The organism is Williamsia sp. z71 (assembly GCF_059553375.1).
On sequence record NZ_JCANWX010000003.1, the window covers coordinates 56,303 to 113,360 of the forward strand.

At 64.8% G+C, this 57,058-nt stretch carries 56 protein-coding genes (2 of these 56 cut by a window edge); 28 read left to right on the forward strand and 28 right to left on the reverse strand.

All coding sequences use genetic code 11. From position 1 onward, the window contains the following. The 4 genes from AC51GR_RS08390 to AC51GR_RS08405 all read right to left on the reverse strand — a co-directional run. Positions 1–1,223 carry the 5' portion of a mannitol dehydrogenase family protein gene (locus AC51GR_RS08390; protein ID WP_496324176.1) on the reverse strand. It extends 295 nt beyond the left edge of the window, so only the first 1,223 of its 1,518 coding nucleotides appear in the window; the start codon lies at positions 1,221–1,223; its stop codon lies off the left edge, out of view. A gap of 293 nt (positions 1,224–1,516) precedes the next feature. Next, a complete protein-coding gene (locus AC51GR_RS08395; RefSeq protein ID WP_496324177.1) occupies positions 1,517–2,242 on the reverse strand; it encodes a GAF and ANTAR domain-containing protein in 726 nt (241 codons plus the stop codon). Positions 2,243–2,657: 415 nt separating this feature from the next. Further along, positions 2,658–3,542 carry a diacylglycerol kinase catalytic domain-containing protein gene (locus AC51GR_RS08400; protein WP_496324178.1) on the reverse strand — a complete coding sequence of 295 codons (885 nt, stop codon included), beginning with the start codon at positions 3,540–3,542 and terminating at the stop codon, positions 2,658–2,660. Positions 3,543–3,569: 27 nt separating this feature from the next. After that, positions 3,570–4,571: an SPFH domain-containing protein gene (locus tag AC51GR_RS08405; RefSeq protein WP_496324179.1), complete on the reverse strand. Its 1,002-nt coding sequence runs from the start codon at positions 4,569–4,571 to the stop codon at positions 3,570–3,572. A 105-nt stretch (positions 4,572–4,676) separates the two neighbouring features. On the opposite strand from AC51GR_RS08405, the gene AC51GR_RS08410 reads away from it, so the two are divergent. From AC51GR_RS08410 to AC51GR_RS08420, 3 genes are all read left to right on the forward strand, one after another. Beyond that, positions 4,677–5,381: an NUDIX hydrolase gene (locus tag AC51GR_RS08410; RefSeq protein ID WP_496324180.1), complete on the forward strand. Its 705-nt coding sequence runs from the start codon at positions 4,677–4,679 to the stop codon at positions 5,379–5,381. Positions 5,382–5,451: 70 nt separating this feature from the next. After that, positions 5,452–5,994, forward strand: coding sequence for a HutD family protein (locus AC51GR_RS08415; RefSeq protein ID WP_496324181.1), 543 nt, complete (start codon positions 5,452–5,454; stop codon positions 5,992–5,994). Positions 5,995–6,053: 59 nt separating this feature from the next. Next, positions 6,054–6,203: a hypothetical protein gene (locus AC51GR_RS08420; protein WP_482136344.1), complete on the forward strand. Its 150-nt coding sequence runs from the start codon at positions 6,054–6,056 to the stop codon at positions 6,201–6,203. Here AC51GR_RS08420 and AC51GR_RS08425 read toward each other — a convergent pair whose 3' ends face one another. Beyond that, on the reverse strand, positions 6,204–7,223 hold the full coding sequence (locus AC51GR_RS08425) for a nitronate monooxygenase (protein WP_496324182.1): 1,020 nt from the start codon (positions 7,221–7,223) through the stop codon (positions 6,204–6,206). A 70-nt stretch (positions 7,224–7,293) separates the two neighbouring features. On the opposite strand from AC51GR_RS08425, the gene rnhA reads away from it, so the two are divergent. The 3 genes from rnhA to AC51GR_RS08440 all read left to right on the forward strand — a co-directional run bounded on the left by rnhA (position 7,294) and on the right by AC51GR_RS08440 (position 9,851). Beyond that, positions 7,294–7,740, forward strand: coding sequence for a ribonuclease HI (rnhA, locus tag AC51GR_RS08430; protein WP_496324183.1), 447 nt, complete (start codon positions 7,294–7,296; stop codon positions 7,738–7,740). Beyond that, entirely contained in the window at positions 7,737–8,660 is a 924-nt protein-coding gene (locus AC51GR_RS08435; RefSeq protein ID WP_496324184.1) for a D-isomer specific 2-hydroxyacid dehydrogenase family protein, read from the forward strand. The genes rnhA and AC51GR_RS08435 overlap by 4 nt, the downstream gene beginning before the upstream one ends. A gap of 84 nt (positions 8,661–8,744) precedes the next feature. Further along, positions 8,745–9,851, forward strand: a complete 1,107-nt coding sequence (locus tag AC51GR_RS08440) for a PQQ-dependent sugar dehydrogenase (protein ID WP_496324185.1) — start codon at positions 8,745–8,747, stop codon at positions 9,849–9,851. Positions 9,852–9,858: 7 nt separating this feature from the next. On the opposite strand, the gene AC51GR_RS08445 is transcribed toward AC51GR_RS08440, so the two are convergent. Together AC51GR_RS08445 and AC51GR_RS08450 are read right to left on the reverse strand one after the other, a co-directional pair. Beyond that, positions 9,859–11,577 carry a cation:proton antiporter gene (locus AC51GR_RS08445; RefSeq protein ID WP_496324186.1) on the reverse strand — a complete coding sequence of 573 codons (1,719 nt, stop codon included), beginning with the start codon at positions 11,575–11,577 and terminating at the stop codon, positions 9,859–9,861. Between the two features lie 114 nt (positions 11,578–11,691). Continuing rightward, a complete protein-coding gene (locus tag AC51GR_RS08450) occupies positions 11,692–12,444 on the reverse strand; it encodes an isocitrate lyase/PEP mutase family protein (RefSeq protein WP_496324187.1) in 753 nt (250 codons plus the stop codon). Between the two features lie 109 nt (positions 12,445–12,553). On the opposite strand from AC51GR_RS08450, the gene AC51GR_RS08455 reads away from it, so the two are divergent. Beyond that, positions 12,554–15,454 (forward strand): DEAD/DEAH box helicase, encoded by a 2,901-nt coding sequence (locus tag AC51GR_RS08455; protein ID WP_496324188.1) that lies wholly within the window; start codon positions 12,554–12,556, stop codon positions 15,452–15,454. Next, positions 15,451–16,194, forward strand: a complete 744-nt coding sequence (locus AC51GR_RS08460) for an SWIM zinc finger family protein (protein WP_496324189.1) — start codon at positions 15,451–15,453, stop codon at positions 16,192–16,194. The genes AC51GR_RS08455 and AC51GR_RS08460 overlap by 4 nt, the downstream gene beginning before the upstream one ends. A gap of 21 nt (positions 16,195–16,215) precedes the next feature. Here AC51GR_RS08460 and AC51GR_RS08465 read toward each other — a convergent pair whose 3' ends face one another. After that, entirely contained in the window at positions 16,216–16,863 is a 648-nt protein-coding gene (locus tag AC51GR_RS08465) for a dihydrofolate reductase family protein (protein ID WP_496324190.1), read from the reverse strand. Between the two features lie 83 nt (positions 16,864–16,946). Further along, a complete protein-coding gene (locus AC51GR_RS08470) occupies positions 16,947–17,807 on the reverse strand; it encodes an SDR family oxidoreductase (RefSeq protein WP_496324191.1) in 861 nt (286 codons plus the stop codon). A gap of 111 nt (positions 17,808–17,918) precedes the next feature. On the opposite strand from AC51GR_RS08470, the gene AC51GR_RS08475 reads away from it, so the two are divergent. The 3 genes from AC51GR_RS08475 (at position 17,919) to AC51GR_RS08485 (ending at position 19,961) form a co-directional block, all read left to right on the forward strand. After that, positions 17,919–18,296 (forward strand): winged helix-turn-helix transcriptional regulator, encoded by a 378-nt coding sequence (locus AC51GR_RS08475; RefSeq protein ID WP_496324192.1) that lies wholly within the window; start codon positions 17,919–17,921, stop codon positions 18,294–18,296. Positions 18,297–18,409: 113 nt separating this feature from the next. Then, complete coding sequence (locus AC51GR_RS08480) at positions 18,410–19,369, forward strand: esterase/lipase family protein (protein WP_496324193.1); 960 nt, start codon at positions 18,410–18,412, stop codon at positions 19,367–19,369. Between the two features lie 160 nt (positions 19,370–19,529). Beyond that, positions 19,530–19,961, forward strand: a complete 432-nt coding sequence (locus AC51GR_RS08485) for a DoxX family protein (RefSeq protein WP_496324194.1) — start codon at positions 19,530–19,532, stop codon at positions 19,959–19,961. Between the two features lie 90 nt (positions 19,962–20,051). Here AC51GR_RS08485 and AC51GR_RS08490 read toward each other — a convergent pair whose 3' ends face one another. After that, positions 20,052–21,176: a citrate/2-methylcitrate synthase gene (locus AC51GR_RS08490; protein WP_496324195.1), complete on the reverse strand. Its 1,125-nt coding sequence runs from the start codon at positions 21,174–21,176 to the stop codon at positions 20,052–20,054. Between the two features lie 100 nt (positions 21,177–21,276). Here AC51GR_RS08490 and AC51GR_RS08495 point away from each other — a divergent pair, with 100 nt between their 5' ends. From AC51GR_RS08495 to AC51GR_RS08505, 3 genes are all read left to right on the forward strand, one after another. Next, the gene (locus AC51GR_RS08495; protein ID WP_496324196.1) at positions 21,277–22,521 is read left to right on the forward strand and encodes a citrate synthase; all 1,245 of its coding nucleotides are present in this window, start codon (positions 21,277–21,279) and stop codon (positions 22,519–22,521) included. Between the two features lie 72 nt (positions 22,522–22,593). Further along, positions 22,594–22,983 (forward strand): carboxymuconolactone decarboxylase family protein, encoded by a 390-nt coding sequence (locus tag AC51GR_RS08500; protein WP_496324197.1) that lies wholly within the window; start codon positions 22,594–22,596, stop codon positions 22,981–22,983. Between the two features lie 5 nt (positions 22,984–22,988). Further along, positions 22,989–23,744 (forward strand): DUF429 domain-containing protein, encoded by a 756-nt coding sequence (locus tag AC51GR_RS08505; protein ID WP_496324198.1) that lies wholly within the window; start codon positions 22,989–22,991, stop codon positions 23,742–23,744. Here the strand turns inward: AC51GR_RS08505 and AC51GR_RS08510 are convergent. The 4 genes from AC51GR_RS08510 to AC51GR_RS08525 form a co-directional block, all read right to left on the reverse strand. Then, positions 23,732–24,217 carry a PPOX class F420-dependent oxidoreductase gene (locus AC51GR_RS08510; protein WP_496324199.1) on the reverse strand — a complete coding sequence of 162 codons (486 nt, stop codon included), beginning with the start codon at positions 24,215–24,217 and terminating at the stop codon, positions 23,732–23,734. The genes AC51GR_RS08505 and AC51GR_RS08510 overlap by 13 nt on opposite strands. A gap of 188 nt (positions 24,218–24,405) precedes the next feature. After that, on the reverse strand, positions 24,406–25,044 hold the full coding sequence (locus AC51GR_RS08515; protein WP_496324614.1) for an HNH endonuclease signature motif containing protein: 639 nt from the start codon (positions 25,042–25,044) through the stop codon (positions 24,406–24,408). 55 nt (positions 25,045–25,099) lie between these two features. Next, positions 25,100–26,623 (reverse strand): acyl-CoA synthetase, encoded by a 1,524-nt coding sequence (locus AC51GR_RS08520; protein WP_496324200.1) that lies wholly within the window; start codon positions 26,621–26,623, stop codon positions 25,100–25,102. Between the two features lie 42 nt (positions 26,624–26,665). Further along, positions 26,666–27,091, reverse strand: coding sequence for a VOC family protein (locus AC51GR_RS08525; protein ID WP_496324201.1), 426 nt, complete (start codon positions 27,089–27,091; stop codon positions 26,666–26,668). Positions 27,092–27,189: 98 nt separating this feature from the next. On the opposite strand from AC51GR_RS08525, the gene AC51GR_RS08530 reads away from it, so the two are divergent. The 3 genes from AC51GR_RS08530 (at position 27,190) to AC51GR_RS08540 (ending at position 31,421) form a co-directional block, all read left to right on the forward strand. Beyond that, positions 27,190–28,158: a helix-turn-helix transcriptional regulator gene (locus AC51GR_RS08530; RefSeq protein ID WP_496324202.1), complete on the forward strand. Its 969-nt coding sequence runs from the start codon at positions 27,190–27,192 to the stop codon at positions 28,156–28,158. Positions 28,159–28,217: 59 nt separating this feature from the next. Then, on the forward strand, positions 28,218–29,738 hold the full coding sequence (locus tag AC51GR_RS08535; RefSeq protein ID WP_496324203.1) for an amidohydrolase: 1,521 nt from the start codon (positions 28,218–28,220) through the stop codon (positions 29,736–29,738). A gap of 159 nt (positions 29,739–29,897) precedes the next feature. Further along, the gene (locus AC51GR_RS08540; RefSeq protein ID WP_496324204.1) at positions 29,898–31,421 is read left to right on the forward strand and encodes a SulP family inorganic anion transporter; all 1,524 of its coding nucleotides are present in this window, start codon (positions 29,898–29,900) and stop codon (positions 31,419–31,421) included. A 30-nt stretch (positions 31,422–31,451) separates the two neighbouring features. Here the strand turns inward: AC51GR_RS08540 and AC51GR_RS08545 are convergent, their stop codons facing one another. Beyond that, positions 31,452–31,661: a dodecin gene (locus AC51GR_RS08545; protein WP_496324205.1), complete on the reverse strand. Its 210-nt coding sequence runs from the start codon at positions 31,659–31,661 to the stop codon at positions 31,452–31,454. Between the two features lie 159 nt (positions 31,662–31,820). Between AC51GR_RS08545 and AC51GR_RS08550 the strand changes: the two genes are divergently transcribed. The 5 genes from AC51GR_RS08550 (at position 31,821) to AC51GR_RS08570 (ending at position 37,564) form a co-directional block, all read left to right on the forward strand. Beyond that, the gene (locus tag AC51GR_RS08550; RefSeq protein ID WP_496324206.1) at positions 31,821–33,998 is read left to right on the forward strand and encodes an FUSC family protein; all 2,178 of its coding nucleotides are present in this window, start codon (positions 31,821–31,823) and stop codon (positions 33,996–33,998) included. 154 nt (positions 33,999–34,152) lie between these two features. After that, the gene (locus AC51GR_RS08555; protein WP_496324207.1) at positions 34,153–34,314 is read left to right on the forward strand and encodes a hypothetical protein; all 162 of its coding nucleotides are present in this window, start codon (positions 34,153–34,155) and stop codon (positions 34,312–34,314) included. Positions 34,315–34,388: 74 nt separating this feature from the next. Beyond that, on the forward strand, positions 34,389–34,745 hold the full coding sequence (locus AC51GR_RS08560) for a UBP-type zinc finger domain-containing protein (protein WP_496324208.1): 357 nt from the start codon (positions 34,389–34,391) through the stop codon (positions 34,743–34,745). 280 nt (positions 34,746–35,025) lie between these two features. Next, entirely contained in the window at positions 35,026–35,904 is an 879-nt protein-coding gene (locus AC51GR_RS08565) for an alpha/beta fold hydrolase (RefSeq protein WP_496324209.1), read from the forward strand. 94 nt (positions 35,905–35,998) lie between these two features. Next, complete coding sequence (locus AC51GR_RS08570; protein WP_496324210.1) at positions 35,999–37,564, forward strand: MFS transporter; 1,566 nt, start codon at positions 35,999–36,001, stop codon at positions 37,562–37,564. 2 nt (positions 37,565–37,566) lie between these two features. Here AC51GR_RS08570 and zwf read toward each other — a convergent pair whose 3' ends face one another. After that, entirely contained in the window at positions 37,567–39,039 is a 1,473-nt protein-coding gene (zwf, locus tag AC51GR_RS08575) for a glucose-6-phosphate dehydrogenase (RefSeq protein WP_496324211.1), read from the reverse strand. A 105-nt stretch (positions 39,040–39,144) separates the two neighbouring features. Next, entirely contained in the window at positions 39,145–39,699 is a 555-nt protein-coding gene (locus tag AC51GR_RS08580) for an NADPH-dependent FMN reductase (RefSeq protein WP_496324212.1), read from the reverse strand. 276 nt (positions 39,700–39,975) lie between these two features. Between AC51GR_RS08580 and AC51GR_RS08585 the strand changes: the two genes are divergently transcribed. Then, positions 39,976–40,422 (forward strand): riboflavin kinase, encoded by a 447-nt coding sequence (locus AC51GR_RS08585; RefSeq protein WP_496324213.1) that lies wholly within the window; start codon positions 39,976–39,978, stop codon positions 40,420–40,422. A gap of 18 nt (positions 40,423–40,440) precedes the next feature. On the opposite strand, the gene AC51GR_RS08590 is transcribed toward AC51GR_RS08585, so the two are convergent. After that, positions 40,441–41,214 (reverse strand): nucleoside phosphorylase, encoded by a 774-nt coding sequence (locus AC51GR_RS08590; protein ID WP_496324214.1) that lies wholly within the window; start codon positions 41,212–41,214, stop codon positions 40,441–40,443. A gap of 145 nt (positions 41,215–41,359) precedes the next feature. Between AC51GR_RS08590 and AC51GR_RS08595 the strand changes: the two genes are divergently transcribed. After that, positions 41,360–41,656, forward strand: a complete 297-nt coding sequence (locus tag AC51GR_RS08595; RefSeq protein WP_496324215.1) for a hypothetical protein — start codon at positions 41,360–41,362, stop codon at positions 41,654–41,656. A 34-nt stretch (positions 41,657–41,690) separates the two neighbouring features. On the opposite strand, the gene AC51GR_RS08600 is transcribed toward AC51GR_RS08595, so the two are convergent. Then, on the reverse strand, positions 41,691–43,034 hold the full coding sequence (locus AC51GR_RS08600) for an NAD(P)/FAD-dependent oxidoreductase (protein ID WP_496324216.1): 1,344 nt from the start codon (positions 43,032–43,034) through the stop codon (positions 41,691–41,693). Between the two features lie 241 nt (positions 43,035–43,275). Here AC51GR_RS08600 and AC51GR_RS08605 point away from each other — a divergent pair, with 241 nt between their 5' ends. Then, entirely contained in the window at positions 43,276–44,748 is a 1,473-nt protein-coding gene (locus AC51GR_RS08605) for an MFS transporter (RefSeq protein ID WP_496324217.1), read from the forward strand. Between the two features lie 78 nt (positions 44,749–44,826). Continuing rightward, entirely contained in the window at positions 44,827–45,936 is a 1,110-nt protein-coding gene (locus tag AC51GR_RS08610) for an NAD(P)/FAD-dependent oxidoreductase (RefSeq protein WP_496324218.1), read from the forward strand. A gap of 174 nt (positions 45,937–46,110) precedes the next feature. On the opposite strand, the gene AC51GR_RS08615 is transcribed toward AC51GR_RS08610, so the two are convergent. From AC51GR_RS08615 to AC51GR_RS08625, 3 genes are all read right to left on the reverse strand, one after another. After that, positions 46,111–47,487: an NAD-dependent succinate-semialdehyde dehydrogenase gene (locus AC51GR_RS08615; RefSeq protein WP_496324219.1), complete on the reverse strand. Its 1,377-nt coding sequence runs from the start codon at positions 47,485–47,487 to the stop codon at positions 46,111–46,113. A gap of 108 nt (positions 47,488–47,595) precedes the next feature. Beyond that, positions 47,596–49,230, reverse strand: a complete 1,635-nt coding sequence (locus AC51GR_RS08620) for a monocarboxylic acid transporter (protein WP_496324220.1) — start codon at positions 49,228–49,230, stop codon at positions 47,596–47,598. Beyond that, entirely contained in the window at positions 49,227–49,589 is a 363-nt protein-coding gene (locus tag AC51GR_RS08625; RefSeq protein ID WP_496324221.1) for a DUF485 domain-containing protein, read from the reverse strand. Before AC51GR_RS08625 ends, AC51GR_RS08620 begins: the two co-directional genes overlap by 4 nt. A 272-nt stretch (positions 49,590–49,861) precedes the next feature. Between AC51GR_RS08625 and AC51GR_RS08630 the strand changes: the two genes are divergently transcribed. Continuing rightward, positions 49,862–50,791 (forward strand): SAM-dependent methyltransferase, encoded by a 930-nt coding sequence (locus AC51GR_RS08630; protein ID WP_496324222.1) that lies wholly within the window; start codon positions 49,862–49,864, stop codon positions 50,789–50,791. 57 nt (positions 50,792–50,848) lie between these two features. Here AC51GR_RS08630 and AC51GR_RS08635 read toward each other — a convergent pair whose 3' ends face one another. Genes AC51GR_RS08635 through AC51GR_RS08655 form a run of 5 tightly spaced genes read right to left on the reverse strand, consistent with a single transcriptional unit; the run spans position 50,849 to position 55,161 of the window. Then, a complete protein-coding gene (locus tag AC51GR_RS08635; RefSeq protein ID WP_496324223.1) occupies positions 50,849–52,621 on the reverse strand; it encodes a sodium/solute symporter in 1,773 nt (590 codons plus the stop codon). Positions 52,622–52,629: 8 nt separating this feature from the next. Then, the gene (locus tag AC51GR_RS08640) at positions 52,630–53,007 is read right to left on the reverse strand and encodes a hypothetical protein (protein ID WP_496324224.1); all 378 of its coding nucleotides are present in this window, start codon (positions 53,005–53,007) and stop codon (positions 52,630–52,632) included. Continuing rightward, on the reverse strand, positions 53,004–53,819 hold the full coding sequence (locus AC51GR_RS08645) for a LytR/AlgR family response regulator transcription factor (RefSeq protein ID WP_496324225.1): 816 nt from the start codon (positions 53,817–53,819) through the stop codon (positions 53,004–53,006). Before AC51GR_RS08645 ends, AC51GR_RS08640 begins: the two co-directional genes overlap by 4 nt. A gap of 48 nt (positions 53,820–53,867) precedes the next feature. Continuing rightward, on the reverse strand, positions 53,868–54,689 hold the full coding sequence (locus AC51GR_RS08650) for a mycofactocin-coupled SDR family oxidoreductase (protein WP_496324226.1): 822 nt from the start codon (positions 54,687–54,689) through the stop codon (positions 53,868–53,870). 13 nt (positions 54,690–54,702) lie between these two features. Beyond that, a complete protein-coding gene (locus AC51GR_RS08655; protein ID WP_496324227.1) occupies positions 54,703–55,161 on the reverse strand; it encodes a nuclear transport factor 2 family protein in 459 nt (152 codons plus the stop codon). Between the two features lie 179 nt (positions 55,162–55,340). On the opposite strand from AC51GR_RS08655, the gene AC51GR_RS08660 reads away from it, so the two are divergent. Continuing rightward, the gene (locus AC51GR_RS08660; RefSeq protein WP_496324228.1) at positions 55,341–56,906 is read left to right on the forward strand and encodes an AMP-binding protein; all 1,566 of its coding nucleotides are present in this window, start codon (positions 55,341–55,343) and stop codon (positions 56,904–56,906) included. Between the two features lie 74 nt (positions 56,907–56,980). On the opposite strand, the gene AC51GR_RS08665 is transcribed toward AC51GR_RS08660, so the two are convergent. After that, positions 56,981–57,058, reverse strand: the 3' end of a protein-coding gene (locus tag AC51GR_RS08665) for a carboxymuconolactone decarboxylase family protein (RefSeq protein ID WP_496324229.1). The gene runs 267 nt beyond the window's last position; 78 of the gene's 345 nt are visible here — the last part of the coding sequence; the start codon falls outside the window, past its right edge; it ends in the stop codon at positions 56,981–56,983.

A 57,058-nucleotide genomic window follows, 5' to 3' on the forward strand; every position in this document is an offset into this window, starting at 1 on the left:
GGACAATTCCTTGCGCGGGCCTCCTGCAGCGACGGAAGGAGATACGAGGGAAACTTCGTCGAACCGCGCGCTCGCAATCGCGAAAGGCGGTCGCCGATCTTCGGATTCGCGAGTCGTGTCATCAAAGTGCCGCAGTACTCGTCCAAGTCCAAACCGTCGACAGCGGGAATCAACGGCGAGAGCTCGATCCGAAGTAGCTGCTCGACGTAGCCACTGACAAGGTAGTCATTCATCGCCTGGTCGGTGGTCTCATGACCAAGCAGAGCGCCAACAACCCCGAGAGCGCAGTGAGTTCCGTTCAACAGCCGAGTCTTGGCGAGTTTGTGGGGTGAAACGTCGGAGACGAACTCGACACCCACCTCTTCCAGAGGCGGCCTGCCGTTACAGAAGTCATCCTCGATCACCCACTGGGAGAACGGCTCTGCCAAGACCGGCCACCGATCGACGATCCCGAAATTCCGCTCCACCATCGCTTTGTCAGCCGGTGCGCTCTTCGGCGTGATGCGATCGACCATCGTGGACGGAAACGACACGTTCCGCGCGATCCAGACAGCAAGCGCAGGGTCTCTCAGCTCCGCGAAGCAGACCACAGCTGTGCGTGCTGCCGAACCATTGTCTGGGATGTTGTCACAGGACAACACCGTGAACGGCGGCGTTCCCGCGCGGCGGCGGCGATCGAGTGCGTCAACCAGATAGGCGATCGCTGTGGTGAAGTGTTCCGGACCGCGGAGATCGCCCATGACTTCGGGGCACCTGTCGTCCAGGTCACCGGTTTGCGCATCAAGATGGTACCCGTTTCCGGTGATGGTGAGACTGACGATTCGTACACGGGGATCGGCAAGCCGGTCGCGCAGCTTGCGTGACTCTTCCGGAGCGTAGACGTAGTCGATCATCGACCCGACAACCCTGGCCTGCTCATGGTCAGCGCCACGCTCTACCACCGTGTAGAGCCACTCCTGCGGTGCCAGAGCATCTTTCATGCTTCTTCCGTGCAGCCCGGCACCCACGATTCCCCAGTCCAAGCTGATCCCACGACTGGCCAACTCATCGAGATACACCGCTTGATGAGCTCGGTGGAACCCTCCGACGCCGATGTGCACTATTGATGGCACGAGGTCGCTTCGGGTGTAGGTCGGCAGCGCAACTGCATTGTTGCGCTCTCGGAGAGCTGAGTTCGTCAGTTCGACAACGGGTGCGGACAGCAAATGCATTGCTTTGGGCATGAGACTCCCCCAGGTTGAGACAGATGCTGGGGGGACGCGTGAACAAACCCCCCGCGTGAACGGGGCGCTAATCTTCAACGCTTTCGTGGATGTAACCGGTTCGTCGCGGGTCCAAACCAGAGCGTGGGTCAGATCACAAAGGCTGCACTGGATCACGCGCGTTCGCAAGCGGCCTCGACGGAGGCCTGCTCGGCCGGCGACAGGTGAAGATCCTCCGAACGGAACCGATTATCGCGCCACCTCGGTGTCCACTACTGTTTCGGGGAGAACCTCAATGGGTCGACAACGCGCACTCAGGCGTTCGACTCGGCCGTACGGACGGGACTGGTCGGATGGTCGATCTCGATGAGTTTGCAAGCGATTTCATAGAGCCGAATGTTGTTGTGCTGAGACAATTTCCGAAGCAAATCGAAGGCCTGATCGGCGTTGACGTCGAAGCGTTCCATGATCATGCCTTTGGCCTGTCCAATGGTGTCGCGGTGCGCTAGGGCGAGGCGAAACTGTTCACCGCGTTGCACCGCACCCCACACGCTCGACACATGGGTGGCAAAGATGTATCCCAGATCGAGAGTGTGCTGATCGAAGCCGCCGACAGCGTCGGCGTACAGGGTCAGAGCACCGACGGTGTCTCGGGTGGTGAGCAATCGGAACGACGCGATCGACCGAATCGGTGTCTGCACGAGCGCGTCGGCACAAAACGAGGGCCACCGCCGCTCAGCGCCCAAATCGCTGATGTAATAATCTTCGCGCCCGTTCGCCACCGCAAAAGCGGGGCCCACACGGTGTTTTTGCTGCAGCGCATCCAAAATTCGCGGATACTCGTGGGTGGCTGTCAGCGTGGCAGCATATTCGCTGCGCTCGATCACTACGACCCCGGCGTAGTCCACCTCAGGAAGGTGCTGAACTGATCTCGAGATGAGTTCATCGAGCGCGCTGATCGGCGAATCCGGTAACTGTTCACTGATCTCTAGAGCGGTGGTTGCGAGCAATTTGCAGACTTCGACATTACTTGTGCTCATTACTTGAGCCCTTCAACTTTTCTGACATATGTCGGCACGCAGTTTTTACACGGCCTTTTGACCCGGTTGAACGCAAAACCTGAAACATGCACGAAAGGAGAAAACCGAACCGCCGCTGCAGAAGTAAAGACGGGAAACTCGATGGACGAGTGTTGACGTAGCATTCACGGCCACCGGTTCTGAATACATGCGACATCTTCTCCGAAAATAATCGAAGATCGCGGTGCCTGGAGCGAACGCTCAGACGGGCTCCTGGTTTCGAACCCTTACTCGGTACCTTACCCCAGCACGCGGCGACTGTCCCGTTCGGTGAAACGAGGCAAGCACATGGTCAAGCGGTCAACCGCAGTGTCGTGGTTTGCCGCTTTGCGTGAGACGCGTCGAGAGAGCCATCGAGCACCCGCGAAGTCGACGATCAATTCACCAGCCGCAGCGACGTCCGTGCCCGGCGCACCGTGACCCGCTGCCCCCAGGAGACCGTCAGGGCATCGGATTCGATGCCGTCACCGAATATCACCAGATCGGATTCGGCGATGATCCCGAGTTCGTCACCGTCATCGAGCAACCCCTCGGTGAGGTCCGTGCCGGTGGCCGGTGACGGCCAGGCCTCACGAACGAACCAGCAGAGTTCCGGGGCCGGACGCGTCGGCAGAACCAGCCGGCTGCGGCGTTCGAGCCAGACCGATTGACACCATCCCGTGGCACCGGTCCCGGTGCCCACCAGCACCCCGGAAGACGACTGGCGTTCCCGGGCCGTACCGACGTCGATGCGGTAGCGGGCCGACTGGTGCGAGGGGTGTCCGATGTAGATCTCGTTCAGTGCCCGCAGCACCTGCCCATCGTCGAGTTCGGCCTCGACCATCGTGCACCGGGTGACCCGGTCGAATGCCTCCGGCCGGCCCAGCAGTTCCTCGACGTCCTGGGCCCGATGATTCACCAGCACACCGGGGTTCATGGCCGGTTCGGCATTCACCCCGACCACCGGTTGACCGTCGAGGTACTTTGCGACGTTGGCCACCAACCCGTCCTGCCCGACCACCACCACCACATCCTCCTCACCGAAGACGAAGCGGCTCAGGTCGCTTCGCTCGACCTGACCGCGGCGCCAATCCATCGGAATCGCCGCGTCGACCCGGGTGCGGGCCCGCTCGACCGCATCGTGGCGGGCCTGCACTCCGGTGATGTGGCGTCCACGGGACTTCAGGAAGAACGCGGCCTGGCCACGAGTTCCGTGTGTGGCGAGCAATTCGTCGAGTTCGGTGCGGCGGTATACGGCCACCGCCCGTGGTGCCAGTGCCATCGTCGATGTCCTTTCGGGTCGGTGGTGTCAATTGCGTTCGGTGGCAAGCCGGCCGAGGACCTGAGTCAGCACATCGGGCGTCAGGTTCAACGTCCCGATCTCCGGCAGGTTCGCGGCCAGTTCCTTCAGGGCCAGCCCCAGCACGATGGCCTGGTCCAGGTCGCGATACGGCGTCAGTGCTGCCGCATCCACCTCGGCCTGCGCCATCCCGACCACCCGGGTGGCCTCGGCCTGGGTCTGCGCCAGCAGTTCCTGACGCTGCGCGTCCGCCTCCGCTCGGATCTTCTCTGCGGCGACCTCCTCCGTCGACCGCTTCCGCGCATTACGTCCCTGCTGGTCGACCAGCTGTTCCTCGCGGCGCGCCAGTTCGATCTGGCTCTGCAGCTCGTTCTCGGTGATCGTCCGTTCCCGTTCGACCGCCACCGCACGTCGTTCATAGGTGGCCCGGTCGGCTTCCTGCTGCACCTGTTCGCGCAGCGGGGTCTGCAACGCCCGTTCCATCTCCGCCTCCGACCGCAGCGCAACCACCCGGACATCGACCACCTCCAGGCCGGTCTCGGCCAGTCGTCGGTCGGCGAGCAACCCGGCCGCAACCCGTTCCCGCACCGGCGTCACGCCGTCGGCCAGCGCCTGCCGCAGCGGGGTGCCCGCCAACAGGTCAAGAGCGTGCTGCTGTGCCGATTCGGTGAGCAGACCGGCCAGCTGATCCAGGGGCCTGGCCCGCCACACCCCTTCGTCGGGATCGATCCCGAAGTCGATCCGGCCGGCCGCGGTGTGCGGGTCGACGATCCGGTAGGTGACGGTGGCCTGGACGGTCAGGTCCTGGAAGTCGACGGTTCGGGCGTGGAACAACAGGGGGAGCTGCTGGTCATCGACCGGGACCTCGCTGACCGACGCGTTCAGCGGCCGGAACCAAAACGCCTGGGCCAGGCCCGAGTGCACCAGCTTCGCCTTGGCCGTGTGCTCGATGTACATGTTCGGCGCGCACCTCATGTGCCGCAGGAACATTGCCTTCTTGATGTCAGCCATGACCCGGCCTTCCTCTTGTCGTTCTCGACGACCTCGGTTGTTGTCGTCAAAGTGACGATAACCCTGGTCGGCACTAATCGTCAAGATGACGATTAGAGTGGGGCCATGGCTTCCGATTTCTGGTTGAACGCCGCGGCCTCGGTCGATCTCGTGGTGCTGACCATCCACGAGGGTCAGTTGTGCGCATTGCTGGTCCGCCGCGGCATCGAACCGCACCTGGGCGAGTGGGCGTTACCCGGCGGATTCGTCCACGACGACGAAGACCTACCCGACGCCGCCTACCGGGAACTACTCGAGGAAACAGGCGTGGGGCGCAGCGGCGTCCACCTCGAACAGCTGGCCACCTACGGTCGCCCCGGTCGCGATCCCCGGGGCCGGGTCATCAGCACCGCATATCTGGCTCTGACTCCGCGGACGCCGGTTCCGGTGGCCGGATCCGACGCTGCCACCGCAGCCCTGCACCCGGTCGAAGCCGTCCTCGGAACATCCGGCCGTTCAACGTCATTGGCGTTCGACCACAACGAGATCCTGGCCGACGGCGTCGAACGTGCCCGATCGAAACTGGAGTACACGCCGCTGGCCGCGACATTCTGTGAGCCCGAGTTCACCGTCGCCGAACTGCGCCGGGTGTACGAAACCGTCTGGGGCCGAACGCTGGATCCCCGCAATTTCCACCGCAAGGTGACCGGCGCCCCGGATTTCGTCCGGCCGACCGGGGCCATGACCGGCCGCGACGGCGGTCGCCCCGCCGCGCTGTACACCGTCGGCGGCGCCGCCCTGCTCCACCCACCACTGCTGCGTCCCACCTGACGCGGAGAGGCCACGAGTCCTGCGCCTCCACACCCCGACCACCAGAAAGCCGGTATCCCCAATGGCAATCATGCTCGTTCAGTCAACCGATCGCGTCCAGGTTCCCTGGGAGAACGGAGCCGGGATCACGGAGGAGATCGCACTCCTGGCCGACGCTTCAGGTGCACCCATCTGGCGCATCAGCGTCGCCGACCTGCCGGCGGCCCCGTCCGCCTTCTCGGCGTTCGACGGATTCGACCGCATCTTCACCATCATCGGCGAACACGGTGTGGTGCTGGACTTTTCGGGTTCGACCGTAGAGGTCGAACCGCTCAAACCCTATCGGTTCGCCGACGACACCGCGCCGCAGTGCCTTCCGCACGGGCACACCCGGGCGCTGAACGTGATGGCGCGGCACAACTCCACCGACATCTCCGTGACATCACTGCCCGGCCACGGCCGCCGGCCGTTCACCACCGATCCCGACGTCATCACCGGAACGTTCGTCATCTCGGGAAGCATCTCCGCGGACGACCTCATCGCATACCCGGACGACTGCCTCCTCATCCACCACAGTGAACAGGCCCTGTCGGTGGACGGTACCGCCATCCTGATCGAGATCACGCCACGCTGAACCCGGCCGGGGACGTACCGTGGAGGCACCGGTCAGATACCAATCCGAGCGAGGTCTTGATGACGTTCCCCTTCGAAGATGCAGAACCCATCGGCGAGACCGAGGAACTGCGCAAACAGGCCGCGGTCTACGAAGCCGGCGAGCACGGCCACGAGATCAACCGCGGTCACGCCCTCGGCGGAACCGCGGGCTCGATCGACGGGCAATAGTCAACGACCGGCCAGAGCTGCGACGATGTCGGCGGCCGAACCCGGACGGGTCTGCCGGAAACCGGTGCCCGCCCAATGATTGGTCGCGTGTGGATCGCCCGCGGCGACCGCGGCCTTCCGCAGAGGTCCCGTCAGATAATGGATCTGGGGATACGCCAGGGGCGCGGTCTGATCATGGTTCTGCATGAACCGATTGCGTAGGCCGCGAGCGTAACGCCCGGAGAAAGCGCGGGTCACGGCGGTTGCGGTGAACTGCGGATCGGTGAGCGCGGCCCGGGACACCGGGTTTGTCCCGGCTTCGTCGCTGAGCAGCAATGCGGTGCCCACCTGCGCGGCGACCGCACCGAGGCCGAGCATCGTCGTGACCGCCTCCGGCGTGCTGATCCCACCGGCCGCGACCACCACATCGCTGACCGCACACGCCGCGACCACCAGGGTCTCCAGCGAATCGGTGGACGGCCGGGCCAATGGGTCGAAGGTGCCGCGATGACCGCCGGCGGCGGGACCCTGCGCCACCAGACCATCGACACCCCGGGCGACGGCCTCCTTCGCCTCGGCCTGGGTCGTCACCGTCCCGAGCGTGGCGACCCCGACGCCTCCGAACCGCTCGATGTCGCCGGCATCGGCACATCCGAACGTGAACGAGACCACCTCGGGCCGCAGGTCGAGGAGCATTTCGACCTTCCGTGCGTAGTCGTCATCGGTATATCTCGGTTCACCGAGGTCGACGCCGAAGTGCCGGGCCAACGCCCCGAGTTCCTCCGCATAGGCGGCGATCTCCGCGGGCTTCCCGACGTCCGGCTGTGGCACGAACAGGTTCACCCCGAGCGGACCCGATGTCAGTGAGCGGGCCACCGCGATGTCGTCGGCGAGTCTGTCCGCAGACAGCAACGCCCCGGCCAGGAACCCGAGTCCACCCGCCTCGGTGACCGCCGCCGCCAGCTGCGGAGTACTCGGACCACCGGCCATCGGAGCCCCCGCGATGGGCACTTCGAGAGCGCGAACGTCGAACACTGCCACGGCCAACCTCCTGCATTAATCGGTGCTACGCCGACGGTAGCCTTTCTGCCATGTCAGAGACGATCACACCATGACCACACCCGTCGAGATCTCTACCGACGGCGCCTGCCTCGGCAATCCCGGGCCGGGTGGATGGGGTGCCGTCCTGCGGTACAAGGAACACGAGAAGCAGATCTCCGGCGCCGAGCCCGACACCACCAACAACAAGATGGAACTGACCGCAGCCATCAAGGGGCTCGAGGCCGTCAAGAAACCCTCGACGGTGATTCTGTACACCGACAGCACTTACGTCCGCAACGGAATCATGAAGTGGGCGTCGGGCTGGCAGGCCAACGGTTGGCTGACCAAGGACAAGAAGCCGGTGAAGAACAGTGAGTTGTGGCGTGAACTGATCGCGCAATGTGCCCGGCACCAGGTCGAATGGAGGTGGGTCAAAGGACATTCCGGCGACCACTACAACGAGATCGCGGACGAACTCGCCACCAGCGCTGCCCGCAAGCTGAAAGAAGGACAATGAGTACCTCACCTGTTCCGGTTGCCCTGATCCCCGACCACGATCGCTTCCTGGCCGAGGCGATCACCTCGGCCGGCGGGGAGATCGTCGACCTCGCCGATGCCCGCGCCCTGGTGTGGACCGGCAACGTCGAGGGTTTCCCGTCGCCTCTGCCGGACCACATCGAGTGGGTTCAGCTGCGGCTCGCGGGGATCGAATCGTTCTTGAACGCAGGGCTTCTCGACGACAAACGCATCTGGACCAACGCGTCGGGTTTCTATGCCGAGAATGTCGCCGAACATGCCCTGGCACTGGTGTTGGCGGGGCTCCGGCAAATCAATGTTGCGGTGCAACGCCACTGGGACAAAGAGGCGATCGACACCGCGGTCCGTTCGCTGCACGGGTCCACGGTGGCCATCATCGGCGCCGGTGGGATCGCCCGGTCGCTGATCCCGCGTCTTCGGGCCTGCGGCGCAGATGTGCTGGCCGTCAACCATTCCGGGCGGCCGGTCGACGGGGCGATCGACACGCTGCCGTCGAGCCGTCGCGGCGAGGTGTGGTCGCGGTGTGATCACGTCGTCCTGGCCGCACCCGCCACCGACGAGACGCGGCACATGATCAACGCGGACACCCTCGCGGCGCTGCCGTCGCATGCCTGGATCGTCAACGTCGCGCGCGGACCTCTCGTCGACGAAGCTGCGCTGTACACCGCGCTGAACGCCGGTGAGATCGCCGGCGCGGCCCTCGACGTGACGGATCCGGAACCGCCCGCCGTCGACCATCCGCTGTGGGATCTGCCGAACGTGATCATCACCCCACACGTGGCGAATCCGTCGTCGGGCCTGACCCGGACCCTGGCGCCCTGGGTGGCCGAGAACCTGCGGCGGTTCGCGGCCGGTGGCGACAACATGCTGGCATCGGTCGATCCGAACGCCAGTTACTGACCGCTGCACGGTTCGGCGCGTGCGGGACCGACCCGGCACGTAGCGTGAACCGGACAACAGCGAACCCACCGTGGGGAGACCGTCGTGCGCTTTCAGCTCCGAGTACTCCTGTCCCTCGCCGGGGCGACGTTGATTGCGTCGTGCAGCAGCGAGGCCTCGAATACCACCCAGACTTCGGGACCATCGCCGCAGACGCCCGCCCCGACCTCCGTGGACGTCGGACTCTCGGTGGCCCCGGGCACACCCGAAGACATCGTGACCGGCCTCGATGCGCCGTGGTCGATCGTGTTCACCCAGGGCGCTGCGCTGATCAGCGAGCGCGACACCGGCAACATCCTCGAGATCGTCGGCGACGGCACCCGCGTGGTCGGGGCGGTCCGCGACGTCGCACCGGCCGGTGAGGGCGGCCTGCTCGGGCTCGCGGTCCACGACAGCGAGCTGTACGTCTATTTCACCGGCAACGACGGCGACAACCGCGTGGTGAAGTACCCACTGACCGGGTCCGCGGGCGGTCTGGGGCTCGGCGAACCCGCCGACGTCATCGTCGGGATCCCCGGTGGACGTACCCACAACGGCGGACGCATCGCGTTCGGTCCGGACGACATGCTCTACATCACCACCGGCGACGCACAGGACCGGCCGAATGCGCAGGACCCGTCGAGCCTGGCGGGCAAGATCCTGCGCCTGAACCCCGACGGCACCATCCCCGCGGACAACCCGACCGCAGGAAGTCCGGTCTGGTCACTGGGTCATCGAAATGTGCAGGGACTGGCCTGGTCCGACGACGGCACCATGTTCTCGGTCGAATACGGCCAGGATGCCTGGGACGAGCTCAACATCATTCGCCCCGGCGGCAATTACGGCTGGCCGCAGGTCGAGGGCATCGGCGATGCGGCCGACAACGGCTATATCAATCCCGTTCAACAGTGGCGACCCGACGACGCCAGCCCCAGCGGTATGACGATCGCCGGTGACACCATCTACGTGGCCAACCTGAAAGGTGAACGGCTGCGCGCGATTCCGGTTGCCGAACCCACCACTGCCGACGAGTGGTACGTCGACGAGTTCGGCCGACTCCGCGATGTGGCCGTGGCACCGGACGGCTCGCTGTGGTTTCTCACCAACAACACCGACGGCCGCGGCATCCCGCGACCCGGCGACGATCGGGTCAAGCGCGTCGTGATCGGTTGAGCCCGGGCTATTCCGACTCGTCGATGTTGAGTTGTTCGAGCCGGGCCTCTTCGAGGTCGAGCAGGTGTTGCGCGTGGGTCAGCGCCTGCGAACTGAACACCCCCAGCTTGCGGACCCGGAGCAGCGCGTTTCGTTCGGCGGCGAGCACCGCCATCCGAACCCGGAAGTACTCGGCGCGTCCGTGTTGTTCGACCTCGGTATCGCTCTGTATGCGTCCGCGTCCGACAATGCTGTCGCTGCGGACCATCTCGATGACGGCCTCGGGCACCCTGGTCTGACCGGTGCCGACCACTGCGGGGTCGTGCAATGCCTCGACTGCGGCCTCCCTCAATTCCGCGACCAGCTGCTCGTATTCGCCACGCAAACGGCCTTGATCGTCGGGTGCGACCTTCGCCATCCGGATCACCGCAGGCAATGTGAACCCCTGCAGCAGAAGCGTTGTCGCGGCCACCACAAAGGCGATCAGGATCAGCTGGGGTCGGTGCGGGGTGTCCGACGGCAGTGTCTGTGCGGCAGCCACGGTGATGGCGCCGCGCATGCCCGCCCAGCCGAGCACCACACCGCCGCGCCAGCCGAGGGTCTCGTTGAGTTTGAAGGCGAGGTCGGCCGACGCCCTCGTCATCCGGGTCTGCAGGTGGCGGAGCCGTCGTTCGGTGAGTACGTCGTCGGGCTCGCGGGCGTCGAGCCTGGCCCGCAGTTTGCCCAGACGCGGGATCGACTCGTGGGCCCGTCGGGTGTCGCGGCGCAACAGCGCGACCATCGGTGCGACGAAGACGATCCGCAGCAGGATCACGATGGCTGCGGCCAGCAGTCCGAGCCCGACCGCATGCCAGGTGCTGAAGGAGCTCTCCCGGACATCGTCGATCGATTTCTTGAGCTCGAGTCCCATCAACAGGAACACCGCGCCCTCAAGCAGGAACGCAAGGGTCCGCCAGTTGATCGCCTCCGCGATCCGGTCCTGGGCCCCCAGATGCTGGGAGGCCTGATGCCCGGTCACCAGACCCGCGACCACGACGGACAGCACACCCGAGGCCCCGGCCTCCTCGGCGGGCAGGTAGGCGATGAACGGCACGACCAGCGAGATGGCGGTGGTCAGGACCGGGTCGTCGAGCAGACCGCGGACCCGGACGTTGACATAACCGACGACCAAACCGATCGCCACGGCGACGACAACAGCGAACACGAAGTCGCCGGCCACACCCCAGAGCGATACCGAACCGCCGAGCGCGGCGACCGCGGAGCGCAGCAAGACCAGTGCCGAGGCGTCGTTGACCAGTCCCTCCCCTTCGAGGACCGCGACCACGCGGGAGGGCAGCCCGAGCTTCTTACCGATCGAGGTCGCCGCGACGGCGTCGGTCGGGCTGATCACCGCTCCGAGCGCAAACGCCGCGGGCCACCCCAGGTCAGGGATCAGCGCGTGGAAGAACCAGCCCGTTCCCAGCGTGGTGACTACAACGAGCAGGACCGCGAGCGCGGTGATCGGCTTGAAGTTCCGTCGAAAATCTTGGGCCGGCATGTTGACCGCCGCCGAATAGAGCAACGGCGGCAGTACACCCGCCAAGATGAGTTCCGGTGGTATCTCCACGTCCGGCACCCCAGGCAAGAAGCTGAGCCCCACACCCGCGATGACCAGCAACAACGGCGCCGCGACACCGAGCCGTCCCGAGAACACCGCCACGCCCACGATCGCGATGACTGCCAGTACGCAGACCAGTGTCAGTTCCACATCCACACCTTGCCGTCGACCGTGCCGTTATCGCCGTCGACCGTGCCGAAGCTGTGCAACTTCGGCACGGTCAACGGTCGGTTCGGCCCGCTCGGCGGAATCAGCCGGGCCGCATCACTTCCAGGGGGCGAGGACTTCGTCGGCCCGGACGGCCAGGACCATCTGGAACAGGGGGCCGAAGCTGACCCGGGCGACACCGAGCGCAGCGAACGCGGCCTTGTTGTTGTTCACCGGATGCCCGATGGCGTTCACCGGCAGCGGCAGCTCGTCGACCAGCCGTTTCTGCACCGCATCTTCGTGAAATCCCACCGGATACAGCACGTCGGCCCCGGCGTCAGCGGCCAGTTTCAGGCGAGCGATCGCCCGGTCCACCCGGTCGGCCTCGTCTCCGACCTGTTTGAGGAACAGGTCGGTGCGCGCATTGATCACCACATGGACGTCGGTGGCATCGGATGCGGCGCGCAGTGCCCCGACGAAGTCGGCGTGTTCCTGCGCCTCCCGCAGGCGACCGCCCTCGCTGTGGACGGTGTCCTCGATGTTGAGTCCCACCGCGCCGGCGGCGAGCAGTCCGTCGATCAGCCGTTTGGGGTCCTCTCCGTACCCGGCTTCGATGTCCACCGAGATCGGCACGTCGACCGCGTCGGTGATCTGTTTGATGCGGGTGGTCAGCTCGGTGAACGTGATGCCCTCGTTGTCGGGTTTACCGATCGAATCCGACACCGGATGGCTCCCCACGGTCAGCGCGGTGAAACCCGCGGAGACGGCGAGGTTGGCCGACCACGCGTCCCACACCGTCGGCAGGATCACCGGATTTCCGGGCTGATGGAGTTCGAGCAGAGTTGCGGCCTTGCTTGCGAGTTCCGTCATGCCCTCTACAACTACGCCGGTTGTCCTCGACATTCCGGGGCTTGGCGGATCAGTCGGTGCGGGATCGCTCGATGGCGGGGCTGTCCGACAAGCGTGCCACCATGGGCGGGTGACTCAGACAGCGGCGGCCCACGCGTTATGGCGCGGTGGGGTCGGACTGTCGCTGTGGTTCACCGACGCCGAAGGACAGCCATGCACCGAGCATGTGCCCGACGGTTTGCCACCCGCGCTCGACGCGGTTGTCGGCGGCCGGTCCCTGCGGCGCACCATCACGGTGTCCGGGCCCGGCGCCGATGAACGGCGCGATGTCGCCTCGGTGACGCTCGGACCAGCGGCCGCGGGTGAGCTGCTCGAGGCCATCAAACCCGACGACATCGTCGGCGGCGAACTGCGCTACTACCGCTACCTGCTGGATTCGACCGAGCGATTCGTCCGGTCGGGTTCGGTCACGCCGGCAGTACACCGGGTGGCCGGCGAATGGACTGTCCGGTGGGCACCACTGGCCACCACCACCTGGCGCACCTGGTTGTCGACGGCGATCGCCGCTGCACCACCGGTGATCCTCGCCAACGGTGACACCGACGCGATCATGGACTTCTGCGGTGAGATGACCGACCACCTGTGCCGCACCAGTTGCCGGGACATCAAAGCCGACGCCGTTCGATCCTCATTCGTCCGGACCCTCTTACCCGATGTCGACGCACCGCCGATGTCCGCGGACAAGGCGACGGCCGCGGCGTCGGCGTGGGCGCAGTGGGCCGACGGATTGCGGCTCGGTGAATCCGCCCTGGTGTTGCGCCTGAACGAACCCGACGAAGGTGATGAGGAGACCGAGGGCGACCCGACGCGGTGGCGCCTGCAGGTCTGCCGCCGGACCGTCGACCGCCCCGACGAACCCGTGGAGCTGCGCCGGCTCGACGCCCACGAGATCGATCAGGTCACCACCGAGGTCGCCGGCGCGGTCCGGGCTTTCCCGACCCTGAAGGCCGCTCGCCACGACGACTATTCACTCGATTTCCTGCTGACCACCGATGTCGTCCTCGAACTCCTCGACACCGGGGTCGCAGCACTCGCCGACGCCGGATACGAAGTGCTGCTGCCCCGTTCCATCGCACATGTCCGTCCGACGCTGACTTTGCGGGGCAAGCAGGAGGGTGGCACACCGCAGCGATCAGTGGTGGTCGGGTTCGACGAGATCCGCAACTTCCAATGGCAATTGGCGCTCGGTGAGGACGTGCTGAACGCTGCCGAGCTGGACGCCCTGGCCCGCCAGAAAGGCGACCTCGTCAAGGTCCGGGGCAAGTGGATACGGGCCGACAACGCCGCGTTGTCCCGCACCGCGGCCTTCATCCAGGCCCAGAAGGCGCTGGCCGAATCGGGTCAGCCGGCCGACATGGGCGAGCTGTTCGGCCTCGTGACCGACGGCGACGACAAGCTTCCGGTTCCGGTCAGCCGGGTCGAGGGCTTGTCGTGGCTCGACGAGATCAAACGCCGCGGCCGCATGGCACCACCGCTCCTCGCGCCACCGGAGACATTGCGCGCCGAACTCCGGCCGTATCAACAGCGCGGCATGGAATGGCTGCGGCATCTGAGCTCCTTGGGTATCGGGGCGGTACTCGCCGACGACATGGGTCTGGGCAAGACAATTCAGGTCCTGGCGTTGATCTGCGGCGAACGTGAGGCCGCTGACGCCCCGGCAGATCAGCCGGCCACAACGCTGCTGATCTGCCCGATGTCGGTGGTCGGCAACTGGGAACGGGAAATCGCCCGGTTCGCCCCACAGTTGTCGGTGCTGATCCATCACGGGCCGGGGCGGCTGACCGGGGCGCCATTCGCCGCTGCTGCGCTGGCCGCCGATATCGTCATCACCACGTTCGCCATCGCCTCCCGCGATCGAAAGTTGCTCAGTGCCAACACCTGGGACCGACTGGTGGTGGACGAGGCGCAGCACATCAAGAATGTCGCCACCGCCCAATCCAAGGCCGTGCGTTCGATCCAGGCCCGCCATCGCATCGCATTGACCGGTACCCCGGTCGAGAACCGGCTCGAAGATCTGCGGTCGGTGATCGACCTGGTCAATCCCGGACTACTCGGAACGGCCTCGATGTTCAAGGCCAGATACGCCGAAGCCATTGAACGCGAGCGCGATCCGCGCGCGGTACAGCGGTTGAACGCCGTCACGTCCCCGTTCATCCTGCGACGGGTCAAATCGGATCCGACGGTGATCTCCGATCTGCCGGAGAAGGCCGAACTGACGGTCCGCGCCAACCTCACCATCGAACAGGCCGGCCTGTATCGCGCAGTCATCGACGATCTGATGGAAGCGCTGGGCAGAGGCGAGACCAAGGAGGCCGGTAGTGAGCGTCGTAGAACGGTGTTCGCGGCACTGACCCGGCTCAAGCAGATCTGCAATCATCCAGCCCACTACCTCGGCGACGGTTCACCGATCATGCGGCGCAACGAACATCGTTCCGGCAAGATCGAATTGCTGACGGACATCCTCGAGAACATCGTCGCCGACGGCGAGCGCGCGCTGGTGTTCACGCAGTTCACCGCGTTCGGGACGATGTTGCAGCCCTGGCTCTCCGACCGGATCGGCCAACAATTCTCGTTCCTGCACGGCGGTCTGAGCCGAACCGCGCGCGACACCATGGTCGCGGAGTTCTCCGACCCTGACGGCCCGGCCATCATGCTGGCGTCGCTGAAGGCAGGCGGCACCGGACTGAATCTCACGTCCGCCAATCATGTTGTGCATCTGGATCGTTGGTGGAATCCAGCGGTCGAGAACCAGGCCACCGATCGCGTCTACCGAATCGGTCAACAGCGACGGGTGGAGGTACGCAAGTTCGTGTGTGTCGGCACCCTGGAAGAACGGATCGACCAGCTCATCGCCGACAAGCGCGAACTGTCCGAGCTGACCGTGTCCACCGGCGAGAGTTGGCTCGCGAACACCGCGGACGACGAGCTCTACGACTTGATGCGGCTGAGCGATGAGGCGGTGGGCGAATGAGCCGTACCCCCAAACCCCCGCAGCGCGGTTATGGGCTGACCCCGTGGTCGAAGGCCTTCCTGCTGGCCGTGGAATCAACTGCCGAGGCACGCAAGATCACGAAGGCCCGCACGTACTTTCGTGATCGGGTGGTCATCGATCTGGTGGTGAGATCGGGCCAGGTGAAGGCGTTGGTCCAGGGCAGCCAGCTCGATCCGTTCGAGGTGACGATCACCACCGGACCGGCAGATCCCGACACCGTCCTGTCACTGCTGCGCGCACAAGGCAAGACCGACGACCTGGTCGCGGTCACGCGCGGACGGCAACCCGAAACCCTTGGCTCACTGGTGATCCCAACCGAGGCGTCCGACATCCGTGTCGATTGCAACTGTCCGGATCCGGCCGATCGCTGTATCCACCTGCTGGCCGTGAGCTACGAACTGGCCGCGGCCATCGACAAAGAACCATCCACACTGCTCACTGTGATGGGCACCGACCTGGCTCTGCTCCTGGCACACCTGCGTGATGATCCCGCCGACGACGCCGAGAGTGCGCCACCGGCGCCGGCGATGACCGAGGTCGACTTCTACGGCGACGGCAGGCAGATGCCCGCGTTGCCACATCCACCCCAGATCGACGTGCTGTCCGAACTCGACACCACCGAGCTGTCGGCGGCGCTGCGCCGGTCAGGGGCGGCGGCCATGGATGTGGCCCAGGCCGTCGACGAACTGGCCGAACTGTACGCACGCATCGTGCGCTGACCGCCGCCCGGGCAGATGGGCCTACCGACGCCAGAACAGATGGTGGGTCACTCCGCTTGCGCTGGGCACGACCTCGAGGAAGAACCGGTCCTCGAATTCTTGCGGACTGGCCCACAGCCGCAGGCCTTTCCCGATCGTGATCGGTGAGACCGCGACGTGCATCGTGTCGATGAGATCGGCGTCGAGGAACTCGCGGACGGTGCTCACCCCACCCCCGATGCGGACGTCCTTGCCGTCCGCAGCCGCCTTGGCCTCAGCCAAGGCTTCGGCCGGCGATGCATCGATGAAGTGAAAGGTGGTGTCGGCCAGCGTGAACGACGGACGCTCGTGATGGGTCAGAACGAACACCGGGGTACCGAAGGGCGGCGTATCGCCCCACCATCCTTGCCATTCGTGGTCCTCCCACGGCCCCCGCTGCGGTCCGAACTTGTTGCGTCCCATGATCTCGGCGCCGATGTTGCGCTCGAAGTCACGTACCAGGTAGTCGTCGAGGCCACGAGTACCCCCGAGGTCGGTGCGACCGGGAAAACCGGCGGTGGCAATGGCCCACGCGTGCAGATCCCTGGGGTCGACACCGTCGCCGAATGGCTGATCGACGCTCTGGTTCTCACCTGCGCCTATTCCGTCCAAGGACACGCCGAAGTTCTGAACCCGGACCAGCTGCGACATATTCGTCGACCTCTCATCTGTCTGTGCGAACCGTACACAAGACAGACCGTGGGTGCCGACCGAATTCATCGGGTTCCGGGAAACTAACCGAGGGCCGGTCTGATCGCGTCGGCAACCGGCGTGGACGGACGGCCGATCAGCGCCTGCAGATCACCGGATTCGGTGTCGAGTTCACCGCGTGCGATGGCCGCGTCCGAGCCGGCGATGATCGCCACGTACTGCTCGGGTATCCCGGCACCGACCAACATGGCAGCGTAGTCGGCCTCGGACAGGTCCTGATATTCGACGGGCTTGCCCGACACGTCACTGATGACCTGGGCAAACTCTGCGTAGGTGATGCGGTCGCTGCCGCCCAGTTCGTAGATCTTGCCGGTCTGATCCTCGTCGGACGTGATCACAGCGGCAGCGGCAGCGGCGTAGTCGGTGCGGGTGGCGGCCGCGACCCGGCCTTCTCCGGCGGCGCCGAAGAGCTTGCCGAACTCGATGGCCTGGGGAATCGCGGCATAGTAGTTCTCCCAATACCAACCGTTGCGCAGGAAGACCGACGGCACCGACGATGCGGACAACCGCTGTTCGGTGGCCAGGTGTTCTGGTGCCATCGCAGTCCCGCTGGTATCGGCCTTGAGGATGCTCGTATAGGCGATCAGCTGTACCCCGGCGAGTTCGGCGGCCTCGATCACATTGGTGTGCTGCGCGATCCGCTGTCCGACCTCGGACCCGGAGATCAGTAGCAGCTTGTCGACCCCGTCGAACGCTGCCCGAAGTGCGGCCGGATCCGAGTAATCGGCAACCCGCACCTGCACACCCTTGGCCGCGAGGTCTGCCGCCTTGCCGGCGTTGCGCACAACGGCCACGATCTCGGACAGTGCGACACCGCGTTCGAGGAGTTCAGCGATCACGTGGACCCCCAGGTGCCCCGTTGCTCCGGTTACTGCTGTGGTCATGTTCTGCTCCATTTCGTCGGCGTACCGCTTTCGCACCCAGTATGCACTAACTAATAGTTAGTGCCATAGGAACCGTAAGCGACCAGGTCAGTGGTGCGTTATCGTGGAGGGGTGACCGAAATAGGCAACCGCTCGCTCGAGTCAGACGTGTTCGCGCGCGACTGCAGTTCGCGAGAGACGGTGCAGACCGTCACCGGACGCTGGGGCACCCTCGTGCTGATCGCGCTACGTGAGGGCAACTATCGATTCAACGCGCTGCGACGACGCGTTGACGGTGTCAGCGAAAAGATGTTGTCGCAGACGCTACAGAACCTCGAGCGCGACGGGATGCTGACCCGGACTGTGCTCGAAGCGATTCCGCCCAAGGTCGAGTACAACCTCACCCCGCTCGGACGCAAGATCGCCGACCAACTGCAGGGGCTCATCGACCTGGTTCAGGTGAACATGCCCACGGTCCTCGAAGCACAACGGGACTACGACCGGCGCTGAACAACTCGATCCGATCACGGCTTGTGATCAGAGCCGAAAACACCCTCCCCGACGACGAACCTGGGGCTACTTTCATCCCAACAACCGGTATGTATTGACCTGCGGGGGTCGGAATGCGGTACGCACGCGTTGTCGGGGTCATGTTCATCGCCGCCATGGTCGCGCTCTTCACCGGGTTCGGATCCGGGCCCGCCGCCGCTCAGGACCCACTTCCGGTGACCTACAACTTCTTTTCGGGCATCCCCGAGGAGTTCGCGAATCCCGGCGGATCCCTGCCCGGCAGCAACGACTGGAACTGCAAACCGTCGCCCGAACACCCGCGGCCGGTCGTGCTGGTCCACGGCACCGGTGGCGGCGCCCAGACGAACTGGGGCACGTACGTACCGCTGCTCGCCAACAACGGTTACTGCGTTTTCGCGCTCAACTACGGAAACCTTGCTGGGGTGCCGTGGCCACTGAGCGCCATCGGTGGACTGCACCGGATCGAGGACAGCGCCGCCGAGCTGGCCACCTTCGTCGACCGCTTGCTGTCTGCAACCGGTGCCGAGAAGATCGACATCGTAGGGCACTCCCAGGGCACCCTGATGCCGACGTATTGGCTGAAATTCCTCGGTGGAGCCGGCAAAGTCGACAAATACGTCTCGTTGGCCCCGCTCTGGAACGGGACCACCGTCGCGGCCGCAGCTGAATTGGACATGTACGTCAAACTGCTCGGGCTCGAATGGTTTCAGGAGATCACCATCGGCGCTCTGTGTGGCGCCTGCCTGCAGATGGTCAAGGGTTCAGACATGATGCGCACACTCCAGGCCGGCGGCATCCTCGATCCCGACGTCACCTACACCAACATCATGACGCGGTACGACGAACTGGTGGTGCCGTACACAAGCGGAAACCTCGTTGCCGCCAATTCGACCAACATCGTTGTCCAGGACGGTTGTTCGCAAGATTTTACCGAGCACGCCGGCATCGCCGGGTCGCGTCGTGCCGCCACCTTTGTCCTCAACGCGCTCGACCCGGAGAACCAGCAACCCGTCGGCTGCTGGTTTGCCGCCCCGTTCACCGGCTCCTCCTGACCCCAACGCCGTCGAGCGTGCCCAACCGACCGTCGAGCGTGCCGAAACGACCGTCGAGCGTGCCGAAGTTACCCTCCTGAGCAGGCGATTCACTCATTTCGATTACTTCTCTTGACGTCGGTGGTCTCACTAGCAACGACCCACCAACCCAGGAGTAGCCATGACCACCAGCGCGCGTCCCACCACCGCAACGCCCAACACATCCTCACCCGGCCGCCGGGCCCAGATCGCCGGTTGGGTCATCACCGGAGTCGCCTCCGCGCTCCTGCTTTTCGACGCCGTATCGCACCTGACGATGCCCGAAAGCGTCAAAGAAGCAACCTACGACCTCGGATTCACCGATGGTGACGCCACGACAATGGGCCTCGTCCTGCTCGGATGCGTTGCGCTGTACCTATTTCCGAGGACTTCGATCCTCGGCGCGGTTCTGCTGACCGGTTACCTCGGTGGCGCCGTCACCGCGCTGATGGTGTCCGAGGAAGAGTTTGCCGCGGGGGCCTTCGTTCCCATTGGCGTCGGAGTCGTCATCTGGGCGGGACTCTGGTTGCGTAGCAGTACCGTTCGCTCGGTCATGCCCTTCACCCCACGATGACCGTTCGTTCGACCGCCGACTATCGCAGCGCTGAGCGACAGCGCCTGCGATTTCGGCACGGTCGACGGCGATTTCGGCACGGTCGACGGGTCAGGCGACCGGGGGCCCGACATAGCGGGCGATCGGGCGGATGATCTTCCGGTCCTGCGCCTGCTCGAGGATATTCGCACACCATCCGACGACCCGGCTGACGGCAAACGTGGGGGTGAACATCTCCCTGGGCACACCGCAGCGATCCATCACGACCCCGGCATAGAACTCCACATTCGCGTAGAGGTTCCGGTCGGGGTACGCATCGGCCAGCACCGCGACCACATCTTTTTCGACTTGGACCGCAAAATCGACCAGCGGACCACCGAGCGACAACGCGATGTCCCGCAACATCTCCGACCGTGGATCGACCGTCCGGTAGACGGCGTGTCCGAAACCCATGATGCGACTGCGGTGCGCGAGTTGGGTTCGGGCCCAGTCTGTTGCGTCACCCATCTCGCGGATTTCGTCCAGCGCGTCGAGCGCACGATCGGGCGCCCCACCGTGTAGCGGTCCGGAGAATGCGCCGATCGCACCGCACACGGCCGAGATCACATCGGCGCCGGTGGAAGCGATCACCCGGCCGGTGAAGGTCGACGCATTGAAACCGTGGTCGATGGTCGCGATCATGTACTGCTCCACCGCGCGGGCAGCGCTGGGCGTCGACTCCACACCGGTCAGGCTGTACAACCAGTTCTGCGACACCGACAGATCATCGCGCGGTTCGACGGGATCCTCACCGGACCGAATCCGGTACAGGGCCGCCAGAATCGTGGGCGTCACCGCCGTGACCACCAGCGAGTCGGCGATGCGCTGGTCGGGACCGCTGTCCCACAGCGGCGCGATCTGGTGTGTCGCGGCAAGCGCAGAGAGCACCGTCCGGAGCCCGGCGAGGAGTTGACGCTCGGTGCCGGCAAGCGCAACGGTCCGCAACAGCGACCCCAACTCGTCCGGTATTGCCCGCAATGATCGGGTGAGCACCACAAACTCAGCGAGTTCGGACGAATCCGGAAGCCGGCCATGGACAAACAGGTACCAAACCTCTTCGAACGATTTGGTTCGAGCCAGTTCGATGGCCGAGTACTGCCGATACTGATAAAAGCCCTCGTCACCACGGACATCTCCGACGCGGGTGTCGGTCACGACGACATTACTCAATCCGGGTGGCGCAACAATGACGGACATCGATGCCTCCGATCTTCTTTTGTGTTCTTCTGGTACAGCAACATTCGGCTCGATATTGATCTGTGTCAATGTTGATCGAATCAACATGGAGGTCCCGACGATGACTGCCGAATCCCGGCGCACCGGACATCGCCGACGCTGGCCCACCCCATTGCGTCACGACGGCCGCGACTATCTGACCACCGTGCAGGTGGCCCGCATCCTCGGCGTCAAGACGCAGACGGTCTACGCCTACGCCAGTCGCGGCACCTTGACCAGTGCCCGCATCGACGGTGTCCGTGGGAGTGTGTTCGCCGTCGATGAGGTCGACGCGGTCGCCCGCCGGTCCGCCACCCGTCCACCCGCCGGAGTCGTCGAGCGGATACGCACGCAGATAACACTTCTCGACAACGATCGGTTGTACTACCGGGGCCGGGATGCGGCCACGCTCGCGGACAACACCAGATTCGAGGCCGTCGCGGAACTACTGTGGGACCACAACCCGGACTGGGACGCGAAGCTCCTGCCCGCCAGGGTTTTCCGTCAGATATCCGCGTTGCAGACTCTGACTGGCCGCGGTGTCGACACCATCAAACTGGTCATCGACGTACTCGGTTCACGGGATGCGCTACGCCATCAGATCTCGACGGACGCGGTCTGCGCACGTGCGGCCGCCATCCTGGCCAACAGCATTGCCGCGCTCCCGCCATTGACGGACACACCGCCGATCGACGACTCCCTGGCGGCACGGCTCTGGCCGAGACTGACCACCATCGCGGCCACCCGAGCGCGGGTTCGGCTGCTGAACATGGCCCTGGTGTTACTCGCCGACCACGACCTGACCTCGAGTACCGTGGCCGCCCGGGTGGCCGCCAGTTCCCGCGCCAGCATCTATTCGGTGATCACTTCGGGTCTCGGCGCCCTCGACGGGTCGTTGCACGGCGGAGCCGCCACGCTGGCCCACCGGTTCCTCCGGGCAGCCACCGCCGACGCGGCCACGGCCCTATCGATGGAACTGCAGGCATCGGGCACCGTTCCCGGCTGCGGCCACGTGGTCTACCGCGAGCAGGACCCGCGCGGGGAGACCCTGCTGACCGCACTCCAGTCGGCACCGGGCGGAAACCGCAAGGTCATGCCCACCATCGCCGAGCTGCGACCGATGCTGGCCGCATCGGGTGCCGGATTCATGAACTCCGACATGGCACTGGGCGCACTGGCTCTGCGCTATGACATGGCACCGGACGCCGCCGAGACGATCTTCGCCCTGGCCCGGATCGCCGGGTGGGTGGCGCACGCGCTCGAGGAGTACAACGAACCACGACTGCGATTCCGCCCCGAGGGCGTCTACGTGGGCATCCGGCCGTGAGGCGCCGGCATGGCAGGATTGGCTGCGCGAGCACCCGTTCGACCTTGGAAGATCGACCCGGCAAGGAGCACCATGACCACCGAGAACTCCCGTTTCGAACCGGGCATGCAGATCCGCCGGGAGGTGATGGGTGACGAATACGTCGACCGCGCCCTGGCCCGTACCGAGGGCACCGAATCCGAGGCGATCCAGAGCGCGGTCACCGACCTCGTCTGGGGCGGCATCTGGTCTCGGCCCGGACTCGAACGGCGCGACCGCAGCCTGCTGAACATCGGACTGCTCACCGCACTGCGAGCGCACGGCGAGCTGGCCGGCCACGTCCGCGGCGGATTGAAGAACGGGCTGTCCCGCACCGAGATCACTGAGGCCGTCATCCATTGCAGCGGATACTGCGGCGCACCGGCCGCGTTGTCGGCAATGGCCGTGGTCCAGGAAGTATTCGACGCCACACCCGACGACTGAGCCGGATGATGCGGACACTGGGAATCGACCTTGCGTCCCAACCGGTTCGGACGGCGATGGCGACTCTCGAGTGGTCCGGTGGCGGAGCAGTTCTCACCGCCGTACAAATGCCGGTCACCGACGCGGACATCCTCACGGCCGTACCCGTAGCCGACAAGGTGGGTATCGATGCCCCGTTCGGCTGGCCCGATGCGTTTGTCGACGTGGTGTCCGCCCATCACAGCGGGGATGTCCCTCGACAACGATCACTGTTCGCCGAACCCGGGGTGACCCGGTTTGTCGCCCGGAGAACCGACGAATGGGTTCGCGCCACAACAGGTTTGATCCCACTGAGCGTCTCCGCCGATCGCATCGCCTACGTGGCACTACGCGCGGTTCGGCTGCTCGCACAACTCGATGGCCCGGACTTCGATGCGAGCCGAATCAACGGCACCGCCGTGGAAGCCTATCCCGCTGCGGCACTGAAGATCTGGCAACTGCGCCACAACCGATACAAAGGTCGCCCGCAACTCGAGACGCTTGCCGCCTTGGTCGACGGGCTCGAAACCCAGGCGCCATGGCTGGACCTGGGTCCTTATCGAACGCTGTGCACCACCAGCGATGACGTGTTCGACGCGGTGATCACCGCACTCATCGCCCGGGCCGCGGCCCTCGGCCTGACCGTGTTGCCCGATGCCGAGCATGCGGCCATCGCCGAGCGTGAGGGCTGGATCCATGTGCCGCGCGCGCCACTCGCGGCGCTGGCCCCTCAACCGTCCTGAGCGTCCAGTTTCGTGGCGATGTCAGCGGGGAATCCGCCGGTGGCCACCGGACCCCACCGCGTAGGTGTGATCCGGATGAGCGATTTGTTCTGCAACCTCATCGCGGCGCGATATTCGTCCCAGTCCGAATGTTCACCGGCGATGCTGCGGAAGTAGTCGACCAGCGCGTCCTCGGCCTCCGGCATGTCCAGCACCTCGGCCGTGCCGTCGATCTGCACCCACGCCGCATTCCACTCGTCCGACAACACACAGACGCTGACCGCCGGATTCCGTTTGATGTTCTTCGTCTTCGCCCGTCCCGGATAGGTGGCGATGACGATGCGGCCCTGCGGATCGACGCCGCCGCTGACCGGCGACAACTGCGGCGTTCCGTCTGCACGAACCGTACTGAGCAGCATCTGGTGTCTCGGACGAACGAAGTCGAGCAGTTCAGCAAGCGCTACGTGGTTGTTGGTTGCAATGGTTCTGGCCATTCACCCAGAGTACTGACTTTCGCGCCAACCTGACCTCACGTCAACGTCTGAGATCGAGGTGGCACCGTCCAGCCGCACCGGCGGCTCACACTGTGAAGTTGTCAAAGATCTTGCAGGACACTGGGTTCAGCCTGTGTTGCTCGGTCCAGCAGTTGGTGTCTCGCGTTATGCGGCGGTGAGGTCGGAAGTCAGGGTGCGGCGGGCATGAGACCGTAGTTCTGTGGTGCTGCCGGGTGCGAGGAACCAGGATGCCCGTCGTGGCCGATGAACACCGTCCAGCGGTGGTGGTGGATGTAGCGGTGGTGTCGCCGGCAGAGCAGCACCATGTTGGTCAGGCTGGTGCCGCCGCCGTTGCGCCAGAAGTCGATGTGATGGGCATCGGTGTACACCGACGGGCAGCCGCATACCGGGAAGGCGCAGCCCTGGTCGCGGGCGATCAACGCTTTACGGATCGCAGGGGTGACGGTGCGTTGGTCGCGGCCGACATCGAGTGGCACCGAGTTGTTGTCGAGCAGGATTCTGGTGATCACCGAATCACACGCCACCATCTGCGCGGTCGGTGCTGATGCGGGCCCGGTCCATTCAAACTTCGGCGCCATGGTCGGCGGTGTGGCACCCGGGATGTCGCGCAGCTGCAATTGTTGTAGATGTTCGGGTGAGACGGTCACCGTGACAGGTGGTTTCGCCCCGCCCCGGGTGGGTCGGTCTTCCTGATCGAAGTAGGAATCCAGCAATCGTTCCAGCGCATCAGCCCGGATCTGGCCTGTGCTCCGCGGATCCGGCGAGCCATCGGGTTCAGGTACTGGTGTGCACAGCGGGTTCGACAGCTAATCGCGGGAACTTTTCGAGGCCGCAATGAAACACATTGGACCGAGCGCCCGCCTACAGACCCGCCCGCAACTCGCGCTTGAGCAGCTTGCCACTCTGGTTACGCGGGAGTTCGTCCACGATGACAACACGTTTCGGCACCTTGAACGGCGCGATCTGATCCTTCACATGAGCGATCAACACCTCGGGCGCCACCTCGCCGGCATCGGGGCGCAACACCACCACGGCGGTGATCGCCTCGATCCACTTCTCGTCGGGGGTGCCGATCACCGCGACCTCGGCGACGCCGGGATGGGTATAGATCGCATCTTCGACCTCGCGTGAGGCCACCAGGATCCCGCCGGTGTTGATGACGTCCTTGATGCGGTCGACCACGGTGAGGAAGCCCTGCTCGTCCCGGGTGACGAGGTCACCGGAGTGGAACCAGCCGCCGCGGAACGCCTCTTCGGTGGCTTCTGGATTCTCCCAATAACCTTGGCACAGTTGAGGCGAACGGTAGAGCACCTCTCCGGCGGTGCCGTCCGGAACATCGTTGCCGTCCGCGTCGACAACCCGCGTCTCCACGAAGAACACGGCCTTGCCGCAGGAAGCGGGCCGGTCGGCGTGGTCGTCGGGTCCCAGGACCGCAGCGAGCGGTCCGATCTCGGATTGCCCGAAACAGTTGTAGAACTTGATGTCCGGGTATCGCTCACGCAGACGGTTCAGCACGGTGACCGGCATGATCGAGGCCCCGTACTGGGCCTTGCGCAACGAAGAAAGATCTCGGGTGTCGAGGTCGGGATGCCCGGCCAGTGGCACCCACACGGTCGGCGCGAGGAACAGCGATCCGATCTTCTCGGCTTCGATGCGGCGCAGGATCTCCGGGATGTCCGGAGTCTCCATCAGGCTGATCGTCGCCCCGACCGACAGCAGCGGGAGCATGAACACGTGCATGCCCGCCGAGTGGTACAGCGGCATCGCGATGAGCGGGTTGTCGGACTGATCGAAGTCGAGTGCGATCACCGACGACACGTATTCGTGGACCATCGCACCGTGGGTCATCATCGCGCCCTTGGGTTTTGACGTGGTGCCTGACGTGTAGAGAAGCTGCACGAGTTCGGAGTCGGCGACCTCCCAATCAATCTCCGGCAGATCCCCGTCCGTGCTGTGCTCGAGAAGTGAACCGTCCTCGTCGCGCAGGGTGATGACCTGCGCAATGTCGAGGGCGTCGACGACGGGCGTCAGGTTCTCGCGCAGCGCCGGATCCACCAGGACCGCGCGGCTGCCCGATTGGCCGATGAGGTACGACAACTCACCTTCTTTGAGCGCGTAGTTCACCGGCACGTGAACCAGTCCGCCGCGGGCGCAGGCGAGGAAGGCGATGACGTAGGCGTCCGAGTTGGTGCCGTAGGCCGCCACGCGATCGCCGGAGTTCAGGCCGAGTGACCGCAGGTGACCCGCAGCCCTGGTCACCGCGTTGTCGAGCTCGGCGTATGTCCAGGCGCGGTCGGCGAATCGCAGCGCGGTCCGGTCGGGGAACCGCGCTGCGGTCCGGCGCAGCACTCCATCAACGGTACTGAAACGGGGGTTGGCGATCATGCCCCGACTTTATAGGACGTCCAAGTATTGGCGGCGCAGATTTCACTGGCCGGGACGGTCGACCGCCACGTCGAGAACCCAGGTGACGCCGAACTTGTCCACGAGCATTCCGTACAGCGGAGCCCACGCCGCCGGGCCCAGATCGACGATGGTCTTCGCCCCCGCGGAGAGCTCCTTCCAGTAGGTGGTGATCTCCTCGGCATCCCGGCCGCGTACGGACACGAAATGCGCGTTCACCCCGGCGTCGTAGGGCACGGCGGACGGCACGTCGTAGGCCATCACATGAAAGCCGTTGCCCGCCTGCACCTGGCCCCACATGATCTGATCGGCCTCCGCCGGTTCCTGCACGTTGTGGGCGTCCGAGTAGCTGATCGCGGTGAGTTCTCCGCCGAATGCGCCCTGGTAGAACTCCAGGGCCGCCTTGGCGTCGCCGCGAAAGTTCAGGTGGTTGGTGACCGTGATCGACATTTGTTGCTCCTTGGTTGGTGCGCTCTGCGATTGACGATCACCAGACTCACGCCAGTAGCGGACAGATAGCGGCCACTACTTCCGGCAGGATGATTCCCATGGCAGAAACCTCGGCTCGACTCCTGTCGCTGCTGTCACTCCTTCAGACCCGGCGGGTGTGGGCGGGGCCGCAGCTCACCGAGCGGTTACGGGTCAGCAACCGGACGATGCGCCGTGATATCGAGAGTCTGCGGGAGATGGGCTACCGCATCGACGCGATCAAAGGCCCCGCCGGCGGCTACCGACTGGGCGCCGGATCCGAACTCCCGCCGTTGCTGTTCGACGACGAACAGGCCGTCGCCATCGCACTCACGCTGCAGTCCGCCACCTCGCCGGGCATGGAAGAAGGGACAGCGCGGGCCCTGGCCACCGTCCGCCAGGTCATGCCGGCCCGTCTACGGGGGCGCATCGACACCCTCGAGGTCACCGCGGTCCCCCGAACGGCCGGCGGGCCGGCCGTTCCGCTGGATACGGACACCCTCCTGGCGGTCGGTGCCGCCGTGAGCGCCGGGGAGGTCCTGCGGTTCGACTACCAGAGCGATCAGAAACCGGGCGGCGACCTCGTGCCACCACGAAGGGCCGAGCCCCATCACCTCGTCAGCCACGACGGGCGGTGGTATGTGGTCGCGTGGGATCTCGACCGCGACACCTGGCGGACGTTCCGCATCGACCGGATGACACCCCGCGTTCCGACCGGCCCACGCTTCCGGCCACGGGATATACCCGGGGGTGATGTGGGTGCGTTTGTCGCGGCCCGCTTCAAGGGATCAGGCACCGCGAATTCCTGGCCCTGCCAAGGCGAGATACTCCTCGACGCCCCGGCGACCGCGGTGTCGCCCTTCGTCGAGGACGGGACCGTCGAGGATCTCGGCCCGGATCGTTGCCGCCTGCAGATCGGCTCGTGGTCGTGGACCGCGCTGGCTGCCGGGATCGGCCGATTCGACGCCGATTTCCGGGTTGTCGGTCCACCGGAACTCGCGGACGCCTGTGCGGGGCTGGCACGCCGGTACGCGGCAGCCGCGGAATGACACCACGGAGTCCGAGCCCACATTGCGCCGCGGATGCTCCTACTGGAAAGTGATCTCTCGTGGCCTCTTCGACTTTCATCCGGCGCGCACGACTGGTGCCGGTGCGCACGCCCGTGGCGACCGACTCGCCCGTTGACATCAGGATCACCGACGGCGTGGTCACCGAGGTCGCACCCGGATTGCGCCCCGGGCGCGACGACGTCGTTGTCGACGCCGATGGCCGGTGGGCGATTCCGGGGCTGTGGGATCAGCACGTACACATGTCGATGTGGGCGCAGACCCGAGCGAGGATCGACGTCTCCGCCGCCACCTGCGCGGCCGACGTCACCCGGATCATCGCCGACCACGTCGAAGCACTACCCGGACCGTGGCAGGGCCGTGCACTCCTCGGTTACGGTTTCCGGACGGCGCTGTGGCCCACCCAGCCCACCGTCGCCGAGCTCGACGCCGTGAGCGGACACCACCCGGTGATCCTGTCCAGCGGCGACGTTCACGCCGGCTGGCTCAACAGCAAAGCGCTTGCACTGCTGGGAATTCCACCGCGTGACACCCAGCTGTGCGAGGCCGAGTGGTTCGACCTGCAACCCGCGCTCGCGCAGTTGTCGGCGGCCTCGAACGACGTCGAATCGCTTGTCCGTGCGGCGGTCGATGAAGCTGCCGGTCGCGGCGTGGTGGGCATCGTCGACTTCGAGATGACGGCCGGGCATCGCGAATGGCCGCAACGTTTCGCGGCCGGGACCGATCGGGTGCGGGTGCAGCCCGTCACGTACGCCACCACCCTCGACGAGGTCCTCGCCGCCGGATTTCGGACCGGAGATCGGTTGATGGAGGGTTCGGACCTGCTGACCATGGGTCCGTTGAAGATCTTCTCCGACGGTTCCCTCAACACCCGGACCGCGCACTGTTGCCAGCCCTACGCCGATGCTGATGAGCTCGAACATCCGCGCGGACAACAGTTTTACGACAGCGCCGAATTGACCGAGCTGTTGGCCCGAGGCACTGCCGGCGGACTCCGCATTGCCCTGCACGCCATCGGCGACGCCGCGGTGGACCAGGCGCTGAGCGCTTTCGAGGCCACCGGCGCTCGCGGTGGTATCGAGCACGCGCAGTTGATCCGCTTCAGCGACATCCCCCGGATGAAGGCACTGGGAGTCCGGGCGAGCGTGCAACCCGCGCACCTCCTCGACGACCGCGACGTCGCCCTCCGCTGCTGGCCCGACCGCGCTGATCGCTGTTTTGCCCTGCGGTCGATGCTCGACGGTGGTGTCGCCCTCGTCCTGGGATCCGACGCCCCGGTCTCGGTCCTCGATCCGCGGCTGGCCATGGCGGCGGCGGTACATCGCGGTCTCGAAGGCCAGGACCCCTGGAATCCTTCCGAATCACTCACACCCGCAGAAGCGCTGGCGGCCAGCACCGACGGTCAGTCCACCATCACCACGGGCAGCCGGGGTGACGTCGTGCTGCTCGACGAGGACCCGCTGCAACCGGCCACCACCACCGCGCAGGCGGCGCAGATACTGCGGGATCTCGGCATCGCGGCAACGATCACCGCGGGCCGGATCACCCATCTGGCGATGTGACGTGCCTCAGGTCACGGGCGCTCTGAGTTGGCAGCGCACCGGCCGGCTCGGTACGTTCCTACAGTCCCGAAGGCGCTGACCTCGGGTGACAATCGCGGAGTCGCGCCGTGTGACCCAGCGCCGTAGGACCAGGCGATGAAGACCAGAAAGTGAACTCCCGTGCCCAGCGCAGTGAAGACAGCCCATTCGCAGACGCCACCGGCAACGGTCCGCTCACTGCTCCGCTCCCCGGTGCAGCTGCGCAAAGAGATCCTGGCCGGTCTGGTGGTCGCCCTGGCGTTGATACCCGAGGCGATCTCCTTCTCGATCATCGCCGGCGTCGACCCACGGGTCGGGTTGTTCGCCTCGTTCACGATGGCCGTCACCATCGCGGTGGTCGGTGGCCGGCCCGCGATGATCTCGGCCGCCACCGGTGCGGTGGCGCTGGTCGTGGCACCGGTCGTCGACGAGTACGGCCTCAACTACCTCCTGGCCACCGTCATCCTCGCCGGTCTGCTGCAGATCGTGCTGAGCCTGATCGGCATCGCCAAGTTGATGCGCTTCATCCCGCGCAGTGTGATGACCGGTTTCGTGAACGCGCTGGCCATCCTGATCTTCAGCGCGCAGCTTCCGCAGTTGTTCGGCGACGACATCCCCCCGCTGGTGTACCCGCTGGTTGCCGTGGGTTTGGCGATCATCGTCTTCCTACCGCGCCTGACCTCGGTGATCCCGTCCCCCCTCGTCGCCATCGTCCTTCTGACGGTGCTCGTGACGTCAACCGGTTGGGACGTCCCGACAGTCGAAGATGAAGGTGCCCTGCCTGACTCCCTGCCGTCGCTCCTGCTCCCCGACGTTCCGTGGACGTGGCATACGTTGTCGGTCATCGCGCCATACGCGCTGGGCATGGCCCTGGTCGGGTTGATGGAGTCGTTGATGACCGCCAAACTCGTCGATGACATCACCGACACCCACTCGGACAAGACCCGCGAGAGCTGGGGTCAGGGCGTGGCGAACATCGTCACCGGATTCTTCGGTGGCATGGGCGGTTGCGCGATGATCGGCCAGACGATGATCAACGTCAAACAGTCGGGGGCCCGCACCCGGTTGTCGACGTTCCTGGCCGGTGTCTTCCTGTTGATCCTCGTCGTCGTGCTCGGCGACATCGTGGGCGTCATCCCGATGGCCGCGCTGGTGGCGGTGATGATCATGGTGTCCGTCGGCACGTTCGACTGGCACAGCATTCGCCCCCGCACACTGCGGTTGATGCCGTTCGGAGAAACCCTCGTGATGCTGGTGACTGTCGTGGCCACCGTCGCCACCAGCAACCTGGCAATCGGTGTGGTCCTGGGAGTGCTGACGGCGATGGTTCTGTTCGCCCGCCGGGTGGCGCATCTGACCGGGGTCGAGGCGACCACGGAGACCACCGACGACGGTGTGGAGGTCCGGCGGTATCGCATCACCGGCCAGCTGTTCTTCGCTTCCAGCAACGATCTCGTGTACCGGTTCGACTACGCCGGCGACCCCGACACCGTCGTCATCGATCTCACCGCGGCCGACGTCTGGGACGCCTCGACGGTTGCCGCCCTCGACGCCATCTTGCGGAAGTATCGCGACCGCGGGAAGCAAGCCACCATCGTCGGGCTCACCGGATCGAGTCTCGAGCGCCTCGAACGTCTTTCCGGAAATCTCGGCGCCGGACACTGACGCCGACTTCCGCATGCTCGACCGGGTTTTTCAGTCCTCGATCTTGAACCCGACTTTCAAAGTCACTTGAAAATGGGCGATTTCACCGTTTTCCACGTGACCACGGGTCTCGATCACCTCGAACCAGTCGACATTACGCAGCGATTTGTTCGCCCTCGCGATCGCCTTCTTGATGGCGTCGTCGGAACTCGTCATCGATGTTCCGACGATCTCCGTGACTCGATAGACATTCTCACTCATTCGCGGTCCTCGATTGATCGGTGGGTGAAACTCGTTCAATGGGCGTCAATCCCTCGCACTGCCAACGGTACTGATCGAGCGCCACGGCGGGGCCGTTCGCGGGACATCGGCTGTGATCAGTTTCCCTCGGCCGCTCGGACACCCGGCTAGGATGCGAAAATGGGCATGCCCGTCCGCCGGCTCCGCGAGAGGTTCGTTGCTGCCGTCGGTAAGCGTGATCCTGATTTCGACGCGTTACGACGCGCGATCCGACCGGCACTGGTTGTTCCGATAGCTGCGGCGTTCGCCGTACACCACGGGGGCCCGCAGACACCTCTGTTCGCGATCTTCGGTTCGGTTGCGCTCCTCATCCTCGCCGACTTCCCGGGCAATCGAAGCCGACGGGCCGCGAGCTACTGCGGGCTGGCCGTGGTGGGCTATGCCTTCATCAGTTTGGCCACGGTGCTCGGTCAGCCGGGATGGCTGGCCACCGTGTCGATGCTGGTGGTGGGCGTGATCGTGTCATTCGCCGCGATCCTCGGCTCCAGTTTCTCGGCCGGGCAGCGATCGGCACTGCTGCTCTATGTCGTTCCGGTGGCGTCCCCCGAGGGGCCGCTGGGAGATCGGTTGCTGGGCTGGACCATTGCCCTCGCATTGAGCGTTCCGGCTGCCCTGTTCCTGCTACCGCCGCGCCACCACAACGAACTGCGCACCCGTGCGCAAGCCGTGTGCAGTGGTTTGGCGGAGTACATGACGCCGAGTTCCGACACCACCGCAACGAAGCCGGCCACCGTCGACGTCATCGCACTGATGGACCGGCTGCGGCACACGTACCTGAGCTCCAACGCGCGGCCTGCCGGCCTATCCGCAGGAAGCCGGGCCATCATCAGGGTGGTGGACGACCTCGAATGGCTGACGACCCAGGTGGCCCGGCGCAATGTGCAGCTGCCCGATGACCTGCGTGGACCGTCGGTGACAGTACTGCAGCGCGCGGCCGACATACTCGCGGCCGACGCCCGAGAGGTCAGATCGGTCGATCGCAATGCACTCGACAACGCCGCCGAGCACCTGCGGTCGTTGATACACAACAGTTTCGGCCCGAACCTGGACCTCATCCGCATCGATCCCAGTGACGCCGACGCCGAGGCGGACGGCCTGAGACTGCTCGAAATCCACACCAGCTGCAGCACCATCGCACTGATCGGCCGTACCGTGGCGTGGGCGTCGGCAGCCGACGCGCGACCGATGCTGCAGAAGATTCTCGGACGAGAGCTACCACCCACCGGGGCAGCGGATTCGGTGCTCTCCGAGTATGAGGCGACCCGGGTCTCGGTGTCCGCGACCTTGATCGAGAACTCGGTGATCGCACGAAATGCGTTGCGCACCGGTGTCGGTCTCGCCGCCGCCGTTGCCCTCGTGCAGATACTGCCCGTACAGCATGGATTCTGGGTCGTTCTCGGTGCGCTGTCGGTACTGCGCACCAGCGCCCTGGCAACGGGTTCGAATGTGCTTCGGTCGGTGGTCGGCACCGCGGTCGGATTTCTTGTCGGAGCACTCATCATCATCGCCATCGGCACCAATGAGATCGCCCTATGGGCGGTGTTGCCGATCGCGGTGTTCGGCGCCGCGTACATCCCCAAGGTGATCTCTTTCGCCGCCGGACAGGCAGCATTCACGGTGTTCATCCTGACCCTCTTCAACGTGCTCGGTCCCAGCGGCTGGAAGATCGGACTGGTCAGGGTCGAAGACGTCGCAATCGGCTGCGCCGTAGCCGTCGTCGCCGGGATCGTGATGTGGCCGCGTGGCGTCGCGGAGGCGGCCCGCGCCACCATCAACTACTCCATGGCCGTCCACGCCCGCTACCTCAGAGCTGCCACGACCAGGATGACCACCGGCTCGACCAGCGTCACCGAAACCGCTGTGACCGAGCTGCGCATGGAAAGCCAGGTGGCCTATCGCGCTTCTGATGATGCAGCGCGGCAATATCTTTCAGAAGCAGGCGCAGCCGCAGAACGCCGCACACCGATGGTGGGCGCACTGGGACGATCCATCCGGCTGCGCATCGTCGCCGATTCGATTGCCGACCTCACCCCGACCCCACACCCGAACGCAACCGCGCCGAACCTCTGCACGGTCATCGACATCCAGGCCGCCCGGCTCACCGTCGACACCACTGACAGTGAGCCGGCTGGCACGCAACCCACGGACCATCCGAACCGAATCGCGGCTGCAATGGTGGCCGCGCTTCGCGCCGACAGCGAGAAAAACAGTCTGGGCATCGACGAGGCACGTCCACTCATCGCGACAGCGGCCTACCTCGGCGAGCTCGAGTTGATGCGTGGGAGCAGACCGCAATAAATCAGTTGCCGTGGCGCTCTGATGGCAGCAACACTGTCCTGACCTGCACAACCTTCGCCATCACAAGCCTTGGCAGAAACTTTGCCAAGGCTGGCAATTCCGCCACTGTTGGCAGAAAGTTATTGAACGGATAGTTACTGCCATGGAATTTTTGGTGATTATCGGACCGGCCGTGGTGGCCGGGATCATTGCGGTGTATCAGAACCACACCTCGCCGCATGCGCCTTTTGATGCCGCCGGCCGGCCGACCTCCGCACGTACCCAACTCGAACTCGAACTGCTCACCCGACGCGAGGACGCGCCCAGCAAGGCTTGATCAGATCTGCTCGGCAACAACAGATTTCGCTGCACTGCGTGCAATGTCGACGAGGCTGGTCTTGGATGGGATGCATGACGACCCCTTCCATTGATCCTGCGGTACCACCGAGCGGTCCGGGCTGCGTCGATTGCGAGCGCACCGGCGGTTGGTGGTTTCACCTCCGTCGATGCGCGGCGTGCGGGCACATCGGATGCTGCGACGATTCCCTCTCCCGTCATGCGTCCGCCCATGCCACGACAAGTGGGCACCCGATCATCCAGTCATACGAGCCGGGTGAGGACTGGTTCTGGGACTACTCCACCAACGACTACTACAACGGACCGGAGTTGGCTCCCCCGCACTCCCGGCCCGCCGAACAGTCGACACCCGGACCGGCCGACCGACTCCCCACCGACTGGGTCGACCTACTGCGCAATCGCACCGACTGACCCCCGTCGACCGTGCCGAACCGACCGTCGAGCGTGCCCAACCGACCGTCGACCGTGCCTTGGTTACCGTCGACCGTGCCAAAGATGCACGACGCGCTCGGTGTCTGTGCAAGTTGGGCACGCTCGACGGTGTTTTGGGCACGGTCGACGGTGATTTGGGCCCGCTCGGTGGATTCGATCGGGCTGCGCAAAAGAGCTCAGTTGTCCCCGGAAACCCTCTGTGGCCGCGGTCTGGTCGATAGTGTTCTCCACAGACCAGATCACCGAAGAGGACAACCCGATGCCCACTGAGTTCGACCTGCTGCCCGAGAACGCCGAAGAGCTTGGCCTGGAACCGGATCGGATCCCGCCGGTCACCCGGATCGACACTGTGGTCGACGGGCGGGCCGTCAGCGCGCTGCAGTGGGGCACCGAATCACCACGGCTGGTGTTCCTGCACGGCGGTGGCCAGAACGCCCACACCTGGGACAGTGTGGTGCTGGCGCTCGGGGTGCCGGCGCTGGCCATCGACTTACCCGGCCACGGCCATTCGGACTGGCGTGACGACGGTGACTACCGGCCACACCTCAATGCGCAGGCTGTCGGACCGGTGATCAGGGACCTCGCCCGGGACGCCGAGTTGGTGGTCGGGATGTCGCTGGGCGGGCTCACGACCATCTCGCTGGCCGCCCGCCACCCGGGGTTGATCAAGCGCGCGATCCTCGTCGACGTCAGCCCGGAATCACCCAAACGGGTCGAGAATCTCAGTGGCAAGGAACGCGGCACCGTTGCGCTGGTCGGCGGACCGGACACCTTCGACGATCTCGACGAGCTGATCGAGCTCACCGCTGCCGCCGCCCCGAACCGTCCCCGATCGTCGATCCGGCGAGGCGTCATCCACAACACCCGCCAGATCGACGACGGCCGCTGGCGATGGCGGTATGACCGGTTCCGCAAGTCCATCGAGCCCGAGCCGCTGTGGAAAGACCTGTCCGACAGCGAGACTCCGATCACCCTGATCCGGGGCGCCCTCTCCCCGTTCGTCGCCGACGACGACGTCGACACGTTGCGTCGGTACCGGCCCGGCCTGGAGGTCTTCACCGTCGACGGCGCCGGACATTCGGTCCAGAGTGATGCACCGCTCGAGCTCGCGAAAATCGTTGCGAACACCCTGCGCTGACATCGATTAGCCCCGGATGGGCGAACGATTCGCGATACTCTTGCACGGCTTGGCGTTTCAGTACGGATACTGCACATCCGCCGGAGGAGAACCCGTGACTGCATCGGTCACCGACAAGGCACCTCCTCGCGCGAAAATCGTCCTGGCAACACTGATCCTGGTCGCCGGCGTTGCCAACATCAATCTGGCGGTGGCCAACGTCGCGCTGCCCGACATCGGCAAGGACTTCGATGCCGGTTCTGTCGGATTGAACCTCGTCGCCGTGGGCTATTCCCTCGGTCTGGCCGCCTCGGTCCTGTACTTCGGAGCCCTCGGCGACCGGCATGGCCGCAAACGGATGCTCGTCATCGGGCTGGCGCTGTCGATTCCGGCGTCGCTCATTGCCGGGTTTGCCCCGAATGTCGAGATCTTGTTCGCCGGCCGTCTCCTCGGGGGCGTCGCGGCCGGACTCGCCTATCCGACAACACTGGCCATCATCACGGCATTGTGGCAGGGCGCGAGCCGCACCAAGGCCATCGCGGCCTGGTCGGCGCTCGGTGGTGCGATCACCGCTCTGGGCCCGGTCCTGTCCGGCGGCCTGCTCGAGGTGTTCAGCTGGCATTCGGTATTCCTCGTGACCCTGCCGCTGGCCGTCGTCGCACTCATCGCCGCACTCAGACTGATACCCGGTGACAGCGGCGACTCCACCGATCCGGTCGACAATCTCGGCGGCGTCCTGTCCATCGCCTTCATCGGTGCGATGGTGTTGTCGTTGAACTTCCTGCCGATGGCCGGTGCCGGGACGATCACAGCGATCCTGGCGGCCATCGCGCTTGCCGCCGCGATCGCATTCTTCGTCCGGCAACACCGCGCCGCCACACCACTGTTCGACCTCACGATCGCCGCCAGGCCAACCTTCTGGGTCGCCGCATTCGGCGGCATCGTCGTGTTCGGCACCCTGATGGGCGCGATGTACATCGGCCAGCAGTACCTGCAGAACGTCCTGGAGTACTCGACACTCGCGGCCGGCGCCTCGGTCCTCCCGGCCGCGGCCTCCATGGTGATCGTCGCCCCGCTGTCGGCGCGGATGGTCGAGAACCTCGGATCCCGCACGACACTGCTCGTCGGTTTCGCGTCCATCGGCCTCGGCATGGTCTTCGCCATGACGATGTGGAGCGAGCACGCCCATTACTGGCAGGTCGCGCTGGTCTACATCTGCATCGGTGTGGGAGTGGGTATCGCAGGTACACCGGCGTCGAGGTCGCTGACCGGGTCGGTGCCGTTGTCGCGGGCGGGGATGGCCTCGAGCATGTCCGACCTGCAACGTGACCTCGGCGGCGCGATCATGCAGTCGATCCTCGGCGCCCTCCTCACCGCCGGTTACGCCCACGACCTGTCGAAGCAGATCTCCGGATCACCGGACGCCGACACCATCACCGACCAGACCCAGGCGGCGCTGACCAAATCGTTCTCCAGTGCCGCCGATCTCGCCGAACGCTATCCCGACAACGCCACCGAGATCCTGTCCGCGGCACGAGAGGCGTTCGTGCGCGGCGACTTTCTGGCCTACGCCTCGGCGATCATCGTTGTGTTCATCGGCGCCGTGGTCGTCCGGATCTGGTACCCGAACCTCACCGAAGAGCGGGCGCTGATGAAAGAATATGCGGCCGAGGACGAGTGAGGTCAGTCCTGCTTCTTGTGGCGCCAGATCCGTTCGAACGGCAGCCGCCAGGCGTGCGGCGCGATGAGCTGATGAATCGCGTTGGGGCCCCAGGAACCCTGACTGTAACTGCGTACCGGCGGCGGCTCGGCCAGCAGCGGCGCCGAGACATCCCACAGGCGTTCAATGCCTTCGGCCGTGGTGAACAGCGTGTGGTCGTTTTTCATCGCATCGAGGATGAGACGTTCGTAGGCCTCCAACACCAGCCCGGACTGCTCGGTTTCCTGCATGGCGAACTGCAGGCTCAGCTTGTCGAGCTTCATGCCCGGACCCGGCTTCTTGCCGTAGAACGAGAGCGACACCTTGAACTCGTCGGCGAGGTCGAACGTCAGATGATCCGGACCCTGTTGTCCCACACCGGATCCGTCCGGGAACATACTCTTCGGCGGTTCATGGAACGCGATCGAGATGATGCGCTGCCCATCGGCCAGCCCCTTCCCGGTCCGGAGATAGAACGGGACCCCGGCCCACCGCCAATTGTCGATTTCCGCCTTGAGTGCCACGAAGGTCTCGGTCTGCGACTCGGCGGTGACACCGGGTTCGTCGCGATAACCGGTGTACTGGCCTCGCACCACGTTTCGGGGATCAAGCGCCACCATCGACCGGAAGACCTTGTTCTTCTCCTCGCCGATCGGGCCGGGCGCCAACGCGGTCGGTGGTTCCATCGCCACGAACGCCAGGATCTGGAACAGATGGGTGACGACCATGTCCCGGAACGCGCCGGTCGATTCGTAGAAGTGTGACCGGCCTTCGAGCGCCAGCTTCTCGGGCACATCGATCTGGACGTAATTGATGAAGTTCCGGTTCCAGATCGGTTCGAACAATCCGTTGGCGAACCGGAAGGCCAGAATGTTCTGGGCCGCTTCCTTGCCGAGGAAGTGATCGATACGGAAGATCTGGTCTTCGGCGAACCACTGGTGGATCGAGGCATTCAACGCGACCGCGCTGTCATGGTCGGTGCCGAACGGCTTCTCCATGATCACACGGGATTTCTCCACCAGTTCGGCTTCGTGCAACATCTCGAGTACGGCCATCGCGGCCTTCGGCGGCACGCTCAGGTAGTGCAGCATGTGGGCGTCGGTACCGAGCACCGCCAGCTCCTGGCGCACCTGTGCGGCGAGTGCTTCAGCGCCGGCACCCTGCGGCACATAGCTCAGGGTCTCGGCGAACTCCGCCGCCGCCTCGGGTGTGAAGACCCGGCTGGAGAACTCGCTGCAGGCCTTGACCGCAACCGCGCGGAACTCCTCGGTGTCGAGGTCGTCGAGCGAGGTTCCGACGATCCGCATCGGCGGTGCCAGTTTCGACATGAACAGATGAAAGAGGCCGGGCAACAGCTTTCGGCGGGCCAGGTCGCCGGTGGCACCGAACAGCACCACAACATGGGGCGGCAACTTCTTGGCCGCTGTGGCCCCGTGGGCCTCTTCGAGTCCGGACACATCGTCGATCGTCCCACCTGAGAGCGAAGTAGGCAGCGCAACCGAGGCGACCCCGACTTCGTCCCGCTGACGACCTGCCGAGGGTGCATTGCCCTCGGCGCCCCGCTATGGAGCGGTTTTCAGGGCCGGACGGACCGAACCCGCCACCGACGACAGTGCGGTGAACACGGCGGAATAGTCGGCAGCTGCCTGCGCGATGAAGCTGTCGAGCTCGGGCAGGTTGTCGATGACGAAGTACAGACCGCGGCCCGGTATCGCGGCGCCCAACTCCAGGAGCAGAGGCGCCAGTGTCGTCTGGGGTGCCAGCGAATGTGTCAGGTCGCCGCCGGTGAACACGGGTATCGCGACCACGCCTTTGAGGCCGTCCGTGCCGTATTGATCGAGAAATGCCTTCAGCAATCCGGTGTAGGAGGCCTTGTAGGTGGGTGTGGCAAAAATGACCAGGTCGCTGGCCGCGACCGAAGTCTTTGCTGCGGTGACCTTTTCCGAGCCCCACTGGAACAGTTCATCTGCCAGGTCGGCGAGTTCGATGACCTCCACCTCGTACGATCCCGGCTCAAGGAGCGCCGGCGCGAGTGCCTCGGCGACCGTCCTGGTCCGCGAATGCGGCTTGGGGTTCCCGACAACAACCGAGACCTTCAACGATCCAGCTTCAGACAAGGCGGTCAGCTCCAGACTCCATGGTGGCGGCGTGCTCATCGGCCGCAGACCGGCATTTCTGCGACCGTGGGTGAGGCTACGTCACCAGCGCGGCCCTGCCACGGGTTTGAGTCGCCGAGAGTTTTTCGTCGTCGCCCGGACGATGAAACCCCCCACATCGCGACGGCCAGATCGCAGGTGCGCAACCGGACCGGTCTACGCTCGAAGGCAGCATTCGGTCGCCGCTCGATGCGGTGTCCGCACCCGCCGATTGTGACCCCACGAAGGGATAGTGCAGTGACCAGCAACTCCGACGAACCGCTCGGCTACGCCGCGGGCGTGATCGTGCGTGGCGAAGGACGCGGAGCGCCCATGGGCTTCCCGACCGCGAACATCCGCGCCGAAGACGAGAGTCGGATCCCCGAGGACGGTGTCTACTTCGGCTGGTTCAGCCTGGCCGAGGGCGAACCGCCGCGCGGTCGTCTTCACCCGGGCACCTGGCTGCCTGCGCTGATCTCGGTGGGCAACAACCCGACATTCGACGGTCGCACCCGCACGGTGGAGGCGTACGTCATGGATTTCGAAGAAGACCTGTACGGCGCCCATGCGGTCGCGGAGCTGACAACGCTGGTGCGTCGGATGGAGAACTTCAACTCGATCGACGACCTGGTCGATGCCATGAACGGCGACAAGCAGGCAGCCCGCGACCTGATGGCCATGTACCCGACCCGGCCGGAAGCCTGACCGACCCCGAATACCTGCTCAAAGGTCAAGTGCAACAGCAGTATCGAGTGCAACCTCGATACTGCGCATCCAGCCGTCCTTGAGTGCGGCCTTCTGGTCGCCGTAGACGCTGACACCGTCGACGAGATTACTCGAGCAGGCACACACCATGCCGGCCCGCAGTCCGCGCAGTTTCGCAACGACGTACAGCGCCGAACTCTCCATCTCCACGTTCAGGATTCCCATCTGGGACAACTGGGAAATCCACTCCGGGCCTTCCGCGTAGAACGCGTCGTCGGTCGCATTGATGCCCGAGTACACGCGAAAGCCGCCACGCTCCGCCGCCATGGCCTCGGCGACGCGACGCAGTTCTGCCGCGATCGAAATATCCGGCACCGCAGGGAAACCCGGATGGACGTATGCCGCGGTGGTTCCGTCATTGCGCAGCGAACCCTCGCTGACCAGGAGGTCACCTGGGGCGATCCCTGGCTGCAGACCGGCCGAACTCCCAACGCGGATAAGCGAAGTGACACCAACCCGGGCCAACTCCTCCACCGCGATGGCCGTCGACGGGCAACCCATCCCCGTCGAGGTCGCGGTGATGAGTTTGCCCTTGTAGTAACCCGTCATCGTCCGGTGTTCGCGATTGTGGGCGACGTCCCGCACATCGCTCAGGAACTCGGCGACAAAGGGCACCCGGAACGGATCGCCCGGCAACAACGCCACTGTTCCGACCTCACCCGGGGCCACCCCGATGTGGTACTGCCGGACATCGAGTCCGGCGGCGTTCTTGTCGACGATCTGCTCTGACACTGATGGCTCCTGGCTTCGTGAGGTGTAGTTGCCTGTGCAAAGTAGCGCGCAGTCGCCCGATCCGCCCGGCGAGCTGAAACGCGTGCATGAAATCGGCTCATTCGGGGTATCACCCCGGCAACAGTTCACAGAAAGGGAGGCCTCCGTGACCAATGACGTCGAGAAGCGCTGGAACGACCCACGTGCATTCCGGTCCGCTGCCAAATACGTCGTCGTGGTGATCGCCCTGGCTGCCATCTGGCTCGTTGCCGACCTGTTGATCGATCCGTCCAGCCTGCTCTGGGGTGCGGGTTCCACCGCGATCCTGCTCCTGGGCGGTATCGGTGCCTTCATCATCGGCTACCGGGTATGGAAGCGCGGTGGCACCTGGACGATCTGGCAGGGCGCCGGATGGTTGCTGTTCGCACTGATGCTGGCGACGATGGGCACAGCGGCGTTCTGAATCCGGTGATGGCCGAACCGCGCACAGCAGTCGGTCAGCTCGCGTTCTTCCTGGCGTTGGTGAAGTACGTGTTCCGGGCGATGCGTGAGTCACCGAAGGTGACAGCACGCTCTCGTCTCGATCCGGTCAAGAGCGTCGCACCCCAGTTCAGCAGCGTACCAATACGATTGCGGGCTCCCGCCAAGAAGACGATGTGGATGAACCCCCAAGAGATCCAACCCAGTCGTCCGGAAAGATGCAGTGGCCCAGCCTGAACGAGCGCGTGGCCCCGTGCGACGTAGGCCGCGTTACCGAGATCTCGATACTTGAACGGCGGCCGCGTCGCGGTGCCACCCGATGCGACCTCCGTCGCGATCAGCTTGCCCGCGTACCGCCCGCCCTGCATCGCGACCTCGGCCACCCCTGGCAACTCGTCGCGCGACATCAGATCGCCGACCACCCAGATGTTGGGATGCCCGGGAACGGTCAGGTCCGGTTCGACTGCGATACGCCCGGACCGGTCCTGCGGGACACCCAGCGCGGTGGCGAGCGCCTTGGCGAAGGGCACGGCCTCCACACCGGCAGTCCAGACGACGGTCTGCGTTTCGAAACGGGTCGTGGTCTTCGGCTCCGCCTTGGTGGTCGTCTCGACGTAGCCCGGACCCACATCCGTGACATGAACCCCGAGGTGGGTCTCGACACCGACCCGTTCCAGCGTGCGCTGCGCATTCTTCGACAGTCTCTTGTCGAACGAGGGCAGGACCCGGTCACCGCTGTGGAACAGCAACACCCTGGCCTCGCACGGATCGATCGACCGGAACTCGTTGGTCAAGGCGTGCAAGGCCAACTCGCGGATCTGACCGGCGATTTCCACGCCGGTCGGTCCACCACCGGCCACGGCAAACGTCAACCATCGCGCTCGCTCTTCCGCGGTGGGCAGTGACTCGGCCATCTCGAATGCGGTGACCAGTTTGCGGCGGATCGTCAAGGCGTCGTCCAGCGTTTTCATGCCCGGCGCCCAGTCGATGTACTCGTCGTGCCCGTGATAGGACTGCCGCATGCCGGCGGCGACCACGAGGTGGTCGTAGGGCAGGTCGAACATCGACCCATCGCTGCGGCAGGCGGTCAGAGTTCGGGTGGCGGCGTCGATCGCCGTCGCCTCGCCCAGTGCCACGTGGGTATTTTTCTGCCGCCGCAACAGATGTCGCAGCGGACTGCCGATCGAACCTTCGGACAGCACACCCGTCGCGCATTGGTAGAGCAGCGGCTGAAAGACATGACTCGTTCCGCGGGACAACAGCGTGACGTCGACGTCGGCGTGCCGTAGTTTTCGGGCCGCATTCAGTCCACCGAAACCGCCGCCGACGATCAGTACGTGCGGGCGCTCAGATGTGGTCATGTTCTCTTTCGATCGCAGATTGCCACCACCAAAGGCCTCCGGTGACAGGCCTTTCCATCACAGTCGTGACTACTGCGAAAGTCTATCGTCCGACCTTTCCGACGGTGTTCCGAAAGGGAATGTGGCTGTGCGGTGTGTCACGTACCTACCCATTGACCGATTGAGTCACACGCTTTAAGTTCAATCAGTCGGCTGCTTTAGTTCTGGCGCCCACGAACCAGACCACTCATGGAGGCGCTACATGCATGTTCCGGCCACCGGCGACACCGCACAGACCCGTTCGCCGGGTCCGATTGTGGCAATCCTGGCGTTTTCCGGTGTCGTCGCAGCTCTGATGCAGACCGTGATGATCCCGATCATCCCCGAACTGCCCAAGCTCCTCGGCGCTTCGCCGTTCGACACCGCATGGGCCGTCACCGCGACCCTGCTGACCGGCACGGTCGCAGTGCCGGTCATGGGCCGCCTCGGCGATATGTTCGGCAAGCGCCGGTTGCTGCTGCTGAGCCTGATGCTCCTGGTCCTCGGTTCCGTCGTCGCCGCGCTGAGCAACAGCCTGATCCCGTTGCTCCTCGGACGGGTGCTGCAAGGCCTGGCCGGCGCGGTGATCCCGCTGGGAATCAGCCTGATGCGCGATGCACTCCCCAAAGAGAAGTTGGCGAGTTCGGTGGCCATGATGAGCGCATCGCTCGGAATCGGTGGCGCACTCGGGCTGCCCATCGCGGCCCTGATCGCCGAATACGCCAACTGGCACTTCCTGTTCTGGATCTCGGGGGCGCTCGCCGTTCTGGCCACCGTGCTGGTCCTGGTGTTCGTGCCCGAATCCGACGTCCGCAGCGGCGGCAGCTTCGATTACATCGGTGCCGCTTCACTCTCGACCGCGCTGATCGCCCTGCTGCTCGCCATCACCAAGGGTGCCGACTGGGGTTGGACCAGCGGCACAACCGTGGCGCTGGCACTGCTCTCCGTGATCGCGTTTGCCGTCTGGGGGTGGTGGGAGCTGCGAACCAAGCTGCCACTTGTCGACCTGCGGGTCACCGCCGGCCGCCAGGTGCTGTTCACCAACCTCGCATCGGTCGCCCTCGGATTCGCGATGTTCGCGATGACCCTCGTGTTGACGCAGGTACTCCAGCTACCCGAGGCCACCGGCTATGGCCTGGGCAAGTCGACCTTGGTCACCGGTCTGGTGATGGCTCCGTTCGGTGTGGTGATGATGCTGGCCGCCCCCGTGTCGGCGCGGATCACCAACTCGCGCGGCCCGAAGACGACGCTGATGATCGGAGCGCTTGTCGTCGCGGCGGGCTACATCTTGGGGGCCTTTGCACTCAACACCGTCTGGCAGATCATCATCGTGGCCATGATCATCGGAATCGGCACCGGTTTGGCCTACGGAGCGATGCCGGCGCTGATCATGGGCGCTGTCCCGATGTCGCAGACCAGCGCGGCCAACGGCTTCAACACGTTGATGCGCTCGCTCGGAACGTCCTTCGCCAGCGCGATCGTCGGCGTGATCCTGGCTCAGATGACGATCTCGTCCGGCGGGTTCGACGTGCCCTCCGCGGATGCGTTCAAGGTCACGATGCTCCTCGCCGCCGGTACCGCACTGCTCGCCTTCGTATTCACCGCGTTCGTCCCGCGCTTCCAGGCGCCACCATCTCCCGCCGATTTGCCAACCGGCGCCACCGACATAGAGGGGTCGGCAACTGCTGCTCGGTGAGTGATCGACCGGGATACGCTCCATGCGTCAGTGCGCATGGAGCGTTTCTGCGTTCGACGGGGCGGTGAGAGGTGGACGGTGGAGCAGGTCGATTGTGTGGTGATCGGCGCCGGCGTGATCGGCTTGGCCATCGCCCGGCAGCTCGCCCGCAGCGGGCGCGAGGTCCTCATCATCGAACGGGCCGAGTTGATCGGTTCGGAAACCAGTTCACGTAACTCCGAGGTCATCCACGCCGGTATCTATTATCCCGAAGGCAGCGCGAAGGCGCGTTTCTGTACGGCCGGCCGGGACAAGCTCTACGCCTACTGCACCGACAGGGGCGTCGACCATCGGCGGATCGGCAAGCTGATCGTCGCGACCGATGCCGATCAGGTAGACCGTTTGGCAAGCATCGCGGACGCCGCAAAGACCAACGGCGTCAACGATCTTCGTCTGGCGCATTCGGATGAGCTCGCCGATCTGGAACCCGCGCTACACGCGCACCAGGCACTGTTGTCGCCGTCCACCGGGATCGTCGACAGCCACGGCCTGATGACCGCACTGCGGTACGACGCCGAGGAGGCCGGCGCGATCACCGTGCTGCGCAGCGCCGTGACGGGCGGATCGGTCGCCGTCGTGGACGGCCGGGGACCTTCCATCGTCCTGACCATCGACGACACCGACATCCCCTGCGACACCGTGATCAACAGCGCCGGGTTGGACGCCTGGGATGTCGCGGCCCGTCTGGATGGCTTTCCCGCCGAACACATCCCGAAGCGCCACTACGCCAAGGGGAATTACTATGCGCCGGCTGGTGTCAAGGTGCCGTTCTCGCGACTGATCTATCCGATCCCCGTCGATGGTGGACTGGGCGTACACCTCACGCTCGATCTCGGCGGTCAAGCTCGTTTCGGTCCCGACGTCGAATGGGTGGACAGCATCGACCACCACGTGGATCCGTCGAGAGCCGACAGTTTCTACTCCGAGATCCGCCGATATTGGCCGGCGCTACCGGATGACTCACTGGCCCCGGCGTATTGCGGCATCCGACCCAAGCTCTCCGGTCCGGGTGAACCGGCCGCGGACTTCCTGATCCAGGGCCCCGCACAGCACGGTATCGCGGGTTTGGTGAACCTCTTTGGTATCGAATCCCCCGGTCTCACATCCTGTTTCGCCATCGCCGAAGCAGTCGCAGCCGCCCTCGACTGACCACCCCTCCGCCGAGCGTGCCTCAATCACCGTCGAGCGTGCCCTTGTTACCGCCGAGCGTGCCAAAACTGTTCGGAAACAGTCACTCTCGATTTCGCCCCGGACATCTTCGGCACGGTCAACGGCAATTTCGGCACGGTCGACGGGGATTTCGGCACGGTCGACGGTAGGGGGTCATCGGCTGGAGGTGCGGCGAAGTCGGGTGTTGACGAACTCACCCATCCCCCAACGTCCGAGTTCTCGACCGAACCCGGAGCGCTTGACGCCTCCGAAGGGCAAGCCCGGCAACGTTGTTCCGTGCTCGTTGATGTAGGCCATACCGACTTCGAGGCGATCGGCAATGTCGCGGGCCTTGTCGAGATCGGAACCCCAGACCGAACCACTGAGCCCGAATTCGACGTCGTTGGCCAGTTTCACCGCCTCGTCTTCCGACGCCACCGAGTAGACCATCGCCACCGGACCGAAGATCTCCTCCGAGTAGGCATCCATGTCCTTGGTGATGCCGGTCAGCACCGCCGGACGCATGAAGGCGCCGTCTCCGTCCAACGCGTCACCCCCGGTGTGCAACGTGGCGCCCTGTGATACGGCCTTCTTGACCTGATCGACCACCGTGTCCCTGGCGCCGACGGACGACAGCGGCCCGACCACGGTGTCGGACTGTGACGGGTCACCCACCGTCGCAGACTCGAACTCCGCGGTGACCGTCGCGACGAATGTGTCGAAGTCTTTGTCGCGCACGATGAAACGCTTGGGGCTGTTACATGCCTGGCCCGCGTTCGACAATCGACCCTTGGCCGCGGTCCGCGCCGTGTTCTCCAGATCGGCGGTCTCGAGAACGATAAAGGGATCCGACCCGCCGAGCTCGAGTACCGCCTTCTTCAGGTTCCGTCCCGCCGTCTCGGCGACGGAGGCTCCCGCTGCTTCGCTACCGGTCAGCGATACCCCTCGGATTCGCGGGTCGGCAATCATGTCGGCGACCTGGTCGCTGGAGGCGAACGCGTTGATGTACGCGTCTTCCGGAACACCGCCCGCATGCAGTAGCTCTTCCATCAGCAGGGCCGAACCGGCACAGATCGACGCATGCTTGAGAATGACCGTGTTGCCGGCCATCAGGTTCGGTGCGGCAAACCGGGCAACCTGGTAGTAGGGATAGTTCCACGGCATGACACCCACCAGGGGTCCTACCGGTTCCGTCTGCACGATCGACTCGTCGGCCCCGCCGACATCGAGTGTTTCGTCTTTCAACAGATCGGATCCGTTGTCGGCGTAATAGCGGTAGATCGCCGCTGCGAGCTGCACTTCCCCGACCGCCTGTGCCGCGGGTTTACCCATCTCGGTGGTGATGGCCTGCGCCAACTCATCGGCGCGCTGTTCGTACAGGTCAGCGGTGCGCGACAGCGCCGCGGCTCGGTCCGCCACGGACGTCGTCTTCCATGGCTCGTACGCTGCCATCGAACGGGTCAGGACGTCTTCGACACCCGCCGCAGTGAGGCTCTCGAACTCGCGTTCGGTCGTGCCGGTGGTCGGATTTGTGGTCGTGTAAGCACTCATTGCGATCGAGTACCCAAGACACAACGGCTTAACCCGATGATGTGCGGTTCTGGCGAACAAAGTCCCAGGATGGGACCGCCAAAACCGCACATCATCGGGGTTACGAGGTCAGTGCGAGACAGCCTTCTCGACGCCGACACCGGTCAGCGAACGGACCTCCATCTCGGCCTGTTTCGCGGCGTTCTCCTGCTTGCGACGCCCGATGTAGGTGCCGATCACGGCCAGCAGGAAGCCGGCGGGGATCGAGACGATGCCCGGGTTCGACATCGGGAAGAAGTCGAAGTCGGCATCGGGGAACATCGAGGTCGCCTTACCGGAGACGGCGGGCGAGATCACGATCAGTCCGATGCAGACGATCAGACCGCCGTAGATGCTGAACAGGGCACCGGTGGTGTTGAACTTCTTCCAGAACAGCGAGAACAGCAGCGTCGGCAGGTTGGCCGAGGCGGCAACCGCGAAGGCCAGGGCGACCAGGAAGGCGATGTTCTGCCCCATGGCCAGGATGCCCAGCACGATCGATACGACACCGATGACCACCACGGTGATCCGCGAAACGCGAACTTGCTGTTCCTCAGAGGCCTTGCCGCGCTTGATGACACTGGCATAGATGTCGTGGGCAAACGAGGCGGAGGCGGTGATGGCCAGTCCGGCCACCACAGCAAGGATGGTCGCGAAGGCCACCGCCGAGATCACGGCCAGGAAGATGGTGCCACCGAGCTCGAAAGCCAACAGTGGTGCCGCTGAGTTCTCCTTGCCCGGTGCGGCGAGGATCTTGTCCGGGCCAACCGATTTGGCGGCACCGTAGCCGAGAACCAGGGTGAACAGGTAGAAGGCACCGATGAGTCCGATCGCCCAGGTCACCGAGCGACGCGCCTCCTTGGCGGTCGGGACCGTGTAGAAGCGCATCAGGACGTGGGGCAGACCAGCGGTACCGAGAACCAAAGCGATACCCAGCGAGATGAAGTCGAGTTTCGACATCTCACTGATGCCGTACTTCGCACCGGGAGCAGCGATGTCACGGCCCGCCACCGCCTCGTTTGCCGAACCACTCACGGTGGCCTGCGCATCGGCGATCAACTGCGAGAAGTTGCCCTTCACCGCGAACAACACCAGGAAGAACATGATGCCGGCACCGGCGATGAGGAGAACCGCCTTGACCATCTGGACGTAAGTGGTGCCCTTCATGCCGCCGATGAGGACGTAGGCGATCATCAGGACGCCGACCACCGCGACCACAACACTCTGCCCGAACTTGCCGTCGATGTTCAGCAGCAGGGCGACAAGTCCACCGGCACCGGCCATTTGGGCGAGCAGGTAGAACAGCGACACCGTCAGGGTCGACAATGCCGCAGCCATCCGGACCGGACGTTCCTGCAGTCGGAAGCTCAGGACATCGGCCATCGTGAACCGGCCGGTGTTGCGCAGCAGTTCGGCAACGAGGAGCAGGGCCACCAGCCAGGCAACGAGGAAACCGACCGAGTAGAGGAAACCGTCGTAACCGTAGACGGCAATGGCGCCGGCAATACCGAGGAACGATGCGGCCGACAGATAGTCACCGGCGATCGCGAAGCCGTTCTGCGGTCCGGAGAACTGGCCGCCGCCGGTATAGAAGTCCGAGGCCTTCTTGGTGGTCTTGCTGGCCCGGATCACGATCGTCATGGTGATGACGACGAATGCCACGAAGATGGCGATGTTGAGTGCGGGATTGCCGACCGAGGCGGTGTCCGCGGCGAGAAAGGTCATTTGACCGGTCCTTCCAGCTCTTCGCGGATGGCCGCGGCACGTGGATCGAGGTCACGATTGGCGAATCGCACGTATACGGCTGTGATGACAAACGTCGAGACGAACTGCCCGAGACCGAAGATGATGCCGATGTTGATGTTGCCCCACACTTTGGTGGCCATGAAGTCATGCGCATACGTGGCGACGACGACATAGAGCATGTACCAGGCCAGGAAGAAGCCCGTCAGGGGGAAGACGAACACGCGTAGTCGACGGCGCAGATCCTGGAACTCCGGACTTGCCTGCATGTCGATGAACGCCTGCGCGTCCGGGGTCGGTCGCTCGGGCGACCTCTCCGGGCTCAGGTCTGATGCGGTCACGGGAGTCTCCTGACATAAGTGAGTGATAGAACCTGTCAGGAGACGTTAATGAGGTCCAGGTCACATGAATATGGCGTGGTCGCAGTCACACGGTGAGCTGTCGAACTGTGCGACGAACGGTCGATTCTGAGCGACGAACGGTAAGCGAAGGGCATCGGGAGCTGTGCCCTGGCTGTCAGCGGTGAAAAGTGGTTCGGACGATGTGAAAACGAATCGAAACGCCGGCGCGAAGGCTATGTTGCCCAGAGAACCGTCTGGGGAGGATTGAGTCCATGGGGAGAGGTCTGCCGGATTCGCTGGCCGGAGTTGGGTTGACTGCGATCGGAGTGGCGTTGATCCGCGCGCGTGAAACGGTACGCGCGGACGCTCTGTTCGCGGATCCGTATGCAAAGCTCTTCGCCGAGGCCGCCGAGACAGCGTTCTTCGACCCGGACGCGCCCGAGGACGCTGTCGACACGTGGGAGCGGATGCGACAACTCGTTGACGACTTCTACGAAGATCGCGTTCTGGCCACGAAATTCTTCGACGACTTCTTACTCGCGGCCTGCGAGCAAGGGTGCGAGCAGGTCGTCATCCTGGGGGCCGGCCTGGACACACGCGCTCTGCGGCTGCCGCTGCCGGCGCTCACGCCAGTCTTCGAAATCGACCTGCCACCGATGTTCGACTTCAAAGAACAGGTACTGGCGAAGGTCCAAGCCCCCGGAACGGGACCGCGGCACACCGTTGGCACCGACCTACGCGGACGCTGGGAGCATGACCTGCTCGCATCCGGGTTTCGCCCGGACGTTCCGACCGCCTGGCTAGAGGAGGGCGTGCTGCCTTACCTATCCGACGACGTCGTCAGGAGCGTGCTCACCACCATCACTGAACTCTCAGTTCAGGGCAGTCGGCTTGCTCAGATCGCCCAACTCGCAGCGGCACCATCGCAATCAACGTCCGAGCGGTACAAAAGACTCAAAACGCTTGTCGGCGCGAACGACACCGCTACCACGGGGCGCACCGACCGCGACAACACCAGCCGGCTCGACCACATGAACTGGCAGACGATCATTCATAGTCAATCCGATCTGCAATCCCGCTACGGTCGGCTCACCCCAACCCCCGAAGGCACCCAGTATCTGACCACGGTTCTCAAGCCGCCGGAATCCACACCCACTGCATCGGACTCAATCTCCTTTGCCCAGCGCAATCCCTGTGGTTGATGCAGCACCAGATGTCTTGCGATCTGCGATGTACCGACCGTCTCGAAGATCGCGGTGTCAGCGCTCCTCCCCGAAGTCCAGACCCACCTCGCGATCACGCCCCACACCGAGCCCTTCCGGTGCGTGCAGACGGGTCAGCAACCGCCCGACATCAGCCGGGACCCGGTCCGCCGTCAACTTGCTGACCAGCACCATCGTGGCAAACGCCAACGGCACACTGACCGCCGCCGGATAGCCGACCAGCACCGCGGGCCAGCCACCGAGCATGCCGTCGTCGATACCGCCCAACGATGTCGCGAGGGCGGCGCCACCGGCGACCACACCGCCGACGATCAGGCCGGCCGCCGCACCGATCGCGGTGAGCCCCCGCCACCAGATGCCCAGGACCAGCAGCGGGCACAACGTCGACGCCGCCACCGCGAACACCAGACCCACCGTCCGGGACAGATCGATGGAGGTCACCCCCACTGCCAGCAACAGCGGCACCAGACCGGCCAGCACCGACGCGGCCCGGAAGTCGCGGACCCGTCCACGCAGCACATCGGTGCTCAGGACACCCGCCACGCTGACCAGCAGGCCGGACGACGTGGCAAGGAAAGCCGCGATGGCGCCTGCGGCCACCAGTGCCGCGACCAACTGACCTCCGATGCCCGACAACACCGAGCCCGGCAGCAACAGGACAGCCGCATCCGACGCCCCGGTGATGAGTAGCTGCGGAACCCACAGACGCGCGAAGACACCGAGCAGGGTGGGGAACAGATAGAACACCCCGAGCAGACCCACCACCGCCAGCGACGTCGCGCGGGCGGCCCGGCCATCCGGATTGGTATAGAAACGGACCAGCACGTGCGGGAGCCCCATGGTGCCCAGGAAGATCCCGATGATCAGTGAGAAGACCTGGAACATCGCGTGGTCCCCGCCGAAACCCCAGCCCGGGGTGGCCCATTCATCGTGGGTCGACGGTGCACCGGAGACCACCGGTACCGCCGATCCGGCGGCGAGTTCGAGTTCGGACCCCGAACTGAGCGTGTGCTCACCCGGGGACAGTGTCACCGGCCCGGTCATCGCGATGTCGTCGACCTCCCCGAACACGACCACCTCGAGTGGGGCGGCCACGGTGACGACGACATCCGTCGTGATGTCGACGGTGGTCGCCGCCGACACCGTCGGCGGCGCGTCGGAACCCTGATCATCGTCGGCCCCGTAGAAGTGGATGGCCAGAACGATCGCCGGCACCGCGACGGCGGTGAGTTTGAGCCAGTATTGAAAGGCCTGCACGAAGGTGATCGAACGCATCCCACCGCCGACAACATTGGCGATCACGATCAGCGCCACCACCACTGCACCGACCCACGGCGGGATACCCAGCAGGATGTTGAGGGTCAGGCCTGCACCCTGGAACTGCGGCACCATGTAGAGGATGCAGATGAGAACCACGACGGCGGTCGCCAGCTTGCGTAAACGCTTGGACTGCAATCGGAATTCGGCAAAGTCCGGGACGGTGTAGGCGCCGGATCTGCGCAGCGGTGCCGCCACGAACAGCAACAGGCCGACGTACCCGGCGGTGAAACCGATCGGATACCACAGGGCGTCGGCGCCATACTTCGCGATCAGACCCGCGACGCCGAGAAATGAGGCGGCAGAGAGATACTCACCGGAGATGGCGGCGGCGTTCCATCGGGGTCCGACGCTGCGGGAGGCCACCAGGAAGTCGGATGTCGTGCGGGCCAGTCGGACTCCGTAGGCGCCGATGGCAACGGTCGCGACCGCGGCGACCACCAATGCGATGAGTGTCGGGATGGGTACCGACTGGCCGGAAATCGTCTGCATCTGCGGTGTCAGTCGTCGACCAGGTCGCCGAACTCTTGCTCATTTCGGTCGGCGAGACGGTTGTAGACCCAGCAGACGCCGACCAGCAGCGGATAGACCGTGAATCCAAGGATCCACCAGGGCAACAGGATCCCGAAGATCGACACCTCCGTGAGCCACGGGAAGATCTTCATCACCACCGGTATCGAACACAGCGCCAGCAGGGTGGGCGCGGCCAGCCGCAGTGCCAGCCCGAGCTGCGCCCGCATCAACCCGCGGATGAGCGCGTCGCCGACCTCGGTCTGCTCTTGGACCTCCACCCGGGTTCGGACCGTCCGCGCTCCTCGGCGGGTGGCGAGCACCACCCGTTCGCGGGCTCGGGGCAAGTCCTCTCCGGCGGTGGTCATCGGGTCAGGCGCTCTTGTTTGGGACTGCGGACGAGACGATCCTTGAGTTCCCTCGTGTGCCGCCGGCTCACCGGCAACTCCACCACCGCCGCATTCGGACCCGGGCGGAGGAGAACGACCATGCCGGAGCCAACCGTGCGAATGCCGGTGACCAGCGACGACGACACCAGGTACGAACGGTGTACCCGTAGGAAACCGGCTTGGGCCCAACGGTTTTCAAGCGACGAGATGGGGATTCGAACGAGATGGGACCCGCCGGCGGTGTGCAGCCTGGTGTAGTCGCCCTCGGCTTCCACCCAGGCCACGTCCGAGCGGTTGACGAGTGTGGTGGAGCCACCCATCTCGACCGGGATCACCTCATCCGGATCCTCGGCGCCAACGGATGGCGGGCTCGCGCCGGGTTCAGCGGCCTCTCGCTGTTCGACAACCCGCCGGACCGCCTCTGCAAGACGCTGCGCTCGTAGCGGTTTGAGGAGATAGTCGAGTGCGCCGAGATCGAACGCGGCCACCGCCCGGTCGTCGTGTGCGGTCACGAACACCACCGCAGGCGGGTTGGCGAACGCCGCCAGCACCCCGGCCAGTTCGAGTCCGTCGAGGCCCGGCATGTTGATGTCGAGGAACACCGCGTCGATGCTGTCGGGACGGTCCTTGATCAGACGCAATGCGGTGGTCGCATCACCAGCGGTGAGCACCTCGGCCACTGCATCCTCTGCGCACAGCAGATACGCCAGTTCATCGAGTGCCGGCCATTCGTCATCGACGGCCAGCACCGTCAGTGCCGGCCGCTTCGCGGGCGCGGAATCCTTGTTCATCTGTGACACAACAGGGTCTATCGTGCCACGCGCGGCCGCCGAACCGGACTACATCGCCGCGCAACCCGCATCGACCGGCAAAGCGACACCGGTGACGTACCGAGCCTTCTCACTCACCAGCCACACCACCGCATTGGTGACGTCCTGGGCCTCGACCCACGGGACGGGCAACAGGTTGCCCGCCATGGGACCCGACGAGCGTCCCTCGGCATGCATCTGCGCCATGTACTCGTTGAGGATCATCGGTGTCGCGACCCCGGTCGGATGAACCGTGTTGACGCGGATGTTGTGGGCCGCGTACGCGTTTGCCGCCGAATGCATCAACCCGACGATCCCGTGCTTGGAGGCGGCGTATCCGAAGACCGCCGCACTCCCGTCACCACCGCGTCCGGTCAGACCCTGAACCGAACTGGTCAGGACGATCGATCCACCCCGGCCTTTGCGGATGATCGAGGGCACTGTGGCCGTGATCGTGTTCCAGGCCCCGAACAGATTTGTTTCGACGATGTCGCGGTAGAGCTGCTCATTCTTCGGATCGGCGACTCCGAGCGCGACCACACCGGCATTGGCGACCACGATGTCGATCTCGCCGAGTTGGGCGACACCGGCGGCGACAGCGGCCTCGAGGTCGGCCAGTTGCCGCACATCAGCGGTATATGTCGAGATCCGGCGGCCTTTCTCCGTGACCAGGCGGGCGGTCTCGTCGAGGTCCTCTTTCGTGGCCAGCGGATACGGAATCGAGTCGATGTCGGCGCAGATGTCGATCGCGATGATGTCGGCGCCTTGGTCGGCCAGCGCCACACAGTGACTGCGTCCCTGCCCGCGCGCCGCACCCGTGACCAGTGCGACCGAGTTGTCGAGTTCACCCATGCTGCTCAGGCCCTCAGCCTTGACCGACCGTCGTTCCGCGTTCCTTCTTCTCGGCCTGGACCCCGGAGCTGAACCAGACGTCTTCTTCCTGGAAGTCGTACGTGCGCCATCCTTCTGGCGTCCGGATCAGCTTGTGGCGATACCAGCCGCCGCAGTCACTCTTCTCGGTTTGACCAGGCAGGATCATCGGGTTGTAGAACATCGCCCGCACCTCGGCGGTATCCCCGGTGATCGTGTAGTCGATGTTGGTGATGAAGTGCTGTTTCATCGGGAGCAAGGACATCGAGGCTTCCAGCCATGCCGAGATCTCCATCCGATTGCCCGTCGGGCCACCGACGGCGGAGTAGTCCACGCGCGCATCCTCGGTGTAGAGCGAGCGCCACAGGTCCCAATCCTCGGAGTCGACCGCCTTGGCGTAATTGGTCAGGTGCTGCTCGATTTCCAGCCGGTCGACAACTTCTTGGATCTCCACCTGACAACTCCTCGCTGCGGGAACTACTGACCACAGAACAGCATTCACGCCATCAGCGCGGCGTGGAAACGCTATTCTCCATTTTGGAAACTAGATTGCTTCGTATGATCTACGTCATAATCGTCCGCTGTCAAGATGCGGTCGAACTTGAGCATCAACGCGGCAGGAAGTAGCACTCGATGAGACATATCCCCGACGAGCTGGCAAAACGGTACAAAGACGATGGGTGGTGGACCGACGAGACCATCGGCGAGCTGGCCGCCCATGGGCTGGCCGACCGCGGCCACCTCCCCTTCGAGGTGCACTCCGCGACCCACCCCTACGCGGGGACATTCGCCGACGTTGAACTCATCGCCCGCCGGTTGGCCGCCGGCCTCCGTGATCGCGGCGTCGGCGAGGGGGACGTTGTCGTCGCACAGCTGCCCAACTGGATGGAGGCTGCCGCGACCTTCTGGGCCACCTCGTTCCTCGGGGCGGTCATCGTGCCCGTGGTCCACTTCTACGGCCCCAAGGAGATGACCCACATCATCGCGACCACGAAGCCGAAGGTGGTGATCACCGCCGACGGATTCGGGAAAATGACATACGAGCCAGACCTGTACCGCGACGTCCCGATCGTGGGTGTGGTCGGAGCGAGCTTTGACGAGCTCCTCGCGGATGAACCGATGACCGGGATCATCAAGGCCGATCCCGCTGCGCCCGTGCTGACCGCCTTCACCTCCGGAACGACCAGCAAGGCCAAAGGCGTCATCCACAGTCATCAGACCCTGGTCTGCGAAACGCGGCAGCTGGCCGCGCGATGGCCGCGAGACGGACAGCCACAGATCACCGGCGCACCGATCGGTCACTTCATCGGAATGGTCAGTGCATTCCTCATCCCGATCCTCGACGGCTATCCGATCCATCTGATCGACGTCTGGGATCCGGCTGTGGTGCTGCGGCTGATGACCGAGCGGAAGCTGAAAGTCGGTGGCGGCGCGCCATATTTCGTGACCAGCGTGCTCGATCACCCCGACTTCACACCCGCGCATCTGGAGTTCATGCCGTACGCCGGCCTCGGTGGTGCCTCCGTCCCGTTGACCTTCACCCGCCGACTGACCGAACTCGGCGTCACCGCTTACCGCTCCTACGGCAGCACCGAGCATCCCTCCATCACCGGGTCGAAGATCACCGACTCGGTCACCAAACGTACGGAGACCGACGGCAGTGCTCTCGAAGGCGTGGAGCTGAAGATCGCACCCGACGGCGAGATCCTCTCCCGCGGCCCCGACCTCTGCATCGGATACACCGATGACGTGTTGACTGCCAACGCTTTTGACTCCGACGGCTGGTACCACACCGGCGATATCGGAATACTCGACGAGAACGGCAGCCTGACGATCACCGACCGCAAGAACGACGTCATCATCCGTGGCGGCGAGAACATCAGCGCACAGGAGGTCGAAGAGGAATTGCTCGGTTTGCCGGGCGTGGCCGAGGCAGCCGCGGTCTCCGCACCCGATGCCCGACTCGGCGAACACACCGCAGCGGTCCTGCGACTCAAGCCGGGTGCGGTGATGCCCACGTTGGACGATCTACGTGCACATTTCACGGTATCCGGTCTGGCAAAGCAGAAATGGCCCGAGGAACTACATCAACTCGACGAGTTCCCCCGTACACCGAGCGGCAAGGTGCAGAAGGCTGCGATCAGGAAGATCGTGGCAGAGCGCAACCAACCGAGCGAAACATCCACCGTCTCAGGCTGACTCGGCGCGGAACGATCAGGAGATCGGCAGTAGCCCACGCTCGGCGAAGACCTTCTTCGCGGTGAGGGTGGCGTTCAGCGCGCGCGGGAATCCGCAGTAGACAGCCGAATGCAGCAGGGCCTCGATGATCTGGTGCGGGACAGACCGACGTT

Excerpts from the sequence above, each read along its gene's own strand:
- AC51GR_RS08600 (WP_496324216.1), bottom strand. The coding sequence starts at position 43,034 with ATGACCACATCTGAGCGCCCGCACGTACTGATCGTCGGCGGCGGTTTC.
- AC51GR_RS08465 (WP_496324190.1), bottom strand. The coding sequence starts at position 16,863 with ATGTCGCAGCTGGTCCGGGTTCAGAACTTCGGCGTGTCCTTGGACGGA.
- AC51GR_RS08485 (WP_496324194.1), top strand. The coding sequence starts at position 19,530 with ATGACCACCAGCGCGCGTCCCACCACCGCAACGCCCAACACATCCTCA.
- AC51GR_RS08605 (WP_496324217.1), top strand. The coding sequence starts at position 43,276 with ATGCATGTTCCGGCCACCGGCGACACCGCACAGACCCGTTCGCCGGGT.
- AC51GR_RS08460 (WP_496324189.1), top strand. The coding sequence starts at position 15,451 with ATGAGCCGTACCCCCAAACCCCCGCAGCGCGGTTATGGGCTGACCCCG.
- AC51GR_RS08415 (WP_496324181.1), top strand. The coding sequence starts at position 5,452 with ATGCTCGTTCAGTCAACCGATCGCGTCCAGGTTCCCTGGGAGAACGGA.
- AC51GR_RS08405 (WP_496324179.1), bottom strand. The coding sequence starts at position 4,571 with ATGGCTGACATCAAGAAGGCAATGTTCCTGCGGCACATGAGGTGCGCG.
- AC51GR_RS08635 (WP_496324223.1), bottom strand. The coding sequence starts at position 52,621 with ATGCAGACGATTTCCGGCCAGTCGGTACCCATCCCGACACTCATCGCA.
- AC51GR_RS08660 (WP_496324228.1), top strand. The coding sequence starts at position 55,341 with ATGAGACATATCCCCGACGAGCTGGCAAAACGGTACAAAGACGATGGG.
- AC51GR_RS08450 (WP_496324187.1), bottom strand. The coding sequence starts at position 12,444 with ATGACGGAACTCGCAAGCAAGGCCGCAACTCTGCTCGAACTCCATCAG.
- AC51GR_RS08560 (WP_496324208.1), top strand. The coding sequence starts at position 34,389 with ATGACGACCCCTTCCATTGATCCTGCGGTACCACCGAGCGGTCCGGGC.
- rnhA (WP_496324183.1), top strand. The coding sequence starts at position 7,294 with ATGACCACACCCGTCGAGATCTCTACCGACGGCGCCTGCCTCGGCAAT.
- AC51GR_RS08495 (WP_496324196.1), top strand. The coding sequence starts at position 21,277 with ATGACTGCCGAATCCCGGCGCACCGGACATCGCCGACGCTGGCCCACC.
- AC51GR_RS08520 (WP_496324200.1), bottom strand. The coding sequence starts at position 26,623 with ATGATCGCCAACCCCCGTTTCAGTACCGTTGATGGAGTGCTGCGCCGG.
- AC51GR_RS08420 (WP_482136344.1), top strand. The coding sequence starts at position 6,054 with ATGACGTTCCCCTTCGAAGATGCAGAACCCATCGGCGAGACCGAGGAA.
- AC51GR_RS08500 (WP_496324197.1), top strand. The coding sequence starts at position 22,594 with ATGACCACCGAGAACTCCCGTTTCGAACCGGGCATGCAGATCCGCCGG.
- AC51GR_RS08640 (WP_496324224.1), bottom strand. The coding sequence starts at position 53,007 with ATGACCACCGCCGGAGAGGACTTGCCCCGAGCCCGCGAACGGGTGGTG.
- AC51GR_RS08645 (WP_496324225.1), bottom strand. The coding sequence starts at position 53,819 with ATGAACAAGGATTCCGCGCCCGCGAAGCGGCCGGCACTGACGGTGCTG.
- AC51GR_RS08400 (WP_496324178.1), bottom strand. The coding sequence starts at position 3,542 with ATGGCACTGGCACCACGGGCGGTGGCCGTATACCGCCGCACCGAACTC.
- AC51GR_RS08435 (WP_496324184.1), top strand. The coding sequence starts at position 7,737 with ATGAGTACCTCACCTGTTCCGGTTGCCCTGATCCCCGACCACGATCGC.
- AC51GR_RS08650 (WP_496324226.1), bottom strand. The coding sequence starts at position 54,689 with ATGGGTGAACTCGACAACTCGGTCGCACTGGTCACGGGTGCGGCGCGC.
- AC51GR_RS08530 (WP_496324202.1), top strand. The coding sequence starts at position 27,190 with ATGGCAGAAACCTCGGCTCGACTCCTGTCGCTGCTGTCACTCCTTCAG.
- AC51GR_RS08410 (WP_496324180.1), top strand. The coding sequence starts at position 4,677 with ATGGCTTCCGATTTCTGGTTGAACGCCGCGGCCTCGGTCGATCTCGTG.
- AC51GR_RS08490 (WP_496324195.1), bottom strand. The coding sequence starts at position 21,176 with ATGTCCGTCATTGTTGCGCCACCCGGATTGAGTAATGTCGTCGTGACC.
- AC51GR_RS08480 (WP_496324193.1), top strand. The coding sequence starts at position 18,410 with ATGCGGTACGCACGCGTTGTCGGGGTCATGTTCATCGCCGCCATGGTC.
- AC51GR_RS08630 (WP_496324222.1), top strand. The coding sequence starts at position 49,862 with ATGGGGAGAGGTCTGCCGGATTCGCTGGCCGGAGTTGGGTTGACTGCG.
- AC51GR_RS08550 (WP_496324206.1), top strand. The coding sequence starts at position 31,821 with ATGGGCATGCCCGTCCGCCGGCTCCGCGAGAGGTTCGTTGCTGCCGTC.
- AC51GR_RS08510 (WP_496324199.1), bottom strand. The coding sequence starts at position 24,217 with ATGGCCAGAACCATTGCAACCAACAACCACGTAGCGCTTGCTGAACTG.
- AC51GR_RS08620 (WP_496324220.1), bottom strand. The coding sequence starts at position 49,230 with ATGACCTTTCTCGCCGCGGACACCGCCTCGGTCGGCAATCCCGCACTC.
- AC51GR_RS08525 (WP_496324201.1), bottom strand. The coding sequence starts at position 27,091 with ATGTCGATCACGGTCACCAACCACCTGAACTTTCGCGGCGACGCCAAG.
- AC51GR_RS08470 (WP_496324191.1), bottom strand. The coding sequence starts at position 17,807 with ATGACCACAGCAGTAACCGGAGCAACGGGGCACCTGGGGGTCCACGTG.
- AC51GR_RS08565 (WP_496324209.1), top strand. The coding sequence starts at position 35,026 with ATGCCCACTGAGTTCGACCTGCTGCCCGAGAACGCCGAAGAGCTTGGC.
- AC51GR_RS08505 (WP_496324198.1), top strand. The coding sequence starts at position 22,989 with ATGATGCGGACACTGGGAATCGACCTTGCGTCCCAACCGGTTCGGACG.
- AC51GR_RS08615 (WP_496324219.1), bottom strand. The coding sequence starts at position 47,487 with ATGAGTGCTTACACGACCACAAATCCGACCACCGGCACGACCGAACGC.
- AC51GR_RS08545 (WP_496324205.1), bottom strand. The coding sequence starts at position 31,661 with ATGAGTGAGAATGTCTATCGAGTCACGGAGATCGTCGGAACATCGATG.
- AC51GR_RS08395 (WP_496324177.1), bottom strand. The coding sequence starts at position 2,242 with ATGAGCACAAGTAATGTCGAAGTCTGCAAATTGCTCGCAACCACCGCT.